This window comes from Streptomyces sp. ISL-96, assembly GCF_018614035.1.
Taxonomy (GTDB): Bacteria; Actinomycetota; Actinomycetes; order Streptomycetales; family Streptomycetaceae; genus Streptomyces.
The window spans coordinates 57,047-114,717 of sequence record NZ_JAGGPA010000005.1 but is presented as its reverse complement, the minus strand read 5'-3'; the positions used below and the strand labels follow the sequence as shown (position 1 = coordinate 114,717).

Annotated in this window: 49 protein-coding genes and 2 pseudogenes (1 of these 51 cut by a window edge); 35 read left to right on the top strand and 16 right to left on the bottom strand. The window is 70.0% G+C overall.

The window, feature by feature from the left end; genetic code table 11:
- On the bottom strand, nt 1-3 hold the start of the coding sequence (locus J7E96_RS03430) for an N-acetylmuramoyl-L-alanine amidase (RefSeq protein ID WP_215127277.1). 666 nt of this gene lie to the left of the window's left edge; the window shows 3 of its 669 coding nt (coding positions 1-3); it begins with the start codon at nt 1-3; its stop codon lies beyond the left edge, outside the window.
- Nucleotides 4-57: 54 nt separating this feature from the next.
- Here J7E96_RS03430 and mnmA point away from each other — a divergent pair, with 54 nt between their 5' ends.
- Nucleotides 58-1,185: a tRNA 2-thiouridine(34) synthase MnmA gene (gene mnmA / locus J7E96_RS03425; protein ID WP_215127274.1), complete on the top strand. Its 1,128-nt coding sequence runs from the start codon at nt 58-60 to the stop codon at nt 1,183-1,185.
- Between the two features lie 754 nt (nt 1,186-1,939).
- On the top strand, nt 1,940-2,647 hold the full coding sequence (locus J7E96_RS03420; protein WP_215127272.1) for a polysaccharide lyase: 708 nt from the start codon (nt 1,940-1,942) through the stop codon (nt 2,645-2,647).
- A gap of 274 nt (nt 2,648-2,921) precedes the next feature.
- On the opposite strand, the gene J7E96_RS03415 is transcribed toward J7E96_RS03420, so the two are convergent.
- Genes J7E96_RS03415 through J7E96_RS03405 form a run of 3 tightly spaced genes read right to left on the bottom strand, consistent with a single transcriptional unit; the run spans nt 2,922 to nt 4,213 of the window.
- Nucleotides 2,922-3,128 carry a DUF397 domain-containing protein gene (locus tag J7E96_RS03415; protein WP_308295822.1) on the bottom strand — a complete coding sequence of 69 codons (207 nt, stop codon included), beginning with the start codon at nt 3,126-3,128 and terminating at the stop codon, nt 2,922-2,924.
- The gene (locus J7E96_RS03410; protein ID WP_215127270.1) at nt 3,125-3,358 is read right to left on the bottom strand and encodes a DUF397 domain-containing protein; all 234 of its coding nucleotides are present in this window, start codon (nt 3,356-3,358) and stop codon (nt 3,125-3,127) included. The genes J7E96_RS03415 and J7E96_RS03410 overlap by 4 nt, the downstream gene beginning before the upstream one ends.
- 3 nt (nt 3,359-3,361) lie before the next feature.
- Complete coding sequence (locus J7E96_RS03405) at nt 3,362-4,213, bottom strand: helix-turn-helix transcriptional regulator (RefSeq protein ID WP_215127268.1); 852 nt, start codon at nt 4,211-4,213, stop codon at nt 3,362-3,364.
- A gap of 275 nt (nt 4,214-4,488) precedes the next feature.
- On the opposite strand from J7E96_RS03405, the gene J7E96_RS03400 reads away from it, so the two are divergent.
- Nucleotides 4,489-5,001: an ATP-binding protein gene (locus tag J7E96_RS03400; RefSeq protein ID WP_215127266.1), complete on the top strand. Its 513-nt coding sequence runs from the start codon at nt 4,489-4,491 to the stop codon at nt 4,999-5,001.
- 15 nt (nt 5,002-5,016) lie between these two features.
- Here J7E96_RS03400 and J7E96_RS03395 read toward each other — a convergent pair whose 3' ends face one another.
- Complete coding sequence (locus J7E96_RS03395; protein ID WP_215127264.1) at nt 5,017-5,796, bottom strand: alpha/beta fold hydrolase; 780 nt, start codon at nt 5,794-5,796, stop codon at nt 5,017-5,019.
- 52 nt (nt 5,797-5,848) lie between these two features.
- Nucleotides 5,849-6,181 carry a DUF427 domain-containing protein gene (locus J7E96_RS03390; RefSeq protein WP_215127262.1) on the bottom strand — a complete coding sequence of 111 codons (333 nt, stop codon included), beginning with the start codon at nt 6,179-6,181 and terminating at the stop codon, nt 5,849-5,851.
- 93 nt (nt 6,182-6,274) lie between these two features.
- On the opposite strand from J7E96_RS03390, the gene J7E96_RS03385 reads away from it, so the two are divergent.
- The 9 genes from J7E96_RS03385 to gatB all read left to right on the top strand — a co-directional run bounded on the left by J7E96_RS03385 (nt 6,275) and on the right by gatB (nt 17,082).
- Nucleotides 6,275-6,814 (top strand): TIGR00730 family Rossman fold protein, encoded by a 540-nt coding sequence (locus tag J7E96_RS03385; RefSeq protein ID WP_215127463.1) that lies wholly within the window; start codon nt 6,275-6,277, stop codon nt 6,812-6,814.
- Between the two features lie 16 nt (nt 6,815-6,830).
- A complete protein-coding gene (locus J7E96_RS03380) occupies nt 6,831-7,520 on the top strand; it encodes an SDR family oxidoreductase (protein WP_215127260.1) in 690 nt (229 codons plus the stop codon).
- Nucleotides 7,517-8,527 (top strand): methionine synthase, encoded by a 1,011-nt coding sequence (locus J7E96_RS03375; protein ID WP_215127258.1) that lies wholly within the window; start codon nt 7,517-7,519, stop codon nt 8,525-8,527. The genes J7E96_RS03380 and J7E96_RS03375 overlap by 4 nt, the downstream gene beginning before the upstream one ends.
- A 28-nt stretch (nt 8,528-8,555) precedes the next feature.
- On the top strand, nt 8,556-10,739 hold the full coding sequence (gene ligA / locus J7E96_RS03370; RefSeq protein WP_215127256.1) for an NAD-dependent DNA ligase LigA: 2,184 nt from the start codon (nt 8,556-8,558) through the stop codon (nt 10,737-10,739).
- A gap of 294 nt (nt 10,740-11,033) precedes the next feature.
- Complete coding sequence (locus J7E96_RS03365) at nt 11,034-13,178, top strand: bifunctional diguanylate cyclase/phosphodiesterase (protein ID WP_215127254.1); 2,145 nt, start codon at nt 11,034-11,036, stop codon at nt 13,176-13,178.
- Nucleotides 13,179-13,519: 341 nt separating this feature from the next.
- A complete protein-coding gene (gene gatC / locus J7E96_RS03360; protein WP_015036350.1) occupies nt 13,520-13,816 on the top strand; it encodes an Asp-tRNA(Asn)/Glu-tRNA(Gln) amidotransferase subunit GatC in 297 nt (98 codons plus the stop codon).
- Nucleotides 13,817-13,818: 2 nt separating this feature from the next.
- Nucleotides 13,819-15,315: an Asp-tRNA(Asn)/Glu-tRNA(Gln) amidotransferase subunit GatA gene (gene gatA / locus J7E96_RS03355; protein WP_215127253.1), complete on the top strand. Its 1,497-nt coding sequence runs from the start codon at nt 13,819-13,821 to the stop codon at nt 15,313-15,315.
- Between the two features lie 5 nt (nt 15,316-15,320).
- Nucleotides 15,321-15,554 carry a hypothetical protein gene (locus tag J7E96_RS03350; RefSeq protein WP_215127462.1) on the top strand — a complete coding sequence of 78 codons (234 nt, stop codon included), beginning with the start codon at nt 15,321-15,323 and terminating at the stop codon, nt 15,552-15,554.
- Nucleotides 15,555-15,570: 16 nt separating this feature from the next.
- Nucleotides 15,571-17,082 (top strand): Asp-tRNA(Asn)/Glu-tRNA(Gln) amidotransferase subunit GatB, encoded by a 1,512-nt coding sequence (gene gatB, locus J7E96_RS03345; protein WP_215127251.1) that lies wholly within the window; start codon nt 15,571-15,573, stop codon nt 17,080-17,082.
- A 72-nt stretch (nt 17,083-17,154) separates the two neighbouring features.
- Here the strand turns inward: gatB and J7E96_RS03340 are convergent, their stop codons facing one another.
- From J7E96_RS03340 to J7E96_RS03325, 4 genes are all read right to left on the bottom strand, one after another.
- Nucleotides 17,155-17,460 carry a hypothetical protein gene (locus tag J7E96_RS03340; protein WP_215127249.1) on the bottom strand — a complete coding sequence of 102 codons (306 nt, stop codon included), beginning with the start codon at nt 17,458-17,460 and terminating at the stop codon, nt 17,155-17,157.
- A complete protein-coding gene (locus tag J7E96_RS03335) occupies nt 17,457-17,753 on the bottom strand; it encodes a hypothetical protein (RefSeq protein WP_215127247.1) in 297 nt (98 codons plus the stop codon). Before J7E96_RS03335 ends, J7E96_RS03340 begins: the two co-directional genes overlap by 4 nt.
- Nucleotides 17,754-17,817: 64 nt before the next feature.
- Complete coding sequence (locus J7E96_RS03330) at nt 17,818-18,057, bottom strand: DUF397 domain-containing protein (protein ID WP_215127245.1); 240 nt, start codon at nt 18,055-18,057, stop codon at nt 17,818-17,820.
- On the bottom strand, nt 18,054-18,884 hold the full coding sequence (locus tag J7E96_RS03325) for a helix-turn-helix transcriptional regulator (RefSeq protein WP_215127243.1): 831 nt from the start codon (nt 18,882-18,884) through the stop codon (nt 18,054-18,056). Before J7E96_RS03325 ends, J7E96_RS03330 begins: the two co-directional genes overlap by 4 nt.
- Nucleotides 18,885-18,997: 113 nt before the next feature.
- On the opposite strand from J7E96_RS03325, the gene J7E96_RS03320 reads away from it, so the two are divergent.
- From J7E96_RS03320 to J7E96_RS03280, 9 genes and pseudogenes are all read left to right on the top strand, one after another.
- Entirely contained in the window at nt 18,998-19,399 is a 402-nt protein-coding gene (locus J7E96_RS03320; RefSeq protein WP_215127241.1) for an ATP-binding protein, read from the top strand.
- 257 nt (nt 19,400-19,656) lie between these two features.
- Nucleotides 19,657-20,115, top strand: a pseudogene (locus J7E96_RS03315) (Asp-tRNA(Asn)/Glu-tRNA(Gln) amidotransferase GatCAB subunit B); the annotation flags it as partial.
- 291 nt (nt 20,116-20,406) lie between these two features.
- Nucleotides 20,407-21,578: pseudogene (locus tag J7E96_RS03310) on the top strand (Dyp-type peroxidase).
- A 117-nt stretch (nt 21,579-21,695) separates the two neighbouring features.
- On the top strand, nt 21,696-23,795 hold the full coding sequence (locus J7E96_RS03305; RefSeq protein WP_215127239.1) for a phosphocholine-specific phospholipase C: 2,100 nt from the start codon (nt 21,696-21,698) through the stop codon (nt 23,793-23,795).
- A gap of 181 nt (nt 23,796-23,976) precedes the next feature.
- Complete coding sequence (locus J7E96_RS03300) at nt 23,977-26,196, top strand: MMPL family transporter (RefSeq protein WP_215127236.1); 2,220 nt, start codon at nt 23,977-23,979, stop codon at nt 26,194-26,196.
- Nucleotides 26,197-26,211: 15 nt separating this feature from the next.
- Nucleotides 26,212-26,769 (top strand): GNAT family N-acetyltransferase, encoded by a 558-nt coding sequence (locus J7E96_RS03295; RefSeq protein ID WP_215127234.1) that lies wholly within the window; start codon nt 26,212-26,214, stop codon nt 26,767-26,769.
- Between the two features lie 35 nt (nt 26,770-26,804).
- The gene (locus J7E96_RS03290; RefSeq protein ID WP_215127232.1) at nt 26,805-27,482 is read left to right on the top strand and encodes a hypothetical protein; all 678 of its coding nucleotides are present in this window, start codon (nt 26,805-26,807) and stop codon (nt 27,480-27,482) included.
- A 171-nt stretch (nt 27,483-27,653) separates the two neighbouring features.
- The gene (locus J7E96_RS03285) at nt 27,654-27,839 is read left to right on the top strand and encodes a hypothetical protein (RefSeq protein WP_215127230.1); all 186 of its coding nucleotides are present in this window, start codon (nt 27,654-27,656) and stop codon (nt 27,837-27,839) included.
- A 92-nt stretch (nt 27,840-27,931) separates the two neighbouring features.
- Complete coding sequence (locus tag J7E96_RS03280) at nt 27,932-31,048, top strand: helix-turn-helix transcriptional regulator (protein WP_215127460.1); 3,117 nt, start codon at nt 27,932-27,934, stop codon at nt 31,046-31,048.
- Nucleotides 31,049-31,096: 48 nt separating this feature from the next.
- Here J7E96_RS03280 and J7E96_RS03275 read toward each other — a convergent pair whose 3' ends face one another.
- Nucleotides 31,097-32,278 (bottom strand): sorbosone dehydrogenase family protein, encoded by a 1,182-nt coding sequence (locus J7E96_RS03275; protein ID WP_215127228.1) that lies wholly within the window; start codon nt 32,276-32,278, stop codon nt 31,097-31,099.
- A gap of 154 nt (nt 32,279-32,432) precedes the next feature.
- On the bottom strand, nt 32,433-33,425 hold the full coding sequence (locus J7E96_RS03270) for an aldo/keto reductase (RefSeq protein ID WP_215127226.1): 993 nt from the start codon (nt 33,423-33,425) through the stop codon (nt 32,433-32,435).
- A gap of 75 nt (nt 33,426-33,500) precedes the next feature.
- Between J7E96_RS03270 and J7E96_RS03265 the strand changes: the two genes are divergently transcribed.
- The 6 genes from J7E96_RS03265 to serA all read left to right on the top strand — a co-directional run bounded on the left by J7E96_RS03265 (nt 33,501) and on the right by serA (nt 43,330).
- A complete protein-coding gene (locus J7E96_RS03265; RefSeq protein ID WP_215127224.1) occupies nt 33,501-34,439 on the top strand; it encodes a 2-hydroxyacid dehydrogenase in 939 nt (312 codons plus the stop codon).
- Nucleotides 34,440-34,783: 344 nt separating this feature from the next.
- Nucleotides 34,784-37,768 carry a bifunctional diguanylate cyclase/phosphodiesterase gene (locus J7E96_RS03260; RefSeq protein WP_215127222.1) on the top strand — a complete coding sequence of 995 codons (2,985 nt, stop codon included), beginning with the start codon at nt 34,784-34,786 and terminating at the stop codon, nt 37,766-37,768.
- Nucleotides 37,769-37,976: 208 nt separating this feature from the next.
- Entirely contained in the window at nt 37,977-39,836 is a 1,860-nt protein-coding gene (locus J7E96_RS03255; protein ID WP_215127458.1) for an acetolactate synthase large subunit, read from the top strand.
- Between the two features lie 26 nt (nt 39,837-39,862).
- Nucleotides 39,863-40,390, top strand: a complete 528-nt coding sequence (gene ilvN / locus J7E96_RS03250) for an acetolactate synthase small subunit (protein WP_069933100.1) — start codon at nt 39,863-39,865, stop codon at nt 40,388-40,390.
- A 93-nt stretch (nt 40,391-40,483) separates the two neighbouring features.
- The gene (gene ilvC / locus J7E96_RS03245; protein ID WP_215127220.1) at nt 40,484-41,485 is read left to right on the top strand and encodes a ketol-acid reductoisomerase; all 1,002 of its coding nucleotides are present in this window, start codon (nt 40,484-40,486) and stop codon (nt 41,483-41,485) included.
- Nucleotides 41,486-41,737: 252 nt separating this feature from the next.
- Nucleotides 41,738-43,330: a phosphoglycerate dehydrogenase gene (gene serA / locus J7E96_RS03240; protein ID WP_215127218.1), complete on the top strand. Its 1,593-nt coding sequence runs from the start codon at nt 41,738-41,740 to the stop codon at nt 43,328-43,330.
- A 97-nt stretch (nt 43,331-43,427) separates the two neighbouring features.
- On the opposite strand, the gene J7E96_RS03235 is transcribed toward serA, so the two are convergent.
- The gene (locus tag J7E96_RS03235; RefSeq protein WP_308295829.1) at nt 43,428-44,573 is read right to left on the bottom strand and encodes a helix-turn-helix domain-containing protein; all 1,146 of its coding nucleotides are present in this window, start codon (nt 44,571-44,573) and stop codon (nt 43,428-43,430) included.
- A gap of 173 nt (nt 44,574-44,746) precedes the next feature.
- Here J7E96_RS03235 and J7E96_RS03230 point away from each other — a divergent pair, with 173 nt between their 5' ends.
- Together J7E96_RS03230 and pruA are read left to right on the top strand one after the other, a co-directional pair.
- Nucleotides 44,747-45,673 (top strand): proline dehydrogenase family protein, encoded by a 927-nt coding sequence (locus J7E96_RS03230; RefSeq protein WP_215127215.1) that lies wholly within the window; start codon nt 44,747-44,749, stop codon nt 45,671-45,673.
- A gap of 45 nt (nt 45,674-45,718) precedes the next feature.
- On the top strand, nt 45,719-47,350 hold the full coding sequence (pruA, locus tag J7E96_RS03225) for an L-glutamate gamma-semialdehyde dehydrogenase (RefSeq protein WP_215127213.1): 1,632 nt from the start codon (nt 45,719-45,721) through the stop codon (nt 47,348-47,350).
- 102 nt (nt 47,351-47,452) lie between these two features.
- Here the strand turns inward: pruA and J7E96_RS03220 are convergent, their stop codons facing one another.
- The gene (locus J7E96_RS03220) at nt 47,453-48,292 is read right to left on the bottom strand and encodes a DUF1206 domain-containing protein (RefSeq protein WP_215127211.1); all 840 of its coding nucleotides are present in this window, start codon (nt 48,290-48,292) and stop codon (nt 47,453-47,455) included.
- A 152-nt stretch (nt 48,293-48,444) separates the two neighbouring features.
- On the opposite strand from J7E96_RS03220, the gene J7E96_RS03215 reads away from it, so the two are divergent.
- The 4 genes from J7E96_RS03215 to J7E96_RS38085 all read left to right on the top strand — a co-directional run bounded on the left by J7E96_RS03215 (nt 48,445) and on the right by J7E96_RS38085 (nt 51,824).
- A complete protein-coding gene (locus J7E96_RS03215) occupies nt 48,445-49,503 on the top strand; it encodes a S1 family peptidase (protein WP_215127209.1) in 1,059 nt (352 codons plus the stop codon).
- A gap of 22 nt (nt 49,504-49,525) precedes the next feature.
- Complete coding sequence (locus J7E96_RS03210; RefSeq protein ID WP_215127207.1) at nt 49,526-50,083, top strand: GNAT family N-acetyltransferase; 558 nt, start codon at nt 49,526-49,528, stop codon at nt 50,081-50,083.
- A gap of 158 nt (nt 50,084-50,241) precedes the next feature.
- A complete protein-coding gene (locus J7E96_RS03205; RefSeq protein WP_308295818.1) occupies nt 50,242-51,447 on the top strand; it encodes a GDSL-type esterase/lipase family protein in 1,206 nt (401 codons plus the stop codon).
- A 251-nt stretch (nt 51,448-51,698) separates the two neighbouring features.
- Nucleotides 51,699-51,824 (top strand): hypothetical protein, encoded by a 126-nt coding sequence (locus J7E96_RS38085; protein ID WP_285439257.1) that lies wholly within the window; start codon nt 51,699-51,701, stop codon nt 51,822-51,824.
- Nucleotides 51,825-51,849: 25 nt separating this feature from the next.
- Here J7E96_RS38085 and J7E96_RS03200 read toward each other — a convergent pair whose 3' ends face one another.
- A complete protein-coding gene (locus J7E96_RS03200) occupies nt 51,850-53,415 on the bottom strand; it encodes a metallophosphoesterase family protein (protein ID WP_215127205.1) in 1,566 nt (521 codons plus the stop codon).
- Between the two features lie 127 nt (nt 53,416-53,542).
- Here J7E96_RS03200 and J7E96_RS03195 point away from each other — a divergent pair, with 127 nt between their 5' ends.
- The gene (locus tag J7E96_RS03195; protein ID WP_215127203.1) at nt 53,543-54,586 is read left to right on the top strand and encodes a 3-isopropylmalate dehydrogenase; all 1,044 of its coding nucleotides are present in this window, start codon (nt 53,543-53,545) and stop codon (nt 54,584-54,586) included.
- A 225-nt stretch (nt 54,587-54,811) separates the two neighbouring features.
- Nucleotides 54,812-55,900, top strand: coding sequence for a branched-chain amino acid aminotransferase (locus J7E96_RS03190; RefSeq protein WP_215127201.1), 1,089 nt, complete (start codon nt 54,812-54,814; stop codon nt 55,898-55,900).
- A gap of 299 nt (nt 55,901-56,199) precedes the next feature.
- Here J7E96_RS03190 and J7E96_RS03185 read toward each other — a convergent pair whose 3' ends face one another.
- A complete protein-coding gene (locus tag J7E96_RS03185) occupies nt 56,200-57,624 on the bottom strand; it encodes a cytosine permease (RefSeq protein WP_215127199.1) in 1,425 nt (474 codons plus the stop codon).
- Between the last annotated feature and the right edge of the window lie 47 nt (nt 57,625-57,671).

Here is a 57,671-nt window from a genome sequence, read left to right as displayed (position 1 = left end):
CATGAGCCCTTTAACGCTTTCGGCCCTGTCGGTGGTTCCGTCTACCCTGGTGGAGCTATGACTGAGACCCCGCGCCGCCTCCGTGTCCTCGCCGCCATGTCCGGCGGGGTCGACTCCGCCGTTGCCGCTGCCCGCGCCGCCGAAGCCGGGCACGATGTGACCGGCGTACACCTCGCCCTGTCCGCCAACCCGCAGTCGTTCCGTACGGGCGCGCGGGGCTGCTGCACGATCGAGGACTCGCGCGACGCGCGCCGGGCCGCCGACGTCATCGGCATCCCCTTCTACGTCTGGGACCTCGCCGAGCGCTTCCGCGAGGACGTGGTCGAGGACTTCGTCGCGGAGTACGAGGCCGGGCGTACCCCGAACCCCTGCCTGCGCTGCAACGAGAAGATCAAGTTCGCGGCGCTGCTCGACAAGGCGCTGGCGCTGGGCTTCGACGCGGTGGCCACCGGCCACTACGCGACCGTCGTCCTGAAGGAGGACGGCAGCCGCGAGCTCCACCGCGCGTCCGACATGGCCAAGGACCAGTCGTACGTCCTCGGCGTCCTCGACGAGCGGCAGCTCGCGCACGCGATGTTCCCGCTCGGCGACACCCTCACCACCAAGGACGAGATCCGCGCGGAGGCCGAGCGCCGGGGTCTCGCGGTCGCGAAGAAGCCCGACAGCCACGACATCTGCTTCATCGCGGACGGCGACACCCAGGGCTTCCTGGCGAACCGTCTCGGCGGCAAGGCGGAGGGCGACATCCTCGACGAGTCGGGTACGAAGATCGGCAGCCACGAGGGCGCCTTCGGCTTCACCATCGGCCAGCGCAAGGGCCTGCGGATCGGCCACCCCGCCGCCGACGGCAAGCCGCGCTACGTCCTGGACATCTCCCCGGTGAACAACACGGTGACGGTGGGCCCGGCAGAGGCCCTGGACGTCACCGCACTCACGGCCATCAAGCCCCGCTGGTGCGGTACGGCCCCGGCGGGCAGCGGTACGTACACCGCGCAGCTGCGCGCGCACGGCGGCGAGACGCCGGTGACGGCGGAGCTGATCGACGGCTCGGAGCTCCGGGTCACCTTCACCGAGCCGGTGCGCGGGGTCGCCCCCGGCCAGGCGATCGTGCTGTACGACGGCACCCGCGTGGTCGGCTCGGCAACGATCGCGACGACGAGCCGGGCGGCTGTGGCTGCCGGCTGACTCGGTTGAACGCCCGACGGCCTACCGCAGCAGGGCCAGGCACTGGGCGTGGTGTTTGACGGTTGTGATCACTCGACTGCGCCCCACTGCCGCTCCGTACGTTCACGCGCGTGGTCGTCGTGATGCTCGGAGGCGAGTTGATGCTGCCGAACAGCGCGCGGAAGCCGTCCGGGAGCCCGCCATCCTCTTCGTGGCTCGCCCCGGCCGTGTCCGGGATGTCCTGGCCGACCTGGGACAGCTCGTCGTCTTGGCTGGTGATGAGCCGAAGCTTCCGCGCCTGGGTCGGACTGAGCCGGTCGACCAGATGGTGCAGGTGCTCGTAGTCGTGTGCTGCCGTCATGACGCAAGTCTGCACGCGCCCGGCCCGCCTGTCCTGGCTGGCCGGGCGGCAACAGCCGTCAGCTGATCCACCAGGCACGTACGGGGTCGGCGGAGGGGCACTGCAGCCGTTCCTCTTCCACCTCGTCGACCGCAAGAACGGCTGCACGCCCTCCGAGGTCGTCGCCGCCGTACGCAAGGCGGCGGGGGAGGAGGACTTTGTGTTCCCGGACGACCCCGGAGTGGGTGCACTATGCGCCGACCTGCCCTCACACCGTTCACACACCGCAGGGAACAGGAGAGACGGCAAACGGTTGAAGCGTTCAACTCACCTCCCTCTATTGAACGTTCGATCGCGCACATGCTAGACAGCGCTTGCTCATCGCCCGCAGCTCGGCGGGCAGGCACCACCCCAACCCCCACAAGGAGCCCCCTCATGCGCAAGCGCACCGGCGCTCTCATCGCCGCTGCCTCCTCCTTGGTCCTCCTGTCACCGTCCCCCGCCGAAGCCTCCGTCATCTGGGACGGCGACGCCTCTCGCGGCACCGGAGTGTTTTCCTCGCTCCTGTGCGACTCCCCCGGCAGCGTCGTAGCGCAGGACAACAACGACGGGCGCGGCAAGGTCTTCAAGTTCAACAAGCCGCTGGGCCTGGAGCGCTGCGAGGCGCACGGGATCAGCGTCGGCGGGTCCCGCTACACCTTCAAGAACAACTCGACCTATTACCTGGGCTGGGACACCTCCACCAACACCCCGGACGCCGGCACGATCTTCCAGTGGAAGTCGTACGGCACAGGCGACCAGCATCAGCAGAACTATCCGGTCCTGATGAAGGTCGAGGGCGGGGTCCTGAAGCTGTTTCACATCGAGGTCGGCGAGAAGTGGACCCTGAAGTGGTCCACACGGGTCACCACCAGTACGTACAAGCGGATCGTGCTCGGCATCCACACCTCGAGCAGCGCTTCCTCCGGCTGGGTGGAGGCGTACTACAACGGCTCCAAGGTCGCTTCGTTCTCCGGCCGTACCTGGGACGACCTGGGCAATGACACCCGGTTCGGCACCTACGGCGCGGAGGTCAAGGACAAGCGCGTCATCAACTGGATCGACGGCCTGAAGGTGGCCACGTCGTACGGGGACGTGGACTGACCACAGACGGTCCGATGGTGATCTGCTGATGAGCTGGGCCGACACCCGGGAACTCGGGGGCCTTGTCGGCACCTACTGGAACGTCGGGCAGATGTACAGCTACCCGGACCTCGTGATGCGGCTGCCCCCGGATCCCGCTCGCTGCCTAGCGCCCTGTCTGGGGCTTGCCCTGAGCTCTGCGGCAGCGAGCGGCGATTGCCAAGTTGCGCGTCGTTCAGCAGGGCGCGGTCGAGGACCTGCTCAGCGGCGAGGTGCCCGGCGGTGTACCCGTCGATCACAGCCGGGGAAGCTCGATTTCCCCGGCCTTGACTCCAAGCAGGAGGGCGCGCAAGGCGGCCCGGCTCGTTGCGACGATGGCAGCCGGGCTCTCGCTCTCCCTGATCGAAACGCCATTGCGGTGTGTTGCCGCCACCTCGACACAGTTGTTGCCTCCTTCTGGGCAGAAGGACGAGCGCTGCCAATTGCGTTCGGGCAATTTCATGGACGTCTCACATGCCTTTGGTGATTGAGGATGAGGTCCTGCGGCCCCCCGGCCCTCACCCCGAGCAGAAGCGCTCGCAGAGCAGCTTGGCTCGTCGAGATCACGATGGCCGGGCTGTCGCTCTCGCGGAGAGCCGCCCCGTTCTCGGTTGCTGCGACCTCGATGCAGTTGTTGCCGCCGTCGCCGGAGAACGAGGACTTGAGCCAATGCAACGTGGACGCCTGCGACACCGCTTACAGCTCCTTGACGATGGTGTGGATGAACTCCCTGGACCTGTCTGGAGTCAACGCCACCTCTTCGGACAAGTCCAGTCGGGTACGGAAGTTGGCCAACTGGGTTGGGGAGTCGATGAAGACGGCCCCTGTTGGTGAGTCCAGTTGCACTGTGTCCAGGTGGGGGTTCGGGGCCTCTGCGTACAGGACCGACGAGTCCAGGAGTGGGAAGCCTCCGGCGGTGAACGGGATCACCAGCAATGTGACGTTGGGGCGTTCGCTCTCCTTCAAGAGGTGCTGAAGCTGAGCGCGGGCAATGCTGCGACTGCCGAGCTGCATCCGCAGGGCAGCCTCGTGGATGGCCCCGACGTAGGGGACGGGTTCCTGTCCGGTGATTACGGACTGCCTGGTCAGCCGGTGTTCCACCCGTAGTTCGACTTCGAGCCGTCGAAGTGGTGGCACGGGGAGCTCGAACGTGGCACGTGCGTAATCTTCGGTCTGGAACAAGCCGGGTAGAAGCGCGGTCTGGATCGTCCGCAGACGCGCCGCGTCATGCTCAAGCTCTGAGACGTCAAGGAAACCGGGCGGAATCCTGCCCCGGTACTCGTCCCACCAGCCACCCTTGCGGCCACCCGTCATCAGGGCCAAGGCGTCGATCAGTGCCTCGTCTCCGCATTCGTAGATGCTTGCCAGGCGTCGCAGCCGGTCCTCGCTGATGCCGAAGCGGCCGGCCTCGATGTTCGAGATCGCCGTCCGGTCTGCGCCGAGCAGGTTTGCCGCGGTGGGTGCCGACATGCCTGCGGCTTCGCGGAGTCGTCGTAGCTCTGTGCCGAACCGTCGCTGACGGATCGTGGGTGCCTGCCTTGGGGCCATGTTCCCTCTCCTGTTCGCGGACAGTGTGCCGATACTGCCGTCCCCAGTCCACCGGCCCGATGAATTGAACTCGTATCAGTGAAAGTGGTCGCACTGGTTATAAATGTGCCGCTACGGTGTGACCCGTACCACTCGCGTAGTCGTCGTCGGCGGAAGCGCACCGGTTCACCCTGCCCGGCCCGGGACGGTAGGTTCCGCGACCGGCATTGCCACTGCTCAGGCCTCAACGCCTGCTGGTACGCACCCACTCGTTCACCACTCACACGCACCACAGGATGTGTCTCGTGAGGACAGAACCCACCCTCCACACTCACCCCACCCCCATTCCGTTCGACCAACCGTGGCAGTACGAGCTGAACTTCCCCTGTGATCCGCGCAGTCCCCGGATCGCCCGCACCACCCTGCGTGCGATCCTCACCGCCCACGACCTCGACGAACTCAGCTACCGCGCCGAGCTGTTGACCTCCGAGCTCGCCACCAACTCCGTACGCCACACCAAGGGGCCCGCCGCAGTCCGCCTGCACTGGCTGCACCCCGTACTGCGCGTCAGCGTCTGGGACATGAGCCCCGACCTGCCGAAGCCGCAGCGCGACGGAGTGTCCGTCTACGACGAGGACGGGCGCGGGCTCGCGATTCTTGAACTCGTCGCCGACCGATGGGGCGGCTGCGCCATAGGGGAGGGGCCGTACGGGCCGGGCGGCAAGACCATCTGGTTCGAGCTCGCCATCGCCACTGGGCCGCCCCCGCCCGGCCCGGCGTCGCTGGCGCCCGCGTCGCTCGCCGCCTGACCGCCCCGGCCGGTCTCACGCCGCGAAGAACTCCCGCAACACCGGGGCCAGAACGTGCGGTGATACGTCGTGGACCTGGCCCGTCAGGGTGCGGTGGCGGCCACGGCGTACCGCCCCCGCGACCCGGCGGGCCGCCTCCCGCATCGCGTGCGGGCTCGCCCCGCCGTCGACGACGAGCACCGGCGGCCTGACGGACGCCAGCCGCTCCGCCGGCACCGTGCCGTCGCCCATCACCGCGTCGTCGTAGGCCAGAGTCGGTGCCACCGCCTCCAGTTCGGGCCACATCGGTGCCTCGCGCACCTGCGCGACGACTTCGGGCTCCATGCCCACCACCGACAGGAAGAGCTCGGCGGCGCCCCCGCGGTCGCCGGCCGCCAGGAGTTCGCCGAGGCGTGTCGTGTACCGCGCCTTGGCGATCCTGTCGCTCGGTTCGACGACGGTGAAGGGCGGCTCGTACACGGCGATCCTGTCGAACGGCACCCCGCTCGCCGCCGCCTCCAGGACCAGCGCCCCGCCCGACGACATGCCGTACACAGACACGGGACCGCGCTCTTCCTCGACCAGGGCCGCCAGGTCCTCGGCCTCGCGGGCGACCGCGTAGGGCGGGGTGTCCCCGCTGTCGCCGCGGCCGCGCCTGTCGTACGTGACGACGCCGAATCGCGGCGCGAGCAACGCCGCCAGCGGCGCCTCGGCGCCGCCCGTGCTGAACGCACCGCCCACCAGGATCAACGGCGGCCCCTCGCCCCGCCGTTCATAGGCGATGGGTGTGCCGTCACGGGAAATCACTTTGGTCATGAGGTGCTGACCGGCCGGCGCCCGGGAACTCATCGCTCCCCGCGAAAAAACTTCAGCCCGTACCGACAACCTCCGTCTCGTAGAAGCAGAAGTGGCCCTTCACGGCGGCCACTTCCGGCACCGGGTCGAGGTAGGCCCACACCAGGTTCGGGGCGTCAGGCAGCGACCAGTACGACGCGTATCCCTTGAAGGGACAGTGGGTGCGCCTGTCCGAAGGCGTCAGCAGGTCGGTCCTGACATCGTCGGGCGGGAGGTAGTAACGCACCGGCAGGCCGGTCTCGCGCAGCAGCAGCGGGCGGCGGCTCTCCGCCAGCACCTGCCCGCCGTGCGTGACACGTACATGCGTGGTGCCCTGCTCGACGGTGATGCGGTGTCCTGCGGTCACGGGCGCCCCTCTCTTCGGTCTCCAGGGCTCTGTGGTGCGACAGCCCTCTCTCACACTCCAGCATCGGCGCGGCGTAGGTTCTTCCCCATGGCACTGAACATCTGCGTCTTCCTCTCCGCCGCCGACCTCGACGAGCGCTACACCCGCCCCGCCCGCGAGTTCGGTGAACTGATCGGCAAGGGCGGCCACACTCTGGTGTGGGGCGGCTCGGAGGCCGGCCTGATGAAGGTCGTAGCGGACGGCGTGCAGGAGGCCGGCGGGCGGCTCGTGGGCGTATCGGTGGAGTTCCTGCACACCGTGGCGCGCGAGAACGCCGACGAGATGGTGATCGCCAAGGACCTCGCCGAACGCAAGGCGCTGATGCTCGCCAAGTCCGACGCCATCGTCATCATGGTCGGCGGCACCGGCACACTCGACGAGGCCACCGAAATACTGGAGCTGAAGAAGCACGGGCTGCACACCAAGCCCGTGGTGCTGCTCAACACGGCCGGTTTCTACGACGGCCTCAAGCTGCAGTTCCAGCGGATGGAGGCGGAGGGCTTCCTGCCCGTCCCCCTCGCCGACCTGGTCTTCTTCGCGGAAGACGGCGTCGCGGCGCTCGCCTACCTTGAGGAGTCCCTCGGAGTGCGGTGATGCGAGCATGGGCCCTATGGCTACACATGTGATCACCGGAGCGGGATCGGGCATCGGCGCGGCCGTCGCCCGCCGCCTGCACGAGCGCGGCGACGACGTCGTCCTGATGGCCCGCGACGCGGGCCGCGCCAAGCAGCTCGCCGAGACTTTCCCCGGCGCCCGTACGCTCGTCGGCGACCTCGCGAACCCGGACCGGCTCTCCTGGGCGTTCTCCCACCAGCCCATGCCGGAGCGGGTCGACTCGCTGCTGCACATCGCGGGCGTCGTGGACCTCGGCCGGATCAGCGACCTCGGCACCAAGACCTGGCACCACCAGCTCAACGTGAACCTGATCTCCCCGGCCGAGCTGACCCGTCTCTTCCTGCCCCAACTCCGCCAGGACAAGGGCCACGTGGTCTTCGTCAACTCGGGCGCCGGGCTGGCCGCGCACGCCGAATGGGGACCGTACGCCGCCAGCAAGCACGGCCTGAAGGCCCTCGCCGACGCCCTGCGCCAGGAGGAGCACGCCAACGGCGTGCGCGTCACCTCCGTCTATCCGGGGCGTACCGCCAGCGCCATGCAGGAGAAGGTCCACCAGCAGGAGGGCAAGGAGTACGACCCGTCGCGCTGGATCGATCCCGAGTCGGTCGCGACGACGATCCTCATGGCCCTCGACCTACCGCGCGACGCCGAGGTCAACGACCTGTCCGTAAGGCCGGGCCGATGAGCGAACAGAGCAAGGGCGAGTACGTATGGGGACCCGCGACCGGCGTCGGGTCCATGCCCGGTGCAGACGCCCGCGAGACCGCCAGGACCGTCACCGGCAGCTTCGAGGACTTCCCGTACCTCGCGGAGCTGCCCGCACGCGGCCCCGGCGCCGACATGATCGGGCGGACCGCCGGGATGCTCGTGGAGATGTACGTCCATCTCGAACCCAGCGGCTGGCGCTTCAGCGACCGGCCGGGGCGCGACACCCGGCGCGCCCGGTCCTGGCTGGGGGAGGACCTCGACGCGCTGGAGGAGTTCACCCAGGGGTACACGGGGCCGCTGAAGGTGCAGGCCGTCGGGCCGTGGACGCTGGCGGCAGGAGTGGAAACGCGCAACGGCGAGGCCGTGCTCCGCGACCCGGGCGCGGTCCGCGACCTCGCGGGCTCCCTGGCGGAAGGGCTGCGCGGGCACCTCGCGGAGGTGCGGCGGCGGGTGCCGGGCGCGCAGGTCGTGCTCCAGCTCGACGAGCCGTCGCTGACGGCCGTACTGCGCGGGCAGGTGAGGACCGCCAGCGGATACCGGACGTACCGGGCGGTGGACCGTCAACTCGTCGAGGGGACGCTGCGGGATGTGATGGGGGCCCATGACGGCCCGGTGGTGGTCCACTCCTGCGCGCCGGACGTGCCGTTCGCCCTCCTGCGGCGGGCCGGCGCGGCGGGGGTCTCGTTCGATTTCTCGCTGCTCACTGAGCGTGACGAGGAGGCGATCGGTGAGGCGGTGGAGGGCGGTACGCAGCTGTTCGCCGGAATCGTGCCGGGGACCGACACGGCATTGTCGGACCCGGCCGGTAGCGTCATGGGTGTCAGGACGCTGTGGCGCAGGCTGGGGCTGAATCCGGGGACTCTGGCGGAGTCCCTGGTACTCACTCCGTCGTGCGGGCTCGCGGGGGCTTCTCCCGCGTACGCGCGCGCCGCGCTCGCGCACTGCGCCAGGGCCGCGAGATCGCTCGCGGACAACCCTGAGTAACGGGAATCGGAAACGGGAGGACAAGACGGTGGCTGGCGAACAGCAGGCGGCGGTGCCCGCTGAGGCACGGGATCGGCACGCACAGCTCGCTGAGCAGGTCGAGGAGCACCGCTTCCGGTACTACGTGAAGGACCAGCCGGTCATCAGCGACGCCGAGTTCGACCAGCTGCTGCGCACGCTGGAGGCGCTGGAGGACGAGTATCCGGAGCTGCGTACGCCCGACTCGCCGACCCAGAAGGTCGCGGGGGCGTACGAAACGGACTTCACCGCGGTCCAGCACCGCGAGCGCATGCTCTCCCTCGACAACGCCTTCGACGACGAGGAGCTGACGGCCTGGGGCGAGCGCGTCGCCAATGAGCTGGGCGCCGTGCCGTATCACCTTCTGTGCGAACTGAAGGTGGACGGCCTCGCGGTCAATCTGACGTACGAGAAGGGGCGGCTGACGCGGGCCGCGACGCGCGGCGACGGGCGCACGGGCGAGGACATCACGCCCAACATCCGTACGATCGCGGGCGTCCCGGACCGGCTGAAGGGCGACCGGATCCCGGACCTGGTCGAGATCCGCGGCGAGGTCTACTTCCCGATGGAGAAGTTCCAGGAGCTGAACGCCCGGCTGGTGGCGGCGCAGGACAAGCCCTTCGCCAACCCGCGCAACGCGGCGGCCGGTTCGCTGCGGCAGAAGGACCCGAAGGTCACCGCGAGCCGCCCGCTGCACATGGTGGTGCACGGCATCGGGGCCCGCGAGGGCTTCGACATCGACCGGCTTTCGCAGGCGTACGACCTGCTGCGCGAGTGGGGTCTGCCGGTCGCGCAGCACAACAAGGTCGTCGACGACCTCGCGGGCGTGCGGGAGTTCATCGCCTACTTCGGCGAGAACCGGCACTCCGTGGAGCACGAGATCGACGGCGTCGTCGTCAAGCTCGACGAGATCCGGCTCCAGGGGCGGCTCGGCTCGACCTCGCGGGCGCCGCGCTGGGCCATCGCCTGGAAGTACGCGCCGGAGGAGGTCAACACCAAGCTGGTCAACATCCGGGTGGGGGTGGGGCGTACGGGGCGGGTGACGCCGTACGCCCAGGTGGAGCCGGTCACGGTCGCCGGTTCCGAGGTCGAGTTCGCCACCCTGCACAACCAGGAAGTGGTGAAGGCCAAGGGCGTACGCATCGGGGACACGGTGGTGCTGCGCAAGGCGGGCGACGTCATCCCCGAGATCCTGGGGCCGGTGGTGGACCTGCGGGACGGCAGCGAGCGGGAGTTCGTGATGCCGTCCGAGTGCCCCGAGTGCGGTACGCCGCTGCGGCCGATGAAGGAGGCCGACATCGACCTGCGCTGCCCCAACGCCCGGTCCTGCCCCGCCCAGTTGCGGGAGCGGCTGTTCTACCTGGCCGGCCGCAAGTGCCTGGACATCGAGAACTTCGGGTACGTCGCGGCGGCCGCGCTCACCAGGCCGCTGGAGCCGGCCGAGCCGCCGCTGCGCGACGAGGGCGACCTGTTCGACCTCAAGGTCGAGCAGCTGCTGCCCATCAAGTCGTACGTCCTGGACCAGGATTCGGGGCTTCCCAAGCGTGACCCGAAGACGGGCGAGGAGAAGGTCGTCACCTTCTTCGCCAACCAGGAGGGCGAGCCGAAGAAGAACACCCTCGCCATGCTGGAGAACATCGCGGCTGCGAAGCGGCGACCGCTGGCCCGCATCATCACGGGACTTTCCATCCGGCACGTGGGGCCGGTCGCGGCGGAGGCGCTGGCCCGCGAGTTCCGGTCGCTGGAGCGGATCGAGCAGGCGTCGGAGGAGGAACTGGCCGCCGTGGAGGGCGTCGGACCGACCATCGCCGCCTCGCTCAAACAATGGTTCGAGGAGGACTGGCACCGGGAGATCCTGCGCAAGTGGCGGGCGGCCGGGGTCCGGATGGAGGAGGAGGGCGCCGGCGAGGAGCAGGGGCCCCGCCCGCTGGAAGGCCTCACGGTCGTGGTGACCGGGACCCTGCAGAACTACACGCGGGATGGCGCGAAAGAGGCGCTCCAGAGTCTTGGCGCAAAAGTGACCGGATCTGTTTCAAAGAAGACCGGATTTGTGGTGGTCGGCGACAGCCCCGGCTCGAAGTACGACAAGGCCATGCAGTTGAAGGTGCCTGTCCTGAACGAAGAGGGATTTGCCGTCCTTTTGGCGGAGGGCCCGGACGCGGCCCGTGAAGTGGCTGTGCCGACCGAGGAGTAGGCACGGCGCGGGACGGGGAAAGGGGCGGTGAGAGGGGGGAAGAACCGCAGCCGGGATCACCCGTTCAGCGCATAGCAGACGGACGCGGGTGGCTGGGTCGCATTCGGGCAACAGCGGTGGACAGCTGCCCGAGAAAGCCTTCTGCGGCCTACTGTTGAGATGTGCGCCTGCTGTGCACGGCTGCAACGGGTGTCCCCTGCTCATGAGGAGCCTGGGGAAGGGATTTCAGTCGTGGATGGCATGACAACGGGGCCATCGCTTGGCACGGGCACCGCCGGCTGTGAGAGGGACGGAATGAAACCGACCGAGAGTGCCGACCCGGCCTCACGGCTGCGGCGGTGGGCAGACGCCCTGAGGGCGTTGCCCACCGCCGTCGTGACACTGGCCGCCCTCGTCCTGGCCACCGGGATCTTCCGCGCCCTGACGGGGGACCGCGCGCTGTTCCCCGACGGCACGGTCGGCTGGTCCCTGGCGCTGCTCACCGGGATCATCGTCGGCCATCTCGTCGCCCTCGGCCGCGACCGCTGGTGGGGCGGCACGGGATCGGGCGCCGCGCTCACCCTGGCCGTGCTGCTGCTGTACGGCTGGGTGCCCGCCGGTCTGGTCAGCCTGGCGGTCGTGGTGCTGGTCGGCATGGCCCGCAGGCACCGCTGGAAGCAAGGGCTGCTGCACGGCGCGGTGGACATCCTCGGGATAGGCGCCGCGGCGCTCGTCCTGGCCGTGTTCGGCGACGTACCGACCGTCGAGAAGCCCTGGCAGCCGCTGGCGTGGGGGATCGAGACGGTCCCGGAGGTCGTGCTCGCCGCCACGGCGTATCTCGCCCTCACCCGGCTGCTCCTCTGGTACGCGCTGGCGCCGCGGGGCGGACGGCTGCCGTCCGTCGCCCGCACAGCCCTGTACCGGCAGGCGCTCGTCGCGGTCGCCCTGCTCGGCATCGCGCCCCTGATCTGCGTGACCGCGGTGGCGCTGCCTGTGCTGCTGCCCTTGTTCGCCGTACCGCTGATAGCGCTGGACTCCACGCTGTGGATCGCCAGGGCCCGGGCGGAGGAGCAGTTGCGGGACCCGCTGACCGGGCTGCCGAACCGGCAGTGGCTGCTGGAGCGGGCCTGGCCCGCGCTGGAGGAAGCCGAGAACATCGGCACCAGGTCGGCTCTCGTGCTGATAGACCTCGACCGTTTCCGGGCGGTCAACGACACGCTGGGCCACCTGGCGGGCGACCGGCTGCTGATCCAGATAGCCGACAGGCTGCGCCTGGCGCTGCCGCGCGGGGCGGAGGCCGCGCGGCTCGGCGGGGACGAGTTCGCGGTCCTGCTCCCGAAGGCGGACTCGACGACCAGTGCGCAGCGCGTCGCCAGGCATCTGGTGGCCGAACTCTCCTCGCCGCTCGACCTGGACGGCCTGACGCTCGTTCTGGAGGCCAGTGCGGGCGTCGCCGTCTTCCCCGACCACGCGCTGGACGCGGAAGGGCTGCTGCGGCGCGCGGACGTGGCCATGTACCAGGCCAAGCGCGACCGTACGGGCGTAGAGGTCTACGAATCGAAGCGGGACAGCAACACGCCGGACCGGCTGGGCCTGCTGGGCGACCTGCGGCGCGCGCTGGACGCGAGCGAGGTCGAGCTCCACTACCAGCCGAAGGTCCGCTTCGACGGGCAGGTCGCCGGCCTGGAAGCGCTGGTCCGGTGGGTGCACCCGGAGCGCGGGCGGGTCTCCCCGGACGAGTTCATCGCGATCGCGGAGTCGTCGGGGCTGATGCCGCACCTGACGGAGTACGTCCTGGAAACCGCGCTCGCGCAGGTCGCCCGCTGGCGGGCGCAGGGGTTGAACACCCCGGTGGCGGTGAACGTGTCACCGCGCGACGTGCACACGCCGGGCTTCGCGGGCGCGGTGGCGGCGCGGCTGGCACGGCACGGTGTCCCCGCCGGCTCCCTGCAGCTCGAAATAACGGAGCACGTGCTGCTGGAGGACCCGCAGCGGGCGGCGGACACGCTGGCCGGGCTGACCGGGCACGGCGTGAAGATGTCCCTGGACGACTTCGGTACGGGCTACTCCTCCCTCGTCCACCTCCGCCGGCTCCCGGTGAGCGAGCTCAAGATCGACCGGTCGTTCGTGGCCCGGCTGGCCGTCGACAACGAGGACGCCGAAATCGTCCGCTGTACGGTCGACCTCGCCCACTCGCTCGGCCTGCTGGTCGTCGCCGAGGGCGTCGAGGACGACGAGACGTGGGAGCGGCTGCGGGATCTGGGCTGCGACGCGGTGCAGGGGTGGCTGGTGGCCGCCGCCATGCCGCCGGACGAGGCGACGGCCTGGCTCCTGGCGCGAGGCGAGCGGGGCTGGCACCGCCAGGTCGACCTGGACCGGGTCGCGGCGGCGGCAGCCCTGGAGGAGACCCAGCGCCAGTCCCCGTCGCCGGCCCCGTCCGGCCGCCAAGTGGTGAACTAGCCCCGTTCCGCCTGCGGCCCGGCGACGCCTGCCTGCGGGCACGTGGTGGGTGAGCCCGGCCTGGCGGCCGTGCGGGGTACCCACCCGCCCGCAGGCGCCGACGGCGGGCCGCGACCACCAGAGGGCTGACGCAACCTACGCCCTCCCGCACGGGCGGTGCGGGTGGGAGACCACCCGGCCGGAGGCCGGGGCACAGACCACCGGGCCGCACCCGGAAGCGGCCCGTAGCGGGCACCAGGGCCGCCCCCCGAGCCCGCCCCCGGCGAACCGTTTCGTGGCCAGGGGCCCGCGCCCCATAGGATTGGGCCAAAATCCACACACTCACCCCTGAGGATCGCTGCATGCCTGGCATCACGCGCGAGGAGGTCGCCCACCTCGCACGGCTGGCGCGTCTGGAGCTGAAGGGCGAAGAGCTCGATCACTTCGCCGGTCAGCTCGACGACATCATCGGCGCGGTCGCCCGCGTCTCCGAGGTCGCCGACCAAGACGTACCGCCGACCTCCCACCCGCTGCCGCTGACCAACGTCATGCGCGCGGACGAGGTCCGTCCGTCGCTCACCCCGGAGCAGGCCCTCTCCGGCGCCCCCGCCCAGGAGCAGCAGCGTTTCAAGGTGCCGCAGATCCTGGGGGAGGACTAGTCATGACCGAGCACATCATCAAGCTCACCGCCGCCGAGACCGCCGAGAAGATCGCTTCGGGCGAGCTCACGGCCGTCGAGGTGACCGAGGCCCACCTGGCCCGTATCGACGCCGTCGACGAGAAGGTGCACGCCTTCCTGCACGTCGACCGCGAGGGAGCGCTGGCCCAGGCCCGTGCCGTCGACGCGAAGCGCGCCAACGGCGAGAAGCTCGGCCCGCTCGCCGGCGTGCCGCTCGCGCTCAAGGACATCTTCACCACCGAGGGCGTCCCGACCACCGTCGGTTCGAAGATCCTCGAAGGCTGGATCCCGCCGTACGACGCCACGGTCACCCGGAAGCTCAAGGCGGCCGACGTCGTCATCCTCGGCAAGACCAACATGGACGAGTTCGCCATGGGGTCCTCGACGGAGAACAGCGCGTACGGCCCGACCGGCAACCCGTGGGACCTGACCAAGATCCCCGGCGGCTCCGGCGGCGGATCGAGCGCCGCGCTCGCCTCGTACGAAGCCCCGCTCGCCATCGGCACGGACACCGGCGGCTCCATCCGCCAGCCCGCCGCCGTCACCGGCACCGTCGGCGTCAAGCCGACGTACGGCGGCGTCTCCCGCTACGGCATGGTCGCGTTCAGCAGCAGCCTCGACCAGGGCGGGCCCTGCGCCCGTACGGTCCTGGACGCCGCGCTCCTGCACGAGGTCATCGCCGGGCACGACCCGCTCGACTCGACCTCGATCGACGCCCCGGTCCCGCCGGTCGTCGAGGCCGCCCGCAACGGCTCCGTCGCCGGCATGCGCGTCGGCGTCGTCAAGCAGTTCCGCGGCGAGGGCTACCAGGCCGGCGTACTCCAGCGCTTCGACGAGTCCGTCGAGCTGATGCGCGGGCTCGGCGCCGAGATCGTCGAGCTGGACTGCCCGTCCTTCGACCTCGCGCTCTCCGCGTACTACCTCATCGCCCCGTCCGAGGCCTCCTCCAACCTGGCCCGCTTCGACGCCATGCGCTACGGCCTGCGGGTCGGCGACGACGGCACGAAGTCCGCCGAGGAGGTCACCGCCCTCACCCGCGAGGCCGGCTTCGGCGACGAGGTCAAGCGCCGGATCATCCTCGGTACGTACGCGCTCAGCTCCGGCTACTACGACGCGTACTACGGATCGGCCCAGAAGGTCCGTACCCTGATCACGCAGGACTTCGAGAAGGCATTCGAGAAGGTCGACGTGATCGTTTCGCCGACCACGCCCACCACCGCCTTCCCGATCGGCGAGCGCGCCGACGACCCGATGGCGATGTACCTCGCGGACCTGTGCACCATCCCGACCAACCTGGCCGGCAACGCCGCCATGTCGCTGCCCTGCGGCCTGGCACCCGAGGACGGCATGCCGGTCGGTCTCCAGATCATCGCCCCGGCCATGAAGGACGACCGCCTTTACAAGGTGGGCGCTGCCGTAGAGGCGGCCTTCGTGGAAAAGTGGGGCCACCCGCTGCTCGAGGAGGCACCGTCGCTGTGAGCCCAATGACTGTCAAGGCCAAGGGATTCAAGAATTCCAAGGTCGGTACGTACCTGTCGATCGGCACCACCGCCTTCGGAGCGATCAGCGTCGTCAAGCAGGCCAGGATGGCCCGCCAGGACAATGACACGCTCCGGCTCGTCGACGCCGCTGTCTCCGCCGCCGCCATCGTCACGGGCCTCGCTTTGCTCTATCGCGAGCTGAAGAAGCTCGGCGACGACGACGTTCTGCTGGGCTGAGAGGGAAAGTTTCACCGTGACCGTCACTGAACTTGTGCCGTACGAGGACGCACTCGCGTCCTACGACCCCGTCATGGGCCTGGAGGTCCATGTCGAGCTGGGCACAAAGACGAAGATGTTCTGCGGCTGCTCCACGGAGCTCAAGCAGGACGCCAACAGCCAGACCTGCCCCACCTGCCTGGGGCTGCCCGGCTCGCTCCCGGTCGTCAACGCGATCGGCGTCGAGTCGGCCATCAAGATCGGCCTCGCGCTCAACTGCGAGATCGCCGAGTGGTGCCGCTTCGCCCGGAAGAACTACTTCTATCCGGACATGCCGAAAAACTTCCAGACCTCCCAGTACGACGAGCCGATCGCCTTCAACGGCTATCTGGACGTCCAGCTGGAGGACGGGGAGATCTTCCGCGTGCAGATCGAGCGCGCCCACATGGAGGAGGACACCGGCAAGTCGCTGCACGTCGGCGGCGCGACGGGCCGTATCCACGGCGCGTCCCACTCCCTCCTGGACTACAACCGGGCCGGCATCCCGCTCATCGAGATCGTCACCAAGCCGATCGAGGGCGCGGGCGTGCGTGCTCCTGAGGTCGCGAAGGCGTACGTCGCCGAGCTGCGCGAGCTCATCAAGGCACTCGGCGTCTCCGAGGCGCGCATGGAGCAGGGCCAGATGCGCTGCGACGTGAACCTCTCGCTGCGGCCGCACGGCCGTGAGGAGTTCGGTACGCGCTCCGAGACGAAGAACGTCAACTCCCTTCGCTCGGTGGAGCGCGCGGCCCGCTACGAGATCCAGCGGCACGCCGCGGTGCTCAACTCCGGCGGCACGATCGTCCAGGAGACCCGGCACTTCCACGAGGACGACGGCTCCACCACGGCCGGCCGCATCAAGGACAACGCCGAGGACTACCGGTACTTCCCGGAGCCGGACCTGGTCCCCGTGGCCCCCTCCCGCGAGTGGGTCGAGGAGCTCCGTCGCGGCCTGCCCGAGCTGCCGCGGGTACGCCGCAACCGCCTCCGCGAGGAGTGGGGCGTAACCGAGCACGACATGCAGTCGATGCTGAACGCCGGTGCGATCGACCCGATCGTCGCCACGATCGAGGCGGGTGCGGACGCGGCTTCGGCGCGCAAGTGGTGGATGGGCGAGCTGGCCCGTAACGCCAACGAGTCCGGCCGCGACCTCGCGTCGCTGCCGATCACGCCGGAGCAGGTCGCCCGTATCACCGCGCTGGTGAAGGACGGCTCACTCAACGACAAGCTGGCCCGTCAGGTCTTCGAGGGCGTCCTCGCGGGCGAGGGCGGCCCGGACGAGGTCGTCGAGAAGCGCGGCCTGAAGGTCGTCTCGGACGAGGGCGCGCTGGGCACGGCCGTGGACGAGGCCATCGCGGCCAACGCCGGCATCGCGGACAAGATCCGCAGCGGCAAGGTCGCGGCGGCGGGCGCGCTGGTCGGCGCGGTCATGAAGGCCACCCGGGGCCAGGCGGACGCGGCGCGCGTGCGCGAGCTGATCCTGGAGAAGCTCGGCGTGTCCGAGGGCTGACGGCTCGCCTCTGCGGATACGACGACGAGGGCGGTGCGCCGGGGAAACCCGGCGCACCGCCCTCGGAGCGTTTCAGGCCTGCTCCTGACTCTCGTCCGGGAGGACCGTGGTGATCGTTACGCCGGGCGGTGGAGGCTGGGGCAGATAGAGGTAGAGGACAACAAGTCCTGGCATTCCGGCACGCGCCTCAAGGCGTGTCTTGAAGACCTGCCTGCCGTCCGCCGAAGGCTCACCCAGCGGAAGGCCGAGCCGTGGCGTGTGCTCCAGTTCCTGTCGTAAGCCTTCGACGGCCTTGTACGCCTCCGGGGGGAGCGTCGCCAGGCGCCATTGCGCACGGGTGCTGATCACCGCGTAAGCAGCGGGCTCCGGCGTACTCAACGGTCCCTCCACTGTGCTTTGAGCTTCAGGAGCTCTTCTTCGCCCTCCTGAAGAGCGATGTCGAACTCCGGATCGCACCGCACACGGATACGGTCGCGGTAGTCGATCATGACGTCCGAGACAGCCTGGAGGTCGGTCTCCGTCGAGCTCTCCAACGCACGGGTGAGGTCCAGCTCGAAGTCCTCGCGATCCCCCGGGAAGCCGTACCCGGCCCGCAGGGCCGCTCTTATGTCACCGAGCGTACGGAGCGGGGGCAGCGATGCGTGCGGCCGACTGCTGTGCGGTGTGGTCATGGGGGGTGACCTCCTCGGAACGTACCGGAATGTCCAGCCTATCCGCCGCACGAGTGTCTCGCGCTCAGGTTGCCGAGGCCAGGAAGGCGGTCCAGGCGGCGGGGGTGACGGTGAAGGTGGGGCCGTCGGGGATCTTGGAGTCGCGGACGTGGACGGCGGCGGGGTGGGCGGCCACCTCGACGCAGTTGCCGCCCTCGTCGCTGCTGTAGCTGGACTTGCGCCAGTCGTAGGCGACTTCGAGGCAGTTGCCGCCTTCGCTGCCGCTGTAGCTGGACTTGAACCACGTGAGTGCTGCGGGGGTCATGACTCTCCTGCCAGATCGTCCAGCAGGCCCATGCTCTCCTCGGGGGTGAGGGCCTGTGAGCGCAGCATCCCATATTTCTGCTGGAGCACACTGACCTCGTCGGGGTCGTCGACGAGGAAGCTGACCCGCTGCCCTTCCACATAGGCGAGTTGATCGTGGTCGGGGGTCTCCAGCAACACCATGGGCCCGTCGAGACCCGAGTGCTTCTCGCGGCTCGTCGGGATGATCTGGAGTCCAAGGAAGGGCAGTTCGGCGCAGGCTTGCAAGTGGCGGATCTGTTCGCGCAGGACGGCGCGGCCCCCGATGGGGCGGTGCAGAATCACCTCCTCCAGCAGGTAGTTCATCATCGGCGGCCACGGCCTGCGCTCCAGAACCCGCTGGCGGTCGATACGGGCCGACACCCGTTCCTCCGCCTCCTCTGCCGTGATCGGCGGGTAGAGGCAGCCGAAGACCGCGTGCGCGTAGTCCTCCGTCTGGAGCAGGCCCGGGACGACCTGGTTCTCGTACGAGAGCAGCGTCAGCGCCTCCGCCTCGTGGTCGATGAAGTCCTGCGCGAACGCCGGGTACCGCTCCCGCTCCGGGATCTTTGCCACCCCGGCCGCCAACACGCCCTTGGTGTTGAGCAGTTCGTCGAGCTGCTCCGCCAGTTTCAGCTTGAGCGGTCTGCGGCCCTGCTCGATCGAGCCGAGTGTCTCCAGGTGGATGCAGACACGCTGGGCGAGCTGGGGCTGGGTCAGGCCCGCCAGGCCGCGGTAGTGGCCGAGCTGGGCGCCGACGACCTCCCAGGAGGGGGTCTTCTTCTTGGAACGCTTAGGGGCCGTGTGCATGAGAGCTGCATTCCCACCGGACGTCGTACTCGACCCAGTCTGATGCCGTACAAAGAATTTGTACGGCATGCCCTCCTGGGGCGGATGTGGCCCGCGCCGCCACTGTGACGCCCATGAGCGATCAACTGCCTCTGTTCCGCGAGGTTTTTTACCGGCGCGAGCGCCGATCCGTGCCGCTGGCCCGGGAGTTCACCCGTAAGGCCCTCGCCGACTGGGGCGTGTACGAGCGTACGGGCGACGTGCTCCTGTGCGTCAGTGAACTGGCCACCAACGCCCTCCTCCACGGCGTCCCGCCCGGCCGAGGCTTTCGCCTGCATCTGTCTATGCGCAGGCAGGGGCCGCTCCGTATCGAGGTGCACGACAGCGGCGGCGGACAGCCGCGTGTCCGCGAACCCGACGACGAGTCCGGGCGCGGGCTGCTGCTGGTCGCCGTGCTCGCCGACGCCTGGGGTGTGGGCCGGCGCGACCCCGGCAAGGTCGTGTGGTGCGAGTTCGCCGGGGTGGCGGGGGCGTGAGCGGCCTGGGGAACGGGGCGCTGCCGATCCGCATCCGGCTGATTGTGAGTCGCCTGGCAACGGGGCAGGTCGGCGTTGCGCGGGGGAGCGTGGTTTCAGTGAGCGACTCCCAGGAGCTCGACTGGATGGAACGTGTCGGCCTGGACGACGCTGTGCGGGCGGCCGTGCTGGATACGCGGAAGGCGTTTCTCGACCGCGCGGATACCCATGACGTGCCCTTCAAGGGGTCGTTGGGGGGTACGGCGAACTTCGACCTGCCGGAAGACGCCACGATCGAGGCGGGCGCGGACGCGGCTTCGGCGCGCAAGTGGTGGATGGGCGAGCTGGCCCGTAACGCCAACGAGTCCGGCCGCGACCTCGCGTCGCTGCCGATCACGCCGGAGCAGGTCGCCCGTATCACCGCGCTGGTGAAGGACGGCTCGCTCAACGACAAGCTGGCCCGCCAGGTCTTCGAGGGCGTCCTCGCGGGCGAGGGCGGCCCGGACGAGGTCGTCGAGAAGCGCGGCCTGAAGGTCGTCTCGGACGAGGGCGCGCTGGGCACGGCCGTGGACGAGGCCATCGCGGCCAATGCCGGCATCGCGGACAAGATCCGCAGCGGCAAGGTCGCGGCGGCCGGCGCGCTGGTCGGCGCGGTCATGAAGGCCACCCGGGGCCAGGCGGACGCGGCGCGGGTGCGCGAGCTGATCCTGGAGAAGCTCGGTGTGACCGAGGGCTGACGCCCGCGTCCTGTACGTACGCCGAGGGGCGGTGCACCGGTGAAACGACCGGCGCGCCGCCCCTTCGCCGTCCGATTGGTCGGCACACCCCTGCGTGAAAATCCATGGGCCGGGGAAGTGTCGTCCCGGTTCGCCGATCGCCTTCGTTGAGAATCACGCGGGTTGAGCCAACGGGTCGTGCAACGACAGGACGGCAGAACGATGAGACGTGACGAGACCGGCGAGCACGGCGCCCACCGACACCACGACGGATGACGGAGGTTTCTTCAGCAGGCCGCTGATTTCGCCGGGGTGACGGCCGCCGGATTCGGAAGTGTGGAGGCGCATGCCGCACATGCGGTCAAGGATGGTGCCCCCATTGCCGGAGGCGGTCACGGGACAGCGCCCAACGTCCCGTTCCACGGTCCGCACCAGGCAGGGATCGTGACTCCGCAGCAGTCCTTCGCCGCGTTCATCGCCTTCGACGTGCTGACAGAGAACCGCCAAGAACTCGCGGAACTGTTCAAGACGCTCACCCAGCGGGCCCGTCTCCTCGTCCGTGGCATGAAGCCCAAGGATGCGAGCGTCGCAGCGGAGCCGAAGACCCAGGACGCTCTGACCATCACGGTCGGCGTGGGAGCTTCGCTCTTCGACGACCGGTTCGGCCTCGCACCGAGGCGGCCGCGGTTCCTTACGGCGATGCCTGAGTTTCCAGGCGACCGGCTGGATCCGGCGCTCTGTCATGGTGATGTCTCACTGCAGATCTGTGCCCGGCATCCCGACGCCGTCGTACACGTGATCCGGGACATGGCACGCGCCACTCCAACGGCAAACTACGGCCCCGGTGGCGCGCGGACGGCTTCCTCAACCCGGCCCGGCCCTCCGGCGCGTCCCGCACGTTCGTCGGCTTCAAGGACGGAATCGTCCATCCGGACACGAAGTCGTCGAAGGAAATGGACCGGCTGGTGTGGGTGAAGCCGTCGTCCGGCGAACCGGCCTGGGCCCAGGACGGCAGCTACCAAGTGATCCGCGTCATTCGCTTTCATGTGCAGGCCTGGGACCGGGTGCCGATCGCGGCCCAGGAGAAGATCTTCGGCCGTCACAAAGCGAGCGGAGCTCCCCTGGACGGCCGCCGTGAAGCGGACCTGCCGAACTACAGCAAGGACCCGAAAGGGAAGAAGGTCCCTCTCAACGCGCACATCCGCCTCGCCAACCCACGTACCGCCGAGACCGCCGACTCCCTCCTTTTGCGCCGGAGTTACAACTACGACAGGGGTTTCGACACCGACGGAAGCCTCGACCTCGGCCTGGTCTTCTGCTGCTATCAGCAGAACGTCGTCCGGCAGTTCGCGGCGATTCAGCACCGGCTCGCGGACGAGCCGCTGGCGGAATTCATCTCACCGACCGGCGGCGGGTACTTCTTCGCGCTCCCCGGAGTACGAAACGCCTCCGACTGGTTCGGTTCCACTTTGCTGAAGACCTGACCGTCCCGGTCAGTGCCGGGCGCCGAGGACGTTCACCAGTGCGCCGTCCGTACGCCTTCCCTTTGTCATTGCGTGTGATTAGCGTCCCCGCCGTCACACCTGACTCAGGAGGATCAATTGGCCACTGACATGTCCCGGCGGCGGCTGTTCGCACTCGGCGGGGGCGCGCTCGGCGCGGCTGCCGCGGGGTCTGTGCTGCCCCCGTCGCTCCAGGCCGCGCTCGCCGCCGAACCGCCGTCCGGCGGGCTGCGTGCCGTCAGGCACGTGGTCGTCCTGATGCAGGAGAACCGTTCCTTCGATCACTACTTCGGAACACTGCGCGGAGTACGCGGATTCGGTGACCGCAACGCCGTGGAGCTGCCGTCGGGGAAGCCGGTCTTCGAGCAGCCCGCGCCGTCCGGCACGGTGCTGCCCTTCCCCGTCCGGGACGCGGCCGAGGCCCAGAAGAGGGACCTCCAGTACATCGGCGACCTCGACCACTCGTGGGGCGGCGGCGCCAAGGCCTGGAACCAGGGCTGGATGGACGGGTGGGTGTCGGCCAAGACCGCCGCCACCATGGCGTACTACGACCGCCGCGATCTGCCGCTGCACTACGAGCTCGCGGACACCTTCACCATCTGCGACGCCTACCACTCCTCCATCCATACGTCGACGAGCCCCAACCGGAACCACCTGTGGAGCGGGTGGACCGGTAACGAGGCCGACGGCAGCCGCGCCGTCACCAACGCGGCGTACGCCGAGGGCACCCACCCGGGATACCCGTGGCCGACGTACGCCGAGCGGCTGGAGAAGGCGGGGCGCAGCTGGAAGACGTACCAGGAGTGGGAGAACTTCACCGACAACAACATCGAGTTCTTCACGGTCTTCAAGAAGATCGCCCGCAAGGCGCTCGCGAAGGTCCCCGGCGGCTTCACCTACATGGAGGCGTTCTACGCCAAGGTCCGGGAGACCGGCGACGCCGCGGAGCGCGAGAGGCTGCTCGCCGCGCTGGAGGAGGGCGTGGCCACGCTGACCAAGGCCGAGCGCTCCCTCTTCGAGCGCGGTCTGCGGCGAGGGGAGACAGGCAGTCTCGCCGAGCAGTTCCGGGCCGACGTGGCGGCGGGCACGCTGCCCGAGGTGTCGTACCTGGTGCCCTCGGCGCTCGACTCGGAGCATCCCGGCTCGTCCTCGCCGATCGCCAGCGCCTCGCTCGTCTACAAGGTGCTGGACGCGCTCGGCTCGCACCCGGATGTGTGGCGGCACACCGTCGTGCTGATCAATTACGACGAGAACGACGGGTTCTTCGACCACGTGCCACCGCCCGTGCCGCCCGCCGACAACACCGACGAGCGGTGGCAGGGGCGTCCCACCGGGCTCGGGATCAGGGTTCCGATGCTGGTGGTCTCGCCGTGGACCGTCGGCGGGTACGTCTGCTCCGAGGTCTTCGACCACACCTCCGTGATCCGCTTCCTGGAGCAGTGGACCGGCATCGAGGAGCCCAACATCACGCCTTGGCGGCGCACGGTCACAGGCGATCTGACCTCGGCGTTCGACTTCAAGCGCGGTCACCGGCAGCCCCCGGTGGAGCAGCCGGGGGCGATACCGCCGTTCACGGGACGCTGGCGGCCCGTTCCGCCGCCGGTGCAGCACATGCCCGTACAGGAGGAAGGGGCGCGGCCCGCCCGCCCGCTGCCGTACCAGCCGGACGCGCACGGCAAGGTGGACGGCACCACCTTCAAGGTCGCGCTCAGCAATACGGGGCGCGCGAGCGCGCACTTCGCCCTTTACCCGTACGCCGGTGAGTTCGCCATTCCGCAGCACCGGGATGTAAGGGGCGTGGCGCAATGGACAGTACCCCTTACGCGTGACGCCTACCGCTTCACGATCACTGGGCCGAACGGCTTCCGCCGCGAGTTCGCCGGTACGAAGACGGGCGTCGCCGAAGTCTCCTCGTACCTCGACGCACGCGACCGTGACCTGCACCTCACGCTGGTCAACCGGGGCAGGACGCCGCTGACCTTCACGGTGCGGACGCTGGCATACGCCGACGGGGCCGGCCTCGACGAGGGGCGGCCCCGCCAGGTCACCGTGAAGCCGGGCCGCAGCCGCACCGTGGTGCACTCCGCCGCCGACGCGCACGGGTGGTACGACCTGGCGATCACCGTTACGGGCGACAACGCTTTCCGCAGGCGCCTCATGGGGCACATCGAGAACGGGCGCGCGAGCGTCTCAGGCTGATACACCGGGTGGTACGCCGGAGCCCGGGAGCTGTGCCCCTGGCTCCCGCGGCTCCTGTGACTATGCGCACGAAAGGGACAAAGGATCACGTTTAGCTGTCAAAGTTGCTGATCGTAGGTCCTGAGTTCTTTGCGGGTTTGGTCCCGGTAAAGATCCACGAACCACCCAGGGAGCAAACTCGTTGGCAGCAATCGCCCGGTGGTGCGTCAAGCACCGCTTCGCATCGGTCCTGCTCTGGCTGCTCGCGCTCGGCGCGGTGGCCGGAGCCGCCGGAGTCGCAGGTTCGGCGTACTCCAACGACTACGAGGTGCCGGGCACCGAGTCGGGCCGCGCCACCGCCCTCCTCGACGCCGGATTCGACGGCAGGGGCGGCGACAGTAACACCGTCGTCTGGCACACCGCGGGCAACACCACCGTCCGGGCCGCCGGAGTCGAGCAGCCGATGACGCGGACGCTCGACGTCATAGAGGACCTCCCGGGTGTGGCGAGCGTGGTCAGCCCGTACGAGCGCGAGGGCGCCGCGCAGATCAGCAAGGACGGGCACACCGCCTACGCCACCGTCACTTTCGACCCGCAGGCCGACGACGTCCTCCAGCCGCGCGCACAGGCACTCGTCGACACCGCCAAGGACGCGGAGACCGATCGGCTCCAGGTCGAGCTCGGCGGTACCGCCATCGGCCTCACCGAGGCCCCCGACTCGCACCTCAGCGAGGTCGTCGGGGTCGTCGTAGCGGCCGTCGTCCTCTTCGTCGCCTTCGGCTCGCTCACCGCCAGCCTGCTGCCCATCGCGACCGCCCTGGTCAGCGTCGGAACGGCGTACGCGGGCACCGTGCTGCTCGGCCACGTCATGACGGTCGCCGACTTCGCGCCGATGCTCGGCATGCTGGTCGGGCTGGGCGTCGGCATCGACTACGCCCTGTTCATCGTCACCCGGCACCGCAAGGGGCTGCGCCGCGGCCTGTCCGTCGCCGACTCGGCGGCGAACGCGGTCGCCACCACCGGCCGCGCGGTCGTCTTCGCCGGCGCCACCGTCTGCATCGCCCTGCTCGGCATGCTGATACTGCGCCTGTCGTTCCTCAACGGCGTCGCGATCGCCGCGTCGCTGACCGTCGTCCTGACCGTCGCCGCCTCGGTGACCCTGCTGCCGGCCCTCCTCTCCCTCATCGGCATGAGGGCGCTCAGCCGCCGCGAACGCAGGCACCTCACCGAACACGGCCCGCAGCCCGAGCTGCCCACCGGCTTCGCCGCCCGCTGGTCCGCCTTCGTGGAGCGCCACCCCAAGCTGCTCGGCGCGGTCGCCGCCGTCGTCATGCTGGTCCTCGCGCTGCCCACGCTGGGCCTCCACCTGGGCACGTCCGACCAGGGCAACAACCCGGCGTCCTCGACGACCCGCTCGGCGTACGACCTGATCGCCGACGGCTTCGGCCCCGGCAGCAACGGCCCGCTGACCCTCGTCACCGAGGTCGACGGGCGCGACGACCGCGCCGCGATGGACGCCCTCGCCGGCACGGTGCGCGGCGCCGACGGTGTCGCTTCCGTCAGCCCGGTGGCGTACAACAGCACCGGCGACACGGCCGCACTCACCGTCGTACCCGAGTCGTCTCCGCAGTCGAAGGACACCAGCGACCTGGTCGACCGGCTGCGCGACAGCGTCCTGCCGCAGGCCGAGCGGGGCACGTCGCTGGACGTGTACGTCGGCGGGGTCACCGCGAGCTACGACGACTTCGCCCAGGTCATCATCGGCAAGCTGCCGCTCTTCGTCGGCGTCGTGATCGCACTCGGCTGCGCCCTGCTGCTGCTCGCCTTCCGCAGCGTCGGCATCCCGCTCAAGGCCGCCCTGATGAACGTCCTCGCCGTAGCCTCCTCCTTCGGCGTCGTCGTGGCCGTCTTCCAGTGGGGCTGGGGGAGCGAACTGCTGGGGCTCGGCAGCGCGGGCCCGATCGAGCCGTTCCTGCCGGTGATCATGGTGTCGGTGCTCTTCGGGCTCTCGATGGACTACCAGGTGTTCCTGGTCAGCCGGATGTACGAGGAGTGGCTGGAGACCGGTGACAACCGGCGGGCGGTGCGGGTCGGCCTCGCCGAGACCAGCCGCGTGATCAACTCCGCGGCCGTGATCATGATCTCGGTCTTCCTGGCCTTCGTGCTCAGCGGCGACCGCGTCATCGCGATGTTCGGCATCGCGCTCGCGGCGGCCGTCGCCCTCGACGCATTCGTCCTCCGTACGCTCCTGGTGCCCGCCCTGATGCACATGCTGGGCGGCGCGAACTGGTGGCTGCCCAAACGGCTCGACCGGTGGCTGCCGCGGATCAGCATCGAACCCCCCGAGTGCCTTACGGCGCATGGCAAGATCAAGGAACAGCGCACGGGCACGTCGAAAGAGTCCCAGGAGCTCGTGCCATAACCGACGGGGAGCAGGATGTTCGCGATACAGCTGGCTGACAGTGGCGAGGACGCGGCGCTGCGCCCCCTGGAGCCGTGGCAGGCCGAGGAGTACCTGGCCCACATCGACCGGGGGCGCGCGTACATCGGCCAGTACATCGGGCTCGCGGCGGCCGCCACCGACCTCGACTCGGCGCGGGCCTTCCTCCAGTCGTACGCCGAGAAGCAGGCCGCGGACGCCGGCCGTATCTACGGCATCTGGCTCGACGGCACGCTCGTCGGCGGGGTCCTCTTCCGGACTTTCGACGCGGCTTCCGGCAGCTGCGAGGTCGGCTGCTGGCTGGAGGAGGCGGCGGTGGGGCGCGGCCTGGTCACGCGCGCCACTCGGGCGCTGATCGACTGGGCGGTGGACGAGCGGGGGATGCACCGCGTGGAGTGGCGGGTGGCCTCCGCGAACACCGCGAGCATCAATGTGGCGAAGCGGCTGGGGATGACGCGGGACGGCGTACTGCGCGAAAGCAACCCCTACCGGGGCGTACGGCACGACATCGAGGTCTGGTCGGTGCTGGCGCGGGAGTGGCGCGAGGGGCGTTAAGAAAGCTCTCAGAAACGGCACCTAGCGTGCGGCGTATGACAGCCACAGCCCGCACTCAGTCCGACGAAGCAGCCGACGGGGCCGCCGCCACCACAGGCGCGCCCGACAAGGGCGACGAGACCGCCGCAGTAGACACCAAGAAGGCCGCTGACCAGGACGACGCCACGGTTGAGGGCAGCGAGGCCGCTGACGCCGACTTCGCCGACGCCGACGCCGACGCCGACGCCGACGCCGACTTCGCGGACGACGACGCCGACGACCTCGACGAGGCCCCGCGCGCCGCGTCCTCGGGCGTCGGCGCGGGCGCCGCCGCCGTGGTCTCCACGGTGCTCGGCTTCGCCGCCCTCACCGGGACCTGGACCAGCCGCGTCGCCGCCGAGCGCCAGACGCTCATCGGCCAGCTGGGGACCAAGCAGACCGACAGCCCGGCCGACCAGGTCGCCGCGCTGTACGGCAACGGCTGGCACATGACCGCCCTCGTCAACGGCGGCTTCGCGCTGCTCGCGCTCGTCGTCGCCGTCGGCGTGCTGGCCCGCCCGCTCTTCGGTACGCCCGGCACGAGCGACCAGTCCCCGTGGGTCCGCTCCTTCGCCTGGGCGGGCGTCGCCCTCGGCGTCCTGGGGCTGCTCCTCTCCGCCGGGATGTACCTCGACCTCTTCGCCTCGATGCCTACGCCGCCTACGGCGGGAACGGGCACCGGAGCAGGCCAGTAAGGCAGCCCGGCCAAGGGCCTTAGGGACGTACGCCCCCGTGCGCGTACGTCCCTAAGGCCCTTGGTGCTGCCAAGATGCGGCACTCTCCCGATGCGCAAGGGGCCCCTGGGAAACGAAAGTTGAGGCATCGCAGAAAGCGACCTCAACAAACAACCCACCAGGGAGCACACCGTGTTCGAACGCGAGATCCAGCAGCAGCACGCGGCCGAACTGATGCGACTGGCCGCCATCGAGCGCCTCGCACGGCAGGCCGCCAAGGCCCGCAGGGCCAACCGCCGCGCCGCCCGCGCGTCCGGGCAGAAGGCATCCGAGGGGCCGGTGAGTTCGCTGCGCAGCCGGTTCGCACGGGCCGCGTGACGGCGGCCTGACCGCGGCGTGAGGGACACGAGATGACTGTCGTGCCCTTGGCGAGTGCCCATACAGGTGCCGCGATGTCGGAGCCCTGTGCGATGCTCGGCGATGTGGAAACCAGGTCCGTCAGCCCGGTGTTCGTCGGCCGCGCCGGCGAACTGGCCCAGCTCACCGATGCGCTCGCCCGCGCCACCGCGGGCGAGCCGCAGGCGTTGCTCGTGGGCGGTGAGGCCGGGGTGGGCAAAACCCGGCTCGTTGAGGAGTTCTTCGAGGCCGCCTGCCGCCAGGACGCCGTCGTCGTGGTGGGCGGCTGCGTCGAAATCGGCGCCGACGGACTGCCGTTCGCGCCGTTCTCCACCGCCCTGCGCGCCCTGCGGCGCATGCTGCCCGACGAGGTCGCCGCCGCGGCCGCCGGACAGGAGGGCGAACTGGCCCGGCTGCTGCCCGAGCTCGGCGAGACCACCCGCGACCAGCACAGCGAAGACGGCATGACGCGCCTGTTCGAGCTGACCGTCCGCCTCCTGGAGCGCATCACCGCCGACCGTACGGTCGTGCTCGCCCTGGAAGACCTGCACTGGGCCGACACCTCCACCCGCCACCTCCTCGCGTACCTCTTCCGCACCTTGCGGCGCGGGCGCCTGGTCGTCGTCGGCACCTACCGCGCGGACGACATCCACCGCCGCCACCCGCTGCGGCCCCTCCTGGCCGAGCTCGACCGGCTGCGCACCGTCCGGCGCATCGAACTGTCCCGCTTCAACCGCTTGGAAGTGCACCGCCAGCTGACCGGAATCCTCGCTGCCGAACCGGACACGGCCCTGGTCGAAGAGGTGTTCACGCGCTCCGACGGCAACGCGTTCTTCGTCGAGGAACTGGCCTCGTGCATCGGGACCGGCTGCGCCACGGGCCTGAGCGACTCCCTGCGCGACGTGCTGCTCGTACGGGTCGAAGCGCTGCCCGACGACGCCCAGAAGGTCGCCAGGATCGTCGCCGAAGGCGGCTCCACCGTCGAATACCGGCTGCTGCTCGCCGTCGCACAGCTCCCCGAGGACGATCTGATCGAGGCACTGCGCGCCGCCGTGGGCGCCAACCTGCTCCTCGCCACCCCGGACGGCGACGGCTACCGCTTCCGTCACTCCCTCGTGCGCGAAGCGCTCAGCGACGACCTGCTGCCCGGCGAGCGCTCCCGCCTCAACCGGCGGTACGCCGAAGCGCTGGAGGCCGACCCCACGCTCGTACGGACCGACGAGTACGCCACGCGTCTCGCCAGCTTCTGGTACGCCGCGCACGACGCCGCCAAGGCCCTCCCCGCCGTCCTGAAGGCCTCCGTGGAGGCCCGCCGCCGTCACGCCTACTCCGAGCAACTGCGTCTCCTGGAGCGCGCGATGGAGCTGTGGGACGACGCCCCCGCCGACGTACGCGCCGTGCTGAGGCCCCTGGACTACGCCGAGGTCTACCCGCCCTGCGGCTGCGACCCCGCGACCACGCCGCTGCGCTTCCTCGACCTCATGGCGGAAGCCACCGTCGCCGGCCGGTTCGGCGGCGAGCGGGAACGGGCGCTGAAGATAGCGAAGAAGGCGCTGCGGCTCCTGGAGGGCGAGGGCGACCCTCTGCGTGAGGCCTGGTTCTGGGTCCAGCGCGCCAGGCTGATATCGAACCTCGCGCGGGGCGACGGCTGGGCCGAACTCGCCGCCGCCCGGGACCTCGTGCGCGGGCTGCCGCCGTCCGCCGTGCACGCCGAAGTCCTGGCCCAGGTGGCGGGCTGGGGCATGCTGCACGAGCCCGGCCCGGACACCCTGGTCGCCGCCGAACAGGCCGTGGAGTACGCGCGCATGGTCGGAGCGGAGGCCACCGAACTCACCGCGCGAACCACGCTGGGCGGCCTGTTGGTCGACGCGGGGGACGTCGAGGGCGGCCTCGCCATGCTGTACGCCGTCAAGGAGCAGGCGGTCGAGCAGGGCATGGCCAGCGTGGCGGTCCGCGTCCACGTCAACCTGCCCTCCTATCTGGAGTCTGTGGGACGCTCCGGTGAGGCGGTACGCATCGCCGAGGAGGGTGTGGCCGTCTGCGAGAAGTTCGGCCTCCCGGACAGCCAAGCCTGGGTCCGCGCGAATCTCGCCGAGTCGCTCGTCTCCCTCGGCCGCTGGAGCGAGGCGGTCGAGCACGCCGTGTCCATCGAGCGGGCGTCCGTGCCCAGCGCCAAGCCCCGCGGCGCCGGCGCCTGGATACAGGCCGACGTGGCGCGGGCCCGCGGCGAACTGGCAGAGGCGGAAGAACGATTGGCCGCCGCCCGCGCGTACTTCGGCAGCCACGACCCCATGCCCCAGCACGACCTGCCGGTGCACACTGCGGGCCTGAGCCTCGCCGCCGCCAGGGGCCGCATCCTGGACGTCCGCGCCGGTTTCGCGCGGGCCGTCTCCACCGGCTTCCCGCTCGGCACCCACCGCTACGCCTGGCCCCTGCTGGCCGAAGCCGCCGCCGCCGAGGCGGACGCGCGCGGCCTCCCGGCGGCGGAGGCGGGCCGGACCGAGGCCCTGGAGCTGATCCGTGCCGGAGCGAAGCGCCTCGCCACGCCCGCGCCGCTGTGGCAGGCCTACGACCGCTGGGTCCGCGCCGAGCTGCGCCGGGCCGAGGGCGACGCCGGCCCCGACGACTGGGCCGACGTCGTTACCGCCTTCGAGGCCCTGGAGCGCCCCTACGACCTGGCCCGCGCCCGCCTGCGCTGGGCGGAGGCCCTGCTCGCCGCCTCCGCCACCGGCGGCGGCGACGCCGGGGCGGCCGCGCCGGAAGCCGGTGCGGTGAGCATTCGCGAGCTGAACGCCGACGAGCGAGAGCGGGCCGCCGAACTGCTCCGCCTTGTCCGGGCCGCTGCGGAACACCTGGGCGCCCGCCCCCTCGCCGAGAGCGTCGCCCTGCTCGCCCAGCGAGCCCGCCTCTCGCTGGAAACCCGGGCGCCCGATGTCCCGGTGCTCACCGCGAGCCCGGCCGCGTCGCTCGGCCTGACCCCCCGCGAACAGGACGTACTGCGCCTGGTCGCGGCCGGCCGCAGCAACCGGCAGATCGCCGAGGAGCTCTACATCTCACCCAAGACGGCGAGCGTCCACGTCTCCAACATCCTGGCCAAGCTCGGCGTTTCGGGCCGCGGCGAGGCCGCCGCCCTGGCCCACCGGCTGCGGCTCTTCACCGACGCGCAGGACCAGCCCGAGGCGGCCGGATGACGACCTGCACCTGAAGGCGCTGCACCTCCTCGTCAGCCCTGGCCCGGCCTACTTCACCTCCAGGTTCAGGATCCGGTCGTCGCCCGGTTCCGGCGTGCCCCGCGTGTCCGTCTCACTGGTGACCAGCCACAGCTTGTCGCCGCCGGCCGCCACCACCGTGCGCAGCCGGCCGTACTCCTCGGACAGGAACGACTCCGGGTCGGCCACCGGCTTCGTACCGTCCAGCGGAATCCGCCACAGCCGCTCGCCGCGCAGGCCGGCCATCCAGATCGATCCCGCGGCGTACGCGATCCCGCTCGGCGAGGCCTCGGACGTCTTCCACTGCGCGACGGGATCGACGAACCCCTCCTGGCCGCCCTTGCCCTCGACCTCGGGCCAGCCGTAATTCTGGCCGGGGCGGATCAGATTCAGCTCGTCCCAGGTGTTCTGGCCGAACTCCGCTGCCCACAACCGCTTCTCACTGTCCCAGGCCAGGCCCTGCACATTGCGGTGCCCGTACGAGTAGACGACCGAGTCCGCCTCCGGATTGCCGTGCACCGGCTCGCCGTCCGGGGTCATCCGCAGGATCTTGCCGCCCAGCGACTTCTTGTCCTGCGCCAGCCCCGTGTCGCCCGTCTCCCCCGTCCCGGCGTAAAGCATCTTGTCCGGGCCGAAGGCGATCCGCCCGCCGTTGTGGACCGTGCCCTTCGGGATGCCTCTCAAGATGGTGTCCGGCGCGCCCAGTTGCTGCCCGGCGGGCTTCTTCTCGTCGTACAGCATGCGGGCGATGCGGTTGTCGGACGCCGTGGTGAAGTACGCGTAGACCATGTGGTCCGAGGCGAAGCCGGGCGAGACGGCCAGGCCCATCAGCCCGCCCTCCCCGGCCGGCGCGACCCCCGCGACCGTGCCGATCTCGGTCTTCTTGCCGCTCTCGCCGTCGACGCGGGTGATCGTCCCCTCGTCGCGCGAGGAGACCAGCAGGTCGCCGTCCGGCAGCGGGGCGAGCCCCCAGGGCGACTTGAGGTCTTCGGTGAGCGTGCCCGCCACCTTGACCGAGCCCTTCGCGGGCGGCGGCTGCGCGCGGGATCCCGAGCCGGGGGCGGACGCGTCGCCCGACGGCGACGCGGTGCCGCCGGTCGGTGTGGCCGTCTGAGCCGGCGCGTTCTCGCCCGCGCCGGAACATCCCGCGGTGAGCAGGAGAACGGCGGCAGCCACCACAGCTGTCACAGCAGGACGTTGCACGATACGCATCCCTTCGACGGCCGGCAGTCGTCGCCGGCGGCGGCTCTCACTCTTCATACACCGCTCGCGCGCCGGAGGTTCCGTTCTGGATCACCCCGCCGCGCGGGTTGCCGCTGCGCGGGGCCTTCCCCGACCCGCCCCTTCCCGAAGGGCGACCCCGCGGTCAGTCCCACGAGCCCCGTGCCCGCGGCAGCCTCGCTATCTCCGCGAGGTCGTCCTCCGTGAGCCGCAACCCCGCCGCCCGCGCGTTCTGTACCGCCCACCGCTCGCGCTTCGTCCCCGGCACCGGCACCACCTGGCGGCCGCGCCCCAGCACCCACGCCAGCGCCACCTGCGCCGGCGTCGCGCTGTGGCGCTCGGCGACCCGCCGCAGCCCCGCCACCACCGGCTGGTTCGCCGCCATCATCTCCGCGGTGAAGCGCGGATGCCTGGCCCGTAGGTCGTCCGGCTCGAAGCCCTGCCCCGGCTTCAGCGTTCCCGTCAGGAAGCCGTTGCCCAGCGGCATGGCGGCCAGAAGACCGACCCCCCGCGCCTCGCACCACGGCAGCAGCGCCGCCAGCGCCTCCGGCGACCACACCGACAACTCGGCCTGCACCGCGCTCACTGGGAAGACCTGCTGCACCCGCTCCAGCTGACGAATCGTTCCGTCGTGCATCCGCGCTCCGGGTCGCCGCGCCGCCCGCGCCCCCACCGCGCACACCCCGAGCGCCCGCACCTTTCCCGCGCGCACCAGGTCCGCCATCGCGCCCCACGTCTCCTCGACCGGCACCTCCGGATCCGGCCGGTGGAGCTGATAGAGATCGATCACATCCGTCTGCAGCCGCCGCAGCGAAGCGTCACACGCCCGCTTCACGTATCCCGGACGCCCATTGGCGACGATGTGCTGATCCCCGACCAGCAGCCCGCACTTGGTCGACACGAAGGCATCGGCGCGCCGCTCCCTGAGCACCCGCCCCAGCAGCAGCTCATTGGTGAAGGGCCCGTACATGTCAGCCGTATCGAGCAGGCTGGACCCCGCGTCGAGCGCCGCGTGCACGGTACGCAGCGACCGGTCCCCACGCTGCTGTGAGCCGGTATACGCCCAGCTCATCGGCATGCATCCGAGTCCGATCGCGCCCACTTCGAGCGCTGCCGCACCGATTGTCCTGCGCTCCAACTCCCCGTACCCCTCCCTCTGCCGCTCCCAAAACTAACCTCTGTTCCCGGTCACCCTTCGCATAGCCTCGTGACCATGACTTCAGACGTATGGCTCCCCGTCCCCGCTGCCGAAATAGAAGGCCTCCCCGAGGGCTTCCATTACCGCTTCTGGGACGGTGGCCAGGAGTTTCCCGCCGATCCCGCCGACTGTGCCTTCTACGTCGTCCCGTACATGAAGGGCACCGAGATCGCGGTGCGCCCGCTCGCCGCGATGACGTCCGTACGGGCCGTCCAGACGCTCTCCGCCGGCATCGACCACGTGGAGCCCGGCCTGGGGCACCTGAGCGCCGGAGTGCAGCTGTGCAACGCCCGCGGCGTCCACGAGGCCAGTACCGCCGAGCTCGCCCTCGCGCTGATCCTCGCCTCGCTGCGCGGCATCCCCGGCTTCGTACACGGCCAGGACAAGGAAGAATGGCGGGACGGCTTCTACCCCGCGCTCGCCGACAAGTCCGTTCTCATCGTCGGTTACGGCTCGATCGGTGCCGCCATCGAGGACCGGCTCACGCCCTTCGAGTGTGCGCGGGTGGCGCGCGTCGCGCGCTCTGCCCGTACAACGGCGCGCGGCCCCGTGCATCCACTGGCCGATCTGCCCGGACTGCTGCCCTCCGCCGACGTCGTGATTCTCTCCACCCCGCTCACCGAGGCGACGCAGGGCCTGGCGAACGCCGACTTCCTGTCCCGCATGAAGGACGGGGCGCTGCTGGTCAACGTCGCCCGCGGCCCCGTTGTCGACACCAAGGCACTCATGGCCGAGCTGGAATCGGGCCGGCTGCGAGCCGCCCTCGACGTCACCGACCCCGAGCCGCTTCCCGCAGGCCACCCCCTGTGGCACGCGCCCGGCCTCCTCATCAGCCCGCACGTGGGCGGCAGTACCTCGGCGTTCATGCCCCGCGCCAAGCGTCTGATGGCCGACCAGCTGACCCGCTTCGCCGCCGGGGAACCGCTGCGCAACATCGTCCTCACCACTCACTGACAGCCGCCTGCGGACACGCTCCGAAGCCACCCGAATGCGCGGCGTGCCGACGACTGCCTGGGCCGTTACGCAGAGTAGAGGGAGTATGTCCCTGAGTGACTGAATTGGTGTATCGTCCGGACCAAGGGGCTGCGCCGCGCGATATCACGGCGCTGGGGAGCGACCGGACTGTGAGGGGGGCGACGGGTGATGCACGGCGAATGGACCAAGGATCCGACGCGACGGGGCCGCCGGCGACAACTCACGTGCGATCCGGCGGGCAGGCCGGATCCCCATCCGCTCCCCGCTCCACAGCGGCTCTCCGCCCCTCAGGCGCCCGGCGCGCCGCGTACCAGGGCGGCCCGGTGAGTGCCCCCGGCGCGCTCATCGCCCGGCAGCAGGTGCCCGGCAGCGGGACGACGCTGCTCTCGCAGCTCGTCCTCGCCCTGGTCTGCGGCGCCTACGCCGTCGGGTCGGCCCTCGGCTGGGGCTCCGCCCAGGTCGCCCTGATCATGGGCGACTTCGGCCTCGCCGCCGCCGCCCTGATCGCCGCGATCTCCTGTTTCCTGTACGCACGCGCGCGTGAGAGCCGGTTTCGGCCCGCCTGGCTGTTGTTCGCGATCTCCTCCGCGATGGCAGCCTGCGGGAACGCCGTGTGGGGCTGGTACGAAGTGGTGCTGGACCGCGAGGTCCCCTCGCCCTCCTCCGCCGACTTCTTCTTCCTGTGCTTCGGCCCGCCCGCCATCGTCGGCCTGCTGGTCTTCGCCAAGCGCCCCGTCACCAGGGCCGGCTGGGTCTGCCTCGCGCTCGACTCCTGGCTCATCGGCGGCTCGCTGCTCACGCTCTCCTGGAGCCTCGCTCTCGCGCACACCGCCCACTTCCAGGCCGAGAGCACGGCCCACGCCGCGCTGTCCCTGGCGTACCCGCTGCTCGACATCGCGCTGGTCAGCATGGTGCTGGCGCTGCACTTCCGGCGTTCCAACGCCAACCGGGCGGCGATCAACACGGTGATCGCCGCGCTCGCCATGACCGTGGTGTGCGACGCGCTGTTCACCTCGCCGCTGCTGCGTGAGAACTACCGCTCCGGCCAGCTCCTCGATGCCGGCTGGTTCGCCGGCTCGCTACTCCTCGCCTACGCGCCCTGGGGCGCCCGCCGCGCGGGGCAGTGGGGGGAGGATGCTCCGTACAACCGGGGCAGCCGCAATCCGGGCAGCCGCAGTCACGGCACCCACGCTCCGGGCACGCGCCCGCCAGGCAGCCACAAGGCGGGCCCCCACAACCCGGGCGCCCGCACCACGGCCAGCCGCCCCATCGGCGGCTCGCTGGCCGCCCTCACGCCGTATCTCGCCGCCGCCGTCTGCACGCTCGGCATCCTCTACAACGTCATCGAGGGCCGCCGCCCCGACCGGGTGGTGGTCCTCACCGGCTGCACGGTTGTGCTCGCCCTGGTCGTGCGCCAGGGCATCATGCTCCTCGACAACATCTCCCTCACCCAGGAACTGGCGCAGAAGGAGAACCACTTCCGCTCCCTGGTGCAGGGATCGAGCGACGTCATCATGATCGCCGCTCCGACCGGCATATTGCGTTACGTCAGCCCGGCCGCCGCCGGCGTCTACGGACGCGAGGCGGAGGAGCTCATCGGATCCGAGCTCGCCTCCCTCATCCACGCCGAGGATCTCGGCAGAGTCGTCCACGAGGTACGACGTTTTCTGGCCGCGCCCCCCGCCGAGGAGCCGACCACCCGTATCGAATGCCGCTTCAAGTCCGGCACGGGGGAGTGGCTCAATGTCGAGTCGACCGTCAACCGGCACCAGGGCGGCCTGATCTTCAACAGCCGGGACGTGACCGAAAGGGTCCGCCTCCAGGCGCAGCTCCAGCACAACGCGGAGCACGATCCGCTCACCGATCTGCCCAACCGCGCGCTGTTCACCGCCCGGGTCCGCCAAGCCCTCAACGGCCGCCGTTCCGGCGATCCCGGCACGGCCGTGCTCTTCATCGACCTCGACGGCTTCAAGGCGGTGAACGACACCATCGGCCACCAGGCCGGCGACGAGCTGCTGATCCAGGCGGCCCGCCGCCTCCAGGAATCCGTACGGGTGGGCGACACGGCGGCCCGGCTCGGCGGTGACGAATTCGCGGCGCTCATCGTCGGCGAGGGCTCCAGGGACCAGTCCGCCCGCGAATGCCAGGTCCACGAGATCGCCGACCGGCTGCGCCTCACGCTGTCCCAGCCGTACCGGATCGACGGCAACGAGGTACGGGTCGCCGCGTCCATCGGGGTCGCCTTCGCCGAGCCCGGCGTCAGCCCCACCGACCTCATGCGCAACGCCGACCTCGCCATGTACCGGGCGAAGGCGGCCGGTAAGGACCGGGTCGAGCTGTACGCGCCGCAGATGCAGGCCGAGGTGGTCCGCAGGACAGAACTGGCCACCCGGCTGCGCACGGCGCTCCACGACGGCGAGTTCGCGCTGCTCCACCAGCCGGTGGTCCACCTGGCCACCGGCCAGGTGGCGTCCGTCGCCGCCCAGGCCCGCTGGCGCTCCACCCAGGGCATCCTCTTCACGCCCGCCGAGTTCCTGCGGGTGGCCGACACTGGTGAATCCCAGGACGGCGCCCGCACCGCCGAGCTCGGCCGCTGGCTGCTCGAACAGGCGGTCGAGCAGGCGGCGGAGCGCAACCGAGCCGGCCACGAGGTGCCGGTCGCGGTCCGGCTCTCGGCCCGCAGGCTGGTGGACAAGTCCTTGCCGCTCGGCTCCATCGAGGCGCTCCTCACGCGGCACGGCCTGCCCTCGGGCTCCCTGATCATCGAGCTGGCCGACAGCGACCCGCGGATCTCCTTCGACGAGCTGGAGCGGCGCCTGGTGTCGCTCCGCAGGCTCGGCGTGCGGATCGCGCTGGACGGCTTCGGCAGTGGGTACGCCGCCATCAACGCGCTGCGCCGGCTCCCCATCGACGTACTGAAACTGGACCGCGGCCTGGTCGAGGGCGTCGTCGAGTCGGCCCGGCTGTACAAGATCACCAGCGGCCTGCTGCGGATCGCCTGCGACCTCGGGATGCAGTCCGTGGCGGACGGCGTGGACGTACCGGAGCAGGTGGTCGCCCTGCGCGCCATGGGGTGTACGCACGGGCAGGGGATGGCCTTCTCCGGGCCGCTCGACGAGTACCGGCTGCGGCGGGCGCTGGTGCGCGGTGAGTTCCCCGTGCCGGGCGGGACGGCGGCGGCCCTGTCCGTTCTCGCCGGTGGCTCGGGTGGGTCACTTCCCGTACGTCACGTGGGCGCGAACGGAAGCGAAACGATCACACGTCCTCCATTGCGCTCAAATAGTGAGACGCCCGTCCCACCTACTTGACAGGCGCGGGGCGCCGGAGGGAGGGTCAGTGCCATGCGCACCCGAATTCTCGTACTTGGAAAGCGCGTCGGCTGAAGCAGAGCACGCACACGCAGCTCTGCAGACCGCACCGGCGCGCTCCCCTCGCTTGCCTCACGGCACGGGGGGTTTTTTGTTGCACTGGCACTTCCCAAACCCTCGTAAAATGACCCTCAGCTTCGAGAAGAGAATGCCGATGACCGAGCAGGCCTCCGGGGCCCACCATCCGCAGCCGCGGCCCCGCAACGGCGGACACCACGCCACCACTGTCGAGCACGTGACGGGCGCGCAGTCGCTCATCCGCTCGCTCGAGGAAGTGGGGGCCGACACGGTATTCGGCATTCCCGGCGGCGCCATCCTGCCGGCGTACGACCCGCTGATGGACTCCAAGAAGGTCCGCCACGTCCTGGTCCGCCACGAGCAGGGCGCCGGTCACGCGGCGACCGGTTACGCGCAGGCCACCGGCAAGGTCGGCGTGTGCATGGCCACTTCGGGGCCCGGCGCGACGAACCTGGTCACGCCGATCGCCGACGCCCACATGGACTCCGTTCCCATGGTCGCGATCACCGGCCAGGTCGCCTCCAAGGCGATCGGCACGGACGCCTTCCAGGAGGCGGACATCGTCGGCATCACTATGCCGATCACCAAGCACAACTTCCTGGTCACCAAGGCCGAGGACATCCCGCGCACCATCGCCGAGGCCTTCCACATCGCCTCGACCGGACGCCCGGGCCCGGTCCTCGTAGACATCGCCAAGGACGCCCTCCAGGCGAAGACCACCTTCAGCTGGCCGCCCAGCCACGACCTGCCCGGCTACCGCCCGGTCACCAAGCCGCACGCCAAGCAGATCCGCGAGGCCGCCAAGCTGATCGTCCAGGCCAAGCGCCCCGTGCTGTACGTCGGCGGCGGCGTCATGAAGGCGGGTGCCACCGCCGAGCTGAAGGTCCTCGCCGAGCTCACCGGCGCCCCCGTCACCACCACCCTGATGGCGCTGGGCTCCTTCCCCGACAGCCACCCGCTGCACGTGGGAATGCCGGGCATGCACGGAGCGGTCACCGCCGTCACCGCGCTGCAGCGGGCCGACCTGATCGTCGCGCTCGGAGCCCGCTTCGACGACCGCGTCACCGGCAAGCTGGACAGCTTCGCGCCGTACGCCAAGATCGTCCACGCCGACATCGACCCGGCCGAGATCGGCAAGAACCGCGCCGCGGACGTGCCGATCGTCGGTGACGCCCGCGAGGTCATCGCCGACCTCGTCCAGGCCGTCCAGGCCGAGCACACCGAGGGCAACACCGGCGACTACGAAGCCTGGTGGCACGACCTCAACCGCTGGCGCGACACCTACCCGCTCGGCTACGACCTGCCGGAGAACGGCCAGCTGTCCCCGCAGCAGGTCATCCAGCGCATCGGCCAGCTCGCCCCCGAGGGCACCATCTACGCCGCGGGCGTCGGCCAGCACCAGATGTGGGCCTCGCACTTCATCCAGTACGAGCAGCCCGCCACCTGGCTGAACTCCGGCGGCGCGGGGACGATGGGGTACGCCGTCCCGGCCGCCATGGGCGCCAAGGCCGGCATGCCGGACCGTACGGTCTGGGCCATCGACGGCGACGGCTGCTTCCAGATGACCAACCAGGAACTGACCACCTGCGCGCTCAACAACATCCCGATCAAGGTCGCCATCATCAACAACGGCGCGCTCGGGATGGTCCGCCAGTGGCAGACGCTCTTCTACAACCAGCGCTACTCCAACACCGTGCTGCACAGCGGCCCGGACGCAGACGGCAAGCAGCCGAGCGCCGGCACCCGGATCCCGGACTTCGTGAAGCTGTCCGAGGCCATGGGCTGCCACGCGATCCGCTGTGAGGACCCGGCCGACCTGGACAAGGTCATCGCCGAGGCCAATGCCATCAATGACCGCCCGGTCGTGGTCGACTTCATCGTGCACGAGGACGCCATGGTGTGGCCGATGGTGGCCGCCGGCACCTCCAACGACGAGGTCATGGCCGCCCGCGGGGTGCGCCCCGACTTCGGCGACAACGAAGACGACTGAGCAGACGAGAGAGAGACTTCAAGCCCATGTCCAAGCACACCCTCTCCGTCCTGGTCGAGAACAAGCCGGGCGTCCTCGCGCGGATCACGGCCCTGTTCTCCCGCCGCGGGTTCAACATCGACTCCCTCGCGGTGGGCACCACCGAGCACCCCGAGATCTCGCGCATCACCATCGTGGTGAACGTGATCGAGGCACTGCCGCTGGAGCAGGTCACGAAGCAGCTGAACAAGCTCGTCAACGTACTGAAGATCGTCGAACTCGAGCCCGGCGCCGCGATCCAGCGTGAGCTCGTCCTGGTGAAGGTGCGGGCCGACAACGAGACGCGCTCGCAGATCGTCGAGATCGTCCAGCTGTTCCGCGCCAAGACGGTCGACGTCTCCCCGGAGGCCGTGACCATCGAGGCCACCGGCGGCGCCGACAAGCTCGAAGCGATGCTCAAGATGCTGGAGCAGTTCGGCATCAAGGAGCTCGTCCAGTCCGGAACGATCGCCATAGGGCGCGGCTCCCGGTCCATCACGGACCGCAGCCTGCGCGCCCTCGACCGCTCGGCCTGACGCACCTTCTGCTCGCATGGCGAGACCCAAAAACCTTCATTCCGCACCCCGCCGTACGGTGGGACGCACAACCAGCACTCAAGGAGAATCCCAGTGGCCGAGCTGTTCTACGACGACGATGCCGACCTGTCCATCATCCAGGGCCGCAAGGTCGCGGTGATCGGTTACGGCAGCCAGGGCCACGCCCACGCGCTGTCGCTCCGTGACTCGGGTGTCGACGTCCGGGTCGGTCTGCACGAGGGCTCCAAGTCCAAGGCCAAGGCCGAGGAGCAGGGTCTGCGCGTGGTGACCCCGGCGGAGGCTTCCGCCGAGGCCGACGTCATCATGATCCTGATCCCGGACCCGATCCAGGCCCAGGTCTACGAGGAGTCCGTCAAGGGCAACCTGAAGGACGGCGACGCGCTGTTCTTCGCCCACGGCTTCAACGTCCGCTTCGGCTTCATCAAGCCCCCGGCCGGCGTCGACGTCGCCCTGGTCGCCCCGAAGGGCCCGGGCCACCTGGTCCGTCGTCAGTACGAGGAAGGCCGCGGCGTTCCGGCGATCGCCGCCGTCGAGCAGGACGCCACCGGCTCCGCCTTCGCGCTGGCCCTCTCGTACGCCAAGGCCATCGGCGGCACGCGGGCGGGCGTCATCAAGACGACCTTCACCGAGGAGACCGAGACCGACCTGTTCGGTGAGCAGGCCGTGCTCTGCGGCGGTGCGTCGGCGCTCGTCAAGGCCGGTTTCGAGACCCTGACCGAGGCCGGGTACCAGCCGGAGATCGCGTACTTCGAGTGCCTCCACGAGCTCAAGCTCATCGTGGACCTCATGTACGAGGGCGGCCTGGAGAAGATGCGCTGGTCGGTCTCCGAGACCGCCGAGTGGGGCGACTACATCACCGGCCCCCGCATCATCACCGACCAGACCAAGGCCGAGATGAAGAAGGTCCTCGCCGAGATCCAGGACGGCACGTTCGCCAAGAACTGGATGGACGAGTACCACGGCGGCCTGAAGAAGTACGACGAGTACAAGACGAAGGACTCCGAGCACCTGCTGGAGACCACCGGCAAGGAGCTCCGCAAGCTCATGAGCTGGGTCAACAACGAAGAGGCGTAAGCCTTGAGCACGGGGGCCGCGGCGTATCGCCGCGGCCCTTCGTGCACCACCGGAAAGCACAACTGGACAGAACGTCCAGCCACGGACGGGTGATCTTACGCTGAGGCGGAAGACCGAGTGCCGGGCGCCACTAGACTGCTTCCATACATATACGCGTCAGGCCCACAGCGTCGTGCGTCTTCCACGCGGCTAGCCCCTCCACCGCCTGCGGCCGTCGGGACGGCCGTCCGCAAAGGACCAGTGAGGACTCACGTGAGCTCGAAACCTGTCGTACTCATCGCTGAAGAGCTGTCGCCCGCCACAGTCGACGCCCTGGGCCCGGACTTCGAGATCCGGCACTGCAACGGCGCCGACCGGGCAGAGCTCCTGCCGGCCATCGCCGACGTGGACGCGATTCTCGTCCGCTCCGCCACCAAGGTCGACGCCGAGGCCATCGCCGCGGCGAAGAAGCTCCGCGTCGTCGCCCGTGCCGGTGTCGGCCTCGACAACGTGGACGTCTCCGCCGCCACCAAGGCCGGCGTGATGGTCGTCAACGCGCCGACGTCCAACATCGTCACCGCCGCCGAGCTCGCCTGCGGCCTGCTCGTCGCCACCGCGCGCAACATCCCGCAGGCCAACACCGCCCTCAAGAACGGCGAGTGGAAGCGGTCGAAGTACACGGGCGTCGAGCTGAGCGAGAAGACCCTGGGTGTCGTCGGCCTCGGCCGCATCGGTGTCCTGGTCGCGCAGCGCATGTCGGCCTTCGGCATGAAGATCGTCGCGTACGACCCCTACGTGCAGCCCGCGCGGGCCGCCCAGATGGGTGTCAAGCTGCTCTCGCTCGACGAGCTGCTGGAGGTCGCCGACTTCATCACCGTGCACCTGCCGAAGACCCCCGAGACGCTCGGGCTGATCGGCGACGACGCGCTGCACAAGGTCAAGCCGGCCGTACGCATCGTCAACGCCGCGCGCGGCGGGATCGTCGACGAGCCGGCGCTGTACTCCGCCCTCAAGGAGGGCCGGGTCGCCGGCGCGGGCCTCGACGTGTACGCGAAGGAGCCCTGCACCGACTCCCCGCTGTTCGAGCTCGACCAGGTCGTCTGCACGCCGCACCTCGGTGCCTCGACGGACGAGGCGCAGGAGAAGGCGGGCATCGCGGTCGCCAAGTCGGTGCGGCTCGCGCTCGCCGGTGAGCTCGTGCCGGACGCGGTCAACGTTCAGGGCGGTGTCATCGCCGAGGACGTGCGTCCGGGTCTGCCGCTGGCCGAGAAGCTCGGCCGGATGTTCACCGCGCTCGCGGGCGAGGTCGCGGTGCGGCTCGATGTCGAGGTGTACGGCGAGATCACGCAGTACGACGTCAAGGTGCTGGAACTGTCCGCGCTCAAGGGCGTGTTCGAGGACGTCGTCGACGAGACCGTGAGCTACGTCAACGCGCCGCTCTTCGCGCAGGAGCGCGGGGTCGAGGTGCGGCTGACGACGAGCTCGGAGTCCCCGGACCACAAGAACGTCGTCACCGTGCGCGGCACGCTGTCGGGTGGCGAGGAGGTTTCGGTCTCGGGCACGCTGGCCGGGCCGAAGCACCTCCAGAAGATCGTCGGGATCGGCGAGCACGCCATCGACCTGACGCTGGCCGACCACATGGTCGTACTGCGCTACCAGGACCGTCCGGGCGTCGTCGGCACGGTCGGCCGCATCCTCGGCGAGGGTGGGCTGAACATCGCCGGCATGCAGGTCTCGCGTGCGGATCAGGGCGGCGAGGCGCTGGCAGTGCTCTCCGTGGACGACAAGGTTCCGGCGGCGGTTCTGAGTGAGATCGCGGAGGAGATCGGCGCGGCCTCGGCCCGCTTCGTGAACCTGGCTGACTGAGCCTGGCTCTCACGCTTCACTCCCGTACCCGGTACGCGGATCCCTGCCTCGCGCGGGGTCCGGGTACCGGGTACGGGTGCGTAGGGAGTCGCCTGGTTCAGAGGCGGGCTGCCTTCAGGGACATGTGGAGGAGCAGGCGGTCCTCGCCGTTGTGGAGGTCCAGGCCGGTGAGCTGTTCCACGCGGGACAGGCGGTAGTAGAGCGTCTGGCGGTGGATGTTCAGGGCGGTCGCGGTGCGGGCCGCCTGGCCCGCGCAGTCCAGGAACGTTTCCGCTGTGCGGGCCAGCTCGGCGTGCGCGGGTTCGAGGAGGGGGCGTACCGCGGGGTCCACCGGGTGGCCCGGTCCGCTGTCGGGAAGCGCGGCGAGCAGACGGTACGGGCCGATGCCCGACCACTCCGCGACCGGGCCGAGGTGGGGGCGCGCCAGCGCCGCGCGGGCCGCCGCCGAGGCTTCGCGCCATGCGCCCGGCAGGTCTTCGAGGGTGTGTACCGGGTTGCCGATGCCCACGACCCGTCCCGCCGCGGAGAGCAAAGTGGCCGCCGTCTGGTGAGCGGGGGAGAGGTCGGCCGGCGTACGGACGCGGATCAGGGCCGCGACGCGCGGCCCCGCCGGCCCCGGCACCGGAAGCAGGCACAGCGCGGCCGCGCCCGGGACCTTGGGGACACCGGGCAGGGCTTCCGGCCACGGTGCGACGCACAGCAGGGCGTACGTGCCACCGTCGCCCAGCGCCGCACCCAGCGACGCCAGCGCCGCGGCCCGGCTGTCGGCGGAGTCCGAGGTGAGCAGGGTCAGGAGATGCGGGCCGAGGTCGGCGCGGGCGCGGGCCTCGTCGGCGAGGAGTTCGCCGATCCGGGCACAGACCGCCATCGCCGAGGCGGGGACCGGCCCGGGCGGACCGTCGTCCCCGGCGAGCAGCCACACGTAACCGTGGATGACACCCCGATGGCGTACGGGCAGGCACAGACGGCCGCGCAGCACTCCCGCGGCGGGATCGGCGGGGATGTACACCGGGGCTTCCGCCGTCGCGATGCCGAACTTCTCGAACCACGCGCGGACCTCCGCCGTCGAGCGGCGGGTGAGGATCGAGCGCGTACGGACCGGGTCCAGGGTCGATTCGTCGAAACCGCTGCCGGAGTCGTGCGCGCCGAACGCGATCAGCCGGAAATCGCGGTCCTCCAGCGTCGCGGGGGCGCCGAGCAGCGCCGAGATCTCGTCCACCAGGTCTTGGTAATCGCCCTTCACACTTCTCATTCTCGCAGCACTTCAGACATCTGTATGAGATAGACGCCACGGATGCGTGACAGCTGTCGATGGTTCAAGATGCGAGCGATCCTTAGATTTCACGGTGGTTATCCGTGCCGTACCTAATTCTCCTGGTCACGGCCCCCTTCAAGCCTTATCCGTGGAGGTGCCCCGTGCTGGGTCCCGTGATCCTCGCCGCTTCGCGCAGCGACAAGATGCGCCGCTTCGTGTCGGCTGCCCCGGGCACCAAACAGGTCGTCGGCCGGTTCATCGCCGGTGAGACGGTCGAGGAAGTCATTCCGATCGTTCAGGAGGCGGCGGCCAAGGGTCTCGACGTCACGCTGGACTACGTGGGCGAGGACATCACCACGCGCCAGCAGGCCTTTGCCGCCCGTGACGCGTACCTGGAGCTGATCGAGCACCTCACGGACCTCGGCCTGGGCGCCAGGGCCGAGATGTCGGTCAAGCTGTCGATGTTCGGCCAGGCGCTGTCCGGCGGTCACGAGCTGGCGCTCGCCAATGTCCGCCCGGTCGTCGAGGCCGCCGCCGCGATCGGCACCACGGTCACGCTGGACGCCGAGGACCACACCACCCTGGACTCGATGTTCGCCATCCACGAGGAGCTGCGGAAGGACTTCCCGCAGACCGGCTGCGTGATCCAGGCGTACCTGTTCCGCACCGAGGACGACGCGCGCCGCCTCTCGGGGGCCGGCAGCCGCGTCCGTATCGTCAAGGGCGCCTACAAGGAGCCCGCCACCGTCGCGTTCCAGGACAGGGCCGAGATCGACAAGGCGTACGTCCGGATTCTGAGGATCCTGATGGCCGGCGACGGGTATCCGATGATCGGGTCGCACGACCCGCGACTGATTGCCATCAGCCAGGAGCTCGCGCGGCGTGCCGGGCGCAAACTGGATGAGTACGAATTCCAGATGCTGTACGGGATCCGCAGCGAAGAGCATGTGCGGCTCGCGGCAGAGGGACACCGGATGCGTGTGTACACCGCGTACGGCACCGACTGGTACGGCTACTTCATGCGGCGCCTCGCGGAGAAACCGGCCAACCTGCTGTTCTTCGTCCGCTCGATGATCACCAAGAACTGACCCAGGCTGACCCCTTCCACCCCTTACAAAGGAGTCAAGGAACCCATGGACGCTGTTACCCAGGTCCCCGCCCCGGTCAACGAGCCGGTGCACACCTACGCCCCCGGTTCGCCGGAGCGCGCACGCCTCGAAGTCAAGCTCAAGGAGCTGGCCGAGAACCCCCGCGACCTCCCGATGACGATCAACGGGGAGAAGCGGATGGGCGGCGGCGAGCGTTTCGACGTCGTGCAGCCGCACAACCACAAGGCCGTCCTCGGCACCGCCGCCCACGCCACGCAGGACGACGCGCGGGACGCGATCGACGCCGCGCTGGCCGCCGCTCCGGCGTGGCGCGCGATGTCCTTCGACGACCGAGCCGCGATCATCCTGCGCGCCGCCGAGCTGCTGTCGGGCCCGTGGCGCGAGACGCTGGCCGCCTCGACCATGCTCGGCCAGTCGAAGACCGTCCAGCAGGCCGAGATCGACACGCCGTGCGAGCTCGTCGACTTCTGGCGCTTCAACGTCAAGTACGCCCGTGACCTGCTCGCCGAGCAGCCGCCGGCGAACTCGCCGGGTGTGTGGAACCGGCTGGACCACCGCCCGCTGGAAGGTTTCGTCTACGCGATCACGCCCTTCAACTTCACGGCGATCGCCGGCAACCTGCCGACCGCTCCCGCCCTGATGGGCAACGTCGTGGTCTGGAAGCCGTCCCCGACGCAGACCCACGCGGCAGTGCTGCTGATGGAGCTCCTGGAGGAGGCGGGCCTTCCCAAGGGCGTCATCAACCTGGTCACGGGTGACGGCATCGCGGTCTCCGAGGTGGCCCTCAACCACCGCGAGCTGGCCGGCATCCACTTCACCGGCTCGACCAAGACCTTCCAGTACCTGTGGAAGACGGTCGGCAACAACATCGAGAAGTACCGCTCGTACCCGCGCTTCGTCGGCGAGACCGGCGGCAAGGACTTCGTCGTCGCGCACCCGAGCGCCGACCGCGCCGTCCTGAAGACCGCCCTGACCCGTGGCTCGTTCGAGTTCCAGGGCCAGAAGTGCTCCGCTTCGTCGAGGGCGTACATCCCGGCCTCCATCTGGGAGTCCGGCTTCAAGGAGGAGTTCGCGGCGGAGGTCGACGGCATCACCATGGGTGACGTCACCGACCTGTCGAACTTCATCGGCGCCGTGATCGACGAGCGTTCGTTCGCCAAGAACAAGGCCGCGATCGACCGCGCCGCCGCCGACCCGACGTGCACGGTCGTCGCGGGCGGTACGTACGACGACTCGGTCGGCTACTTCGTACGCCCGACGGTCATCGCGTGCACGGACCCGGCGAACGAGGTCTTCACGACCGAGTACTTCGGTCCGATCCTCGCGGTCCACGTCTACGAGGACGAGAAGTACGACGCGATGCTGGAGCAGATGGAGTCGGTCTCCGACTACGCCCTGACCGGCGCCGTCATCTCCAGTGACCGCGCGGCTGCGGCGTACACGATGGACAAGCTCCGCTACGCCGCGGGCAACTTCTACATCAACGACAAGGCGACCGGCGCCGTCGTCGGCCAGCAGCCCTTCGGTGGCGGCCGCGCGTCCGGTACGTGCGACAAGGCCGGCGCGCCGCAGAACCTCCAGCGGTGGACCCTGACCCGGGCCATCAAGGAGACCCTGGTCGCGCCGACCGACTACACGTACCCGCACCAGGGCTGACCGCCCCCGGCGCGCGGTCCGCTCGCGCGCCCCGCGAAAAGCCACCGCCTCCGTCCCGGCCCCCACGCCGGACGGGGGCGGTTCGCTTTTGTGGTGCCGGTCTCACATCTTGCGCCAGCGGGCCATGGCGAAGGAGAAGAGGCCGAACATGGCCAGGCCGACCGCGATCAGGGCGAGCAGCCAGGGGCCCGCCGGGGTGTCGGCGAAGGAGCGGAGGGTGTCGTCGATGCCCTTGGCCTGGTCGGGTTCGTAGTCGACCGCCGCCTTCACCGCGAAGCCGCCGAGCATGGCGAAGACCGCACCGCGCGCGATGCCGCCCGCCACCCCCGTGACGTCGACGGCCTGGCGGGTACGGCCCCGCAGTTGCGACGTCTTCAGGTGTTTGCGGTACTTGCGCAGCACGGCGCGGCCCGCGATCCACACGCCCGCGACCGCGATGGCCAGGCCGCCGATGCCTACGATCCACTGACCGGCGGGGAGTGCCATGGCCCTGGCCGTCACGTCTTCGGACTGCTTGTCGCTCGATCCGCTGCCGCTGCCGCCGGTGCCGACGGCGAAGGACAGGATGGAGTAGGACACGAAGCCGTAGAAGAGGAAACGCGCCAGCGACAGCAGGCGCTTGCCGGGCTTGTGCCCGTCGGGTCCGACCGCGCCGAAGAGGGCCTCGGAGAGTCGCCACAGCGCCATGCCCGCCAACCCGGCACCCAGGGCCCACAGCAGGTACTGGCCCAGCGGCTGCGCGGACACCTCCGCGAGCGCGCCGCCCCGGTCGGCCTCCTGTTCGCCGTCGCCGAAGGCTATTCGCATGGCCAGCAGGCCGACCAGCAGGTAGAGCACCCCGCGTGCCACGAATCCACAGCGCGCCGCCGTCTCCAGGGCCGAGCTGTCCGACGCCCGGCGGGCGGTGCGCCTGCCCCGACGGGTGAGTGCCCATGTGCCCATGCGCTCGCCTCCTTTGTCGCTGTTCTTGTGCCCCGAAGCGGGCGGCGGAACCCGAGGGCGGCCGGGCGGTCTTGTGGGATGGCAATGGGCATGTCAAATTCCTCAGTGGTGTTTCCGATCCCCACGGAAGCCTGACTGAGGAGATCCCCCCCATGAGACGCACCCTCCGTGCGCGCACAGCCCTGACCGCCTTAATAGCCGCCGGCGCGCTCGGCACCGGCACGGCCCCCGCCGGGGCCGGGACGGCGGCCGAAGCCGCTGCCGCAGGCCCGGCGACGTACGCCCTCGACTCCGCGCTCTCCGAGCGGCTCGGCGACGACACCGCCGGCAGCTACATCGACCGCCGTACCGGCGAACTCACCGTCACCGTCACCAGCGACCGCGCCGCCGAGCAGGTCCGCGCGGCCGGTGCCAGGGCGAAGCGCGTGGAGCGCGGTGCCGTACGGCTTGAGGCGGCCATGGCCGCGCTGGAGTCCGGAGCGAAGATCACCGGTACGTCGTGGGGCATCGATCCCCGGACCAATCAGGTCAGCGTCGAGGCCGATCAGTCCGTGTCCGCACGGGAAATGGCCCGGCTGAAGAAGGTCGCGGACGCGCAGGACGGCGCGGTGCGTGTGTCGCGGGTGCCGGGGACCTTCAAGCGGGAGGTGGCGGGCGGCGACGCGATCTACGGCGGCGGGTACCGATGTTCGGCCGCCTTCAACGTCTCCAAGGGCACCACGCGTTACTTCGTGACCGCGGGTCACTGCACCAACGACGTCGCCAACTGGTCGGCCACGTCCGGTGGTCCGGTCATCGGTGTCCGTGAGGGCACCAGCTTCCCGACCAACGACTACGGCATCGTGCGGTACACGAACGGCTCGGCGCCGGCGGGCAACGTCAACCTCTACAACGGCAGTTACCAGGACATCGCGTCCGCCGCGAACGCCGTTGTCGGGCAGGCCCTCAAGAAGAGCGGCTCCACGACGAAGGTGACCAGCGGCACGGTCACCGCCGTGAACGTCACCGTCAATTACGGTGACGGGCCCGTCTACGGCATGGTCCGGACCACAGCCTGCTCGGCCGGTGGCGACAGTGGTGGCGCGCACTTCGCCGGCACCGTCGCGCTGGGGATCCACTCGGGGAGTTCGGGCTGTACGGGCACCAATGGCTCCGCCATTCACCAGCCGGTGAGGGAAGCGCTGTCCGCGTACGGGGTGAACGTGTACTGACGGGGCCTGGGAGAGTCGGCGCATGACTGAGTCTGAGCGCACCGACCGCCTCCGTACCGCCCACACAGCGGATCTCACGCCCGCCGCGCTCGACGAGATCCGCGCCCTCCTCGACGCCGCCTTCGACGGCGACTTCGGTGACGACGACTGGGACCACACCATCGGCGGCGTCCATGCCGTCGTCCATGACCGGCACGGCCTCGCCGCCCACGGCAGCGTCATCCAGCGCCGCGTCCTACACCGCGGCCGGTCGCTGCGCGTCGGTTACGTCGAAGGGGTGGCCGTACGGGCCGACCGCCGCGGACAGGGGCTCGGCGGCCGGGTGATGGAGGCGCTGGAGCGGGTGATCGACCGGGCGTACGTCCTCGGCGCGCTCTCGGCGTCCGACGACGGGGCCGCGCTCTACGCGGGGCGTGGGTGGGTGGTGTGGCCGGGGCGGATCGCGGCGCTGGGTCCCCACGGCGTCGTACCCCTGCCCGACGAGGAGGGTTCGACGTATGTGAAGCCTGTGGCGGCGGCGGGTCTTCCTGACCCGTCGGACGCCCTGTTCTTCGACTGGCGCGGCGGCGACCTGCTCTAGCCGGAGCGGTGGAAGTCGTTTTCCGGCCCCGCCGTGACGAAAACGAAACGTGCACCTACCTAGCGGTAACAAACGGTGGCGTGCCAGATTTCCGCATGCCACCGGCCGGCGGCTCCCCTCACCGATACGCCTTCGAGGCCCAGCGCAGGAGTTCCGCCGTGTCCGGATTTCGCTCCATCGGTACGCTCAGACAGACCCGCACTCCCAGGCCCACGCGGCGCCTTCTCGCCGCCGCGCTCTCCCTCCCCCTGGCGTTCACCGCCCTGCTGACCACCGGCGCCAGCTCCTCGGCCGCCGGCCCGGCCTCCGGCCCGACCGCGATCGTTTCCATGGGGGACAGCTACATCTCCGGCGAAGCGGGACGCTGGCGCGGCAACAGCCTCACCGACAGCGGCAGCCGCTACGGCTCCGACCGGGCGTGGACAGGCAGTGGCTACGACCCGAGCCTCGTGTACGGTCCGACGGCCGCCAACGGCTGCCACCGTTCCGACTCCGCAGAGGTGCGCAGCGCCACCGGTACCACCCAGGCGCTCATCAACATCGCCTGCTCGGGCGCCACCACGCAGAACGTCTTCCGTGCTTCGAGCGGCGGCACGTCGTTCAAGGGCGAGGCCCCGCAGGCCGACCAGCTCGCCGGCATCGCCGCGGCGAACAACGTGAAGGTGATCGCGCTGTCGGTCGGCGGCAACGACCTCGGCTTCGCCAACATCATCACCGCCTGCGCCACGGACTACCTGGTCTGGTACTCGTACTGCCACGACGACCAGCAGGCTGTCGTGGACGCGAAGATCGACACGGTGATGAGAGACGTCGGCAAGTCCGTCGACGAGATCCGCGCGGTCATGTCCGCCGCGGGCTACGCCGCCTCGGACTACCGGATCGTCTTGCAGTCCTACCCCTCGCCCATCCCGCGGGCAGCCGAGAACCGCTACACGGAGAGCGGCTGGAGCCGGGTCAACACCGGCGGCTGCCCGTTCTGGAACAAGGACTCGGACTGGGCACGCGATTCGCTCGTCCCGCAGATCGCGGACCGTCTCAAGGGCGTGGCCGCCGCCAAGGGCACGCAGTTCCTCGACCTGCGCGACATGCTGCAGGGCCGCGAGGTGTGCGCCAAACAGAGCAGGCTGGTGAACGCCACGCAGCCCCCGTCGGCCACGAGCAGCGAGTGGGCGCGCTGGATCGACAGTGATTCCACGCAGGGGCCGGTACAGGAATCCATGCACCCCAACTACTACGGCCAGCTCGGTCAGGGGCGGTGTCTTTCCCTGATCTACGCCGTTCCGGCCGCCGGCGGCAGTAGCGGCTACACCTGCCGCAATACGGCGGGCGCGGACGCCTCGGGGATCTATCTGACGGCATCCTGACGGCATCCAGACGGCGGTGATGGCCACGCTTTTCCCCGGCGTGGCCATGATCGCGTCTCAGATAGTAGGAAGTCCGAGTAATTGTGGAGACAGACAGTCCGGCCTCGCTTAGCTTGGAAGAAGCCGAACGTCTCGCTCCATCAGCGAACGGCGGACGCGAGCCCGTGCCCCATGCAGGTAACCCCTGCGGCACCTGCTCCCCGCCCATTCCGGCGCCCTGAAATCATTCTGATCTCAAGGAGTCGATCATCATGGCCGAGACCGTGCGCCGCGTCCGCCACACCCCCCGTTCGAACGACACCGACCGCAAGCAGGCGGCCGCAGCCCTCCAGCGGGCCCTCGACCGCCGCGACAACGGCGGCGCGACCGGCCACTGAGGCTGCCGCCCCGCCGACCAGCCGACTAGCTGCCGCGCCGGATCTCGAAGTAGTCGATGCGCTCGCCGGATTCGGCGAGCGCGGAGACCTTCAGCTTCGGCGCCGCACCGGCCTCCGCCTCGACCGCGAGGAACGAGAAGCCGGTGTAGCGGACCCGGGACCACTCCACCGTGTCGGGGTCGGGCAGCCGCAGCTTCGTCCAGTGGAAGGTCGCTATGTGGTCGTGGTCGTGGATCTCGCCCTCGTAGCTGTCCTTCACTCCCGGCCCGAAGCCGTACAGGTCCTTGCCCGCGCCGCCCGCCGTCACGTACACGATCCCGTCGCGCGTCGGATCGGTCGAGGCACCGACCGGAACTGGCTTGCCGACCTCGCCGCCCCGGATGGCGTCGGTCCGCTCGTACACATGGTTGTGCCCGTTGATCACCAGGTCGACCTGGTGCTTGGTGAAGAGCGCCAGCCACGCGTCGCGCACACCGCCGTCCGAGGCATGCGTCGATGTCGAGTACATGCAGTGGTGGAAGAAGACCACGATGAAATCGATGCCGGCCTGCCGCCGCAGCTCGCCGAGCCGCTTGTCGAGCCAGGCGCTCTGGGCGCCGTCCGTGTAGCCCTTGTTGGCGGGTATCTCGTACGACACGTCGTTCGCGTCCAGCGCCACGACGCCGACATCGCCGTACGTGAAGGAGTAGATGCCGGGGGCGTTCGTCGCGTCCGGCCCGTTCTCGGGCAGCGACCAGCGGGCGGACTGGCCGCCGTAGCCGTTGGGGGAGTACCAGGCCTCCATGTCGTGATTGCCGGTGGTCACCATCCACGGGACCCGCGACGCCACGCTTTCCGTCTGCGACAGGAACTGGTCCCACACGCGGGCGTCGTACGTGTCCGACTCCCTGCCCTTCCCGGTGCTGTCCGCGTAGCAGATGTCGCCCGCGTGGAGGTGGAAGGAGGGGTTCTGGCCGAGGATCAACTGGTCGTTGGCGAGGGCGTCGTAGCTGACCCCCTGGTCGCCGAAGGCCGTGAAGACGAACGTCTCCGGCCGCGCGGGCGCCGTACGGAACGAGCCGATGGTAGAGAGGCGCGACGCGTCGGCCGGGTCGAATCCGTCGTGCCCGACGCCGTAGTAGTACGTCGTCCCCGGCCGCAGCCCGTCCAGCCCCACATGCAGGTAGAACTGGTCGACCGCGGGCAGCTTCCGCGACAGCGACGGCGTGTGCAGGGCGCGCACCTCCGCCTCGATCTTGCGGCTCAGCTCCCACGGCTGGAGACCGATCCGTACGTACGGGCGCTTGACCGCGAACGGCACCTGCCAGGAGATCCGCATCTGCGTCTTCGGGTCGGCGCCGAAGGCGAGATGGCGGCCGAAGGGCGCGACGAGCGATCCGTCGACGCGGGCAGCGAGCGTGGTGGGAGCGAGAGGGGCCGAGGAGTACGCCGGACTCGCGCCGCCCAGCAGGGCCGCTCCGCCCACCGTGGCGGCGGACGAGGTGATCACCCGCCGACGGGACAGTTTCGTACGGAGATACTCGTGCTGCTCCGGCATGGTCATGCGGCGGGCGAGCTGCTCGGGGATACCGGTGCGGGGGGTGTCAGCCATGGGAAAAAACTTCCCAGTAACAACCAACTCTGGCCAGTACTAAGGGTGAACAGAATCTGTCGAGATTTTGAGTCCGAATGGCGGACGCCCGGTGTCAGGTGCTGGGACGCGGGAGTAGGGTGCCGACATGTCTCGCAGCCTCAATCTCGCAGTGGTCCCTGGTGACGGCATCGGCCAGGAGGTCGTGGCCCAAGGGCTCAAGGTCCTCAACGCCGTCCTCCCGCAGGATGTGAAGCTGCAGACCAAGGAGTACGACCTCGGCGCTCAGCGCTGGCACCGCACCGGAGAGACCCTCCCGGACGCGGAGCTCGACTCCCTCAAGCAGCACGACGCCATCCTGCTCGGCGCGATCGGCGACCCGTCCGTGCCGTCCGGCGTCCTGGAGCGCGGGCTGCTGCTCAAGCTGCGGTTCGCCTTCGACCACTTCATCAACCTGCGCCCGTCGAAGCTGTTCCCGAACACCGCGACCCCGCTGGCCGGCCGCCCCGACATCGACTTCATCGTCGTGCGCGAGGGCACCGAAGGCCCGTACACCGGAAACGGCGGCTCGATCCGCACCGGTACGGAGCACGAGGTCGCGACCGAGGTCAGCCTCAATACGGCGTACGGCGTGGAGCGCGTCGTCCGTGACGCGTACGAGCGGGCCAACGCCCGTCCGCGCAAGAAGCTGACGCTGGTCCACAAGAACAACGTCCTCGTCTACGCCGGCCACATGTGGAAGAACATCTTCGACAAGGTCGGCCAGGAATACCCGGACGTCACCACCGACTACCTGCACGTCGACGCCGCGACGATCTTCTTCGTCACGCAGCCCGAGCGCTTCGACGTCATCGTCACCGACAACCTCTTCGGCGACATCCTCACCGACCTCGCCGCTGCCGTGACCGGCGGCATCGGCCTGGCGGCCTCCGGCAACATCAACCCGACGGGTGCCTTCCCGTCGATGTTCGAGCCCGTTCACGGCTCCGCGCCCGACATCGCGGGCCAGGGCAAGGCCGACCCGACGGCCACGATCCTCTCCGTCGCCCTCCTCCTGCGGCACCTCGGCTTCGAGGCCGAGGCCGTCCGTATCGAGGCGGCCGTCTCCGCCGACCTGGCGGAGCGCGACGGCAGCACGGTCCGTACGACGGACGAAATCGGCGACGCGCTCGCGGTACGAGTAGCGGGCTGACCCGACGGACTCCTCCCACAGCCGCCGGGTCACAGACACCCGGCGGCTGTGCTTTGCCGCGGCCGGGTGCGACCATCAATCCTGGGCCGCACTACACGCCGTTTCATGCACGCACTCCCACAGGCGATAATCGAACGTGGGGCCGCGGCATGAGGGGAAGCTCGGACGTCCTACTAGAGGCGTGAGCGCGGTCCACCACACACAACCGGTGAAGGACACGCACTCATGACGACGCCCACGATCGAGCTCAAGCCCTCCTCGCACCCGCTGTCCGACGCGGAGCGCGAGGCGATCCTGGCCAACCCCGGATTCGGCCGCCACTTCACCGACCACATGGTCACCATCCGGTGGACCGAGGGTCGTGGCTGGCACGACGCGCAGCTCGTGCCGTACGCGCCGCTGTCGATCGACCCGGCCAACATGACCCTGCACTACGCGCAGGAGATCTTCGAGGGCCTGAAGGCCTTCCGCCGGCCCGACGGCTCGGTCGCCACCTTCCGCCCCGACGCGAACGCCAGGCGCTTCCAGGTCTCGGCGCGGCGCCTCGCGATGCCGGAGCTGCCGGTCGAGACGTTCATCGCGGCGTGTGACGCGCTGGTGCAGCAGGACAAGGCGTGGGTTCCGGCGCACGGCGGCGAGGACTCGCTCTACCTGCGCCCGTTCATGATCGCCAACGAGGTGGGGCTGGGTGTGAAGCCGGCCAATGAGTACCTCTTCATCGTCATCGCGTCGCCGGCCGGGGCGTACTTCCCGGGCGGGGTCAAGCCGGTCTCGGTCTGGCTGTCCGAGAACTACGTGCGCGCCGTCCCCGGCGGCATGGGCTTCGCCAAGACGGGTGGCAACTACGCGGCCTCGCTGCTCGCCTTCGCCGAGGCGGCGGAGAAGGGGTGCGACCAGGTGGTGTGGCTCGACGCGCTGGAGCACAAGTGGGTCGAGGAGATGGGCGGCATGAACCTGTACTTCGTGTACGGGAACAAGATCGTCACCCCGGAGCTGACGGGCTCCCTTCTGGCCGGCATCACCCGTGACTCGCTGCTCCAGCTCGCGCGTGACCTCGGGTACGAGTCGGCGGAGGGGCGGATCTCCACGGAGGACTGGAAGCGCGACACCGAGAACGGCACCCTGACCGAGGTCTTCGCGTGCGGCACGGCGGCGGCGATCACGCCGGTCGGGTCGGTGAAGTCCGAGGGTGCGGAGTGGGTGCAGGGGGATGGGCAGCCGGGCAAGGTGACGATGGAGCTGCGCAAGGCGCTGCTCGCCATCCAGACCGGCACGGCCGAGGACACCCACGGCTGGACCCACGAACTGGGCTGACCCGGTCGGTAGTTGTACGCCCTGGCCGCGCCCGGCCCTTCGCTGGGCGCGGCCTCGCGCGTTGCGGGCCCGGGTTGCCTGCGGCGCTTTTCCCCGACCCGCTCTTTCCCGAACTGGGGGCAAGCCCCCAGACCCCCGGACGCCCTCCGGGCGTGTCCTCAAACGCCGGACGGGCTGGATTTGCCGCGCAGCGGCAACTTTCAGCCCCTCCGGCGTTTGAGGAGCGGGGTCTGGGGCGGAGCCCCAGTTCGGGAAGGGGCGGGTAGGGGAACAGCTCCGCAGGACAGCCGGCGGCGCGCCTACGCGGGGGTGGGCGCCTCGCTGACCGGGTCTGCCTCCGCAGGCAGCGCCGCCGTCCGCGCCTTCGCCGCGTACGCCACGCCGCCCACCAGCCCCGACAGGATGAAGCTGCAGTCCACGCCGCCGGTGAGCGCCAGCAGCGGGCCTTCGTACACCGTCGTGGAGACCGCTGCGAGGCCGACCGCCGCGCCCAGCGCCCAGGACACCGTGGCCTGGACGTTCCAGCCCGACCGGTACCAGTAGACGCCGCCCTTGGCGCGGCGGTTGAAGACCTGGAGGGCGTCCGCGTCGTACTGGCCGCCGCAGCGCGCGTACCCGATGAGGGAGATGACCGCCCACGGCGTGCCGATCGCGGTCAGGAGCAAAACGAACGACGTCATCGCGGACTGGACCGACCACGCGAAGGAGCCCACGAACACGAACGCGGTCGCGACGGCGGCCGCGATCACGGTGGCCCGGGTGCGGGTCGCGCGCGGCAGGATCGCGTCCAGGTCGAGGCCCATCGAGTACAGCATCAGGCCGGCGTTGCCGACTGACCCGGCCGAGGCCGCCAGCAGCAGCGGCACCAGGAACCAGAAGGGCGCGGCCTCGACGAGCGGTCCCGCGTAGTCGAGGCCGGCGCGGGCCGCGAGAGCCGTGTACGTACCGAACAGCTGCGGGATCAGCAGGCCCAGGAGCAGGCCGAGACAGGTCGCCCAGAAGACCTTGCGCGAGCTGTGGCGGCGCGGCGAGATGTAGCGCGTGTAGTCACCGAGCAGCGTGATGAAGGCGACCGGGCCGCTCAGTCCGGCGGCGACGGCCGCGAGCAGCCAGGTCGGCCAGAAGGAGCCGAGGAGGTACGGGGTGTCCGGCGGGGCCGCCGTCGTGAAGTCGCCGGCGTACGCGTAGACGCCCACCAGCAGCAGCACGACCATGCCGATGGACAGCACCTTGCTCAGGCTCAGCAGCAGCTTGTAGCCGTACACCGCCGCTACGACCGTGGCGCCCGCCAGCACCGTGTACATCAGGGCGCGGGAGGACCCGCTGTCCGGCAGCCCGGTCAGCCGGGACAGCGTGCCGACCATCACGTCGCCGCCGATCCACAGCGTGAGCGCCGTATAACCGAGGGACAGCAGCAGGCCTACGACCGAGCCGACGAGCCTGCCCCGTACGCCGAACTGGGCGCCGCTGGAGGTGGAGAGGTTGGTGGCCGTGCGCAGGGAGATGAGTGCCAGCGGGGCCGTCACCGCTATGCCGGCCACGGTGCCGACGATGATCGACGTCAGCGAAGGCCACAGGCCGAGGCCGAAGGACGGCGGCAGCCACCCGAAGACGATGACGCCGAGGCACAGGTTCGAACCGAGAAGCAGGGAGACGAGGTCGCGCGGCCCGCTGGTGCGCTCCTCGTCGGGAATGGTGTCGACTCCGCGCTGTTCAATCGGCATGGCTGGGTCCTCCCGGTCTGCCGGACGACAAAGTTTTGAGTGCTGTT

Coding starts and splice junctions, on each gene's coding strand:
- mnmA (WP_215127274.1), top strand. CDS start 58: ATGACTGAGACCCCGCGCCGCCTCCGTGTCCTCGCCGCCATGTCCGGC.
- J7E96_RS03275 (WP_215127228.1), bottom strand. CDS start 32,278: ATGCGTATCGTGCAACGTCCTGCTGTGACAGCTGTGGTGGCTGCCGCC.
- J7E96_RS03255 (WP_215127458.1), top strand. CDS start 37,977: ATGCCGATGACCGAGCAGGCCTCCGGGGCCCACCATCCGCAGCCGCGG.
- J7E96_RS03295 (WP_215127234.1), top strand. CDS start 26,212: ATGTTCGCGATACAGCTGGCTGACAGTGGCGAGGACGCGGCGCTGCGC.
- J7E96_RS03215 (WP_215127209.1), top strand. CDS start 48,445: ATGAGACGCACCCTCCGTGCGCGCACAGCCCTGACCGCCTTAATAGCC.
- gatA (WP_215127253.1), top strand. CDS start 13,819: ATGACCGAGCACATCATCAAGCTCACCGCCGCCGAGACCGCCGAGAAG.
- J7E96_RS03320 (WP_215127241.1), top strand. CDS start 18,998: ATGAGCGATCAACTGCCTCTGTTCCGCGAGGTTTTTTACCGGCGCGAG.
- J7E96_RS03405 (WP_215127268.1), bottom strand. CDS start 4,213: ATGGCCCCAAGGCAGGCACCCACGATCCGTCAGCGACGGTTCGGCACA.
- pruA (WP_215127213.1), top strand. CDS start 45,719: ATGGACGCTGTTACCCAGGTCCCCGCCCCGGTCAACGAGCCGGTGCAC.
- J7E96_RS03350 (WP_215127462.1), top strand. CDS start 15,321: ATGACTGTCAAGGCCAAGGGATTCAAGAATTCCAAGGTCGGTACGTAC.
- J7E96_RS03420 (WP_215127272.1), top strand. CDS start 1,940: ATGCGCAAGCGCACCGGCGCTCTCATCGCCGCTGCCTCCTCCTTGGTC.
- J7E96_RS03265 (WP_215127224.1), top strand. CDS start 33,501: ATGACTTCAGACGTATGGCTCCCCGTCCCCGCTGCCGAAATAGAAGGC.
- J7E96_RS03330 (WP_215127245.1), bottom strand. CDS start 18,057: ATGACCCCCGCAGCACTCACGTGGTTCAAGTCCAGCTACAGCGGCAGC.
- J7E96_RS03365 (WP_215127254.1), top strand. CDS start 11,034: ATGAAACCGACCGAGAGTGCCGACCCGGCCTCACGGCTGCGGCGGTGG.
- J7E96_RS03195 (WP_215127203.1), top strand. CDS start 53,543: ATGTCTCGCAGCCTCAATCTCGCAGTGGTCCCTGGTGACGGCATCGGC.
- J7E96_RS03400 (WP_215127266.1), top strand. CDS start 4,489: ATGTGTCTCGTGAGGACAGAACCCACCCTCCACACTCACCCCACCCCC.
- ilvN (WP_069933100.1), top strand. CDS start 39,863: ATGTCCAAGCACACCCTCTCCGTCCTGGTCGAGAACAAGCCGGGCGTC.
- J7E96_RS03380 (WP_215127260.1), top strand. CDS start 6,831: ATGGCTACACATGTGATCACCGGAGCGGGATCGGGCATCGGCGCGGCC.
- J7E96_RS03200 (WP_215127205.1), bottom strand. CDS start 53,415: ATGGCTGACACCCCCCGCACCGGTATCCCCGAGCAGCTCGCCCGCCGC.
- J7E96_RS03395 (WP_215127264.1), bottom strand. CDS start 5,796: ATGACCAAAGTGATTTCCCGTGACGGCACACCCATCGCCTATGAACGG.
- J7E96_RS03190 (WP_215127201.1), top strand. CDS start 54,812: ATGACGACGCCCACGATCGAGCTCAAGCCCTCCTCGCACCCGCTGTCC.
- J7E96_RS38085 (WP_285439257.1), top strand. CDS start 51,699: ATGGCCGAGACCGTGCGCCGCGTCCGCCACACCCCCCGTTCGAACGAC.
- J7E96_RS03375 (WP_215127258.1), top strand. CDS start 7,517: ATGAGCGAACAGAGCAAGGGCGAGTACGTATGGGGACCCGCGACCGGC.
- J7E96_RS03280 (WP_215127460.1), top strand. CDS start 27,932: ATGCTCGGCGATGTGGAAACCAGGTCCGTCAGCCCGGTGTTCGTCGGC.
- J7E96_RS03290 (WP_215127232.1), top strand. CDS start 26,805: ATGACAGCCACAGCCCGCACTCAGTCCGACGAAGCAGCCGACGGGGCC.
- J7E96_RS03185 (WP_215127199.1), bottom strand. CDS start 57,624: ATGCCGATTGAACAGCGCGGAGTCGACACCATTCCCGACGAGGAGCGC.
- J7E96_RS03415 (WP_308295822.1), bottom strand. CDS start 3,128: ATGAAATTGCCCGAACGCAATTGGCAGCGCTCGTCCTTCTGCCCAGAA.
- gatC (WP_015036350.1), top strand. CDS start 13,520: ATGCCTGGCATCACGCGCGAGGAGGTCGCCCACCTCGCACGGCTGGCG.
- J7E96_RS03325 (WP_215127243.1), bottom strand. CDS start 18,884: ATGCACACGGCCCCTAAGCGTTCCAAGAAGAAGACCCCCTCCTGGGAG.
- J7E96_RS03335 (WP_215127247.1), bottom strand. CDS start 17,753: ATGACCACACCGCACAGCAGTCGGCCGCACGCATCGCTGCCCCCGCTC.
- J7E96_RS03210 (WP_215127207.1), top strand. CDS start 49,526: ATGACTGAGTCTGAGCGCACCGACCGCCTCCGTACCGCCCACACAGCG.
- J7E96_RS03220 (WP_215127211.1), bottom strand. CDS start 48,292: ATGGGCACATGGGCACTCACCCGTCGGGGCAGGCGCACCGCCCGCCGG.